Source organism: Alistipes sp. ZOR0009, from assembly GCF_000798815.1.
Lineage (GTDB): Bacteria > Bacteroidota > Bacteroidia > Bacteroidales > ZOR0009 > Acetobacteroides.
On record NZ_JTLD01000020.1, the window covers coordinates 1 to 57,671 of the forward strand.

General features: G+C 44.6%; 49 protein-coding genes and 1 riboswitch (1 of these 50 running past the window's edge). Of the genes, 30 read left to right on the plus strand and 19 right to left on the minus strand.

The features are described from left to right. The coding region (locus L990_RS06650; protein ID WP_047446760.1) for a PKD domain-containing protein at positions 1 to 5,122 on the minus strand (5,122 nt) is incomplete at its 3' end. A 383-nt stretch (positions 5,123 to 5,505) separates the two neighbouring features. Between L990_RS06650 and L990_RS06655 the strand changes: the two genes are divergently transcribed. From L990_RS06655 to galK, 12 genes are all read left to right on the plus strand, one after another. Then, a complete protein-coding gene (locus tag L990_RS06655; protein ID WP_156121407.1) occupies positions 5,506 to 8,421 on the plus strand; it encodes a triple tyrosine motif-containing protein in 2,916 nt (971 codons plus the stop codon). Positions 8,422 to 9,081: 660 nt separating this feature from the next. Further along, positions 9,082 to 12,258, plus strand: coding sequence for a SusC/RagA family TonB-linked outer membrane protein (locus tag L990_RS06660; protein WP_047446764.1), 3,177 nt, complete (start codon positions 9,082 to 9,084; stop codon positions 12,256 to 12,258). Positions 12,259 to 12,277: 19 nt separating this feature from the next. Next, positions 12,278 to 13,837, plus strand: coding sequence for a RagB/SusD family nutrient uptake outer membrane protein (locus tag L990_RS06665; RefSeq protein ID WP_047446951.1), 1,560 nt, complete (start codon positions 12,278 to 12,280; stop codon positions 13,835 to 13,837). A gap of 57 nt (positions 13,838 to 13,894) precedes the next feature. Then, positions 13,895 to 15,343, plus strand: coding sequence for a PKD domain-containing protein (locus L990_RS06670; protein ID WP_047446766.1), 1,449 nt, complete (start codon positions 13,895 to 13,897; stop codon positions 15,341 to 15,343). A gap of 60 nt (positions 15,344 to 15,403) precedes the next feature. Further along, the gene (locus L990_RS19165) at positions 15,404 to 16,957 is read left to right on the plus strand and encodes a family 16 glycosylhydrolase (RefSeq protein ID WP_052180806.1); all 1,554 of its coding nucleotides are present in this window, start codon (positions 15,404 to 15,406) and stop codon (positions 16,955 to 16,957) included. Positions 16,958 to 16,993: 36 nt separating this feature from the next. Further along, on the plus strand, positions 16,994 to 17,809 hold the full coding sequence (locus L990_RS06680; RefSeq protein WP_047446768.1) for a family 16 glycosylhydrolase: 816 nt from the start codon (positions 16,994 to 16,996) through the stop codon (positions 17,807 to 17,809). A 60-nt stretch (positions 17,810 to 17,869) separates the two neighbouring features. Further along, the gene (locus L990_RS06685) at positions 17,870 to 20,170 is read left to right on the plus strand and encodes a glycoside hydrolase family 3 N-terminal domain-containing protein (protein ID WP_047446770.1); all 2,301 of its coding nucleotides are present in this window, start codon (positions 17,870 to 17,872) and stop codon (positions 20,168 to 20,170) included. A 252-nt stretch (positions 20,171 to 20,422) separates the two neighbouring features. Next, on the plus strand, positions 20,423 to 21,430 hold the full coding sequence (locus L990_RS06690; protein ID WP_047446771.1) for a GntR family transcriptional regulator: 1,008 nt from the start codon (positions 20,423 to 20,425) through the stop codon (positions 21,428 to 21,430). 11 nt (positions 21,431 to 21,441) lie between these two features. Then, complete coding sequence (locus tag L990_RS06695) at positions 21,442 to 22,350, plus strand: sugar phosphate nucleotidyltransferase (RefSeq protein WP_047446773.1); 909 nt, start codon at positions 21,442 to 21,444, stop codon at positions 22,348 to 22,350. Positions 22,351 to 22,407: 57 nt separating this feature from the next. Beyond that, positions 22,408 to 23,460, plus strand: a complete 1,053-nt coding sequence (locus tag L990_RS06700; RefSeq protein WP_052180807.1) for an aldose epimerase family protein — start codon at positions 22,408 to 22,410, stop codon at positions 23,458 to 23,460. A gap of 3 nt (positions 23,461 to 23,463) precedes the next feature. Next, a complete protein-coding gene (locus tag L990_RS06705; RefSeq protein ID WP_047446780.1) occupies positions 23,464 to 25,095 on the plus strand; it encodes a sodium/sugar symporter in 1,632 nt (543 codons plus the stop codon). A 12-nt stretch (positions 25,096 to 25,107) separates the two neighbouring features. Continuing rightward, the gene (gene galK / locus L990_RS06710; RefSeq protein WP_047446786.1) at positions 25,108 to 26,259 is read left to right on the plus strand and encodes a galactokinase; all 1,152 of its coding nucleotides are present in this window, start codon (positions 25,108 to 25,110) and stop codon (positions 26,257 to 26,259) included. 198 nt (positions 26,260 to 26,457) lie between these two features. Here the strand turns inward: galK and L990_RS06715 are convergent, their stop codons facing one another. Then, positions 26,458 to 26,958 carry a flavin reductase family protein gene (locus tag L990_RS06715; protein ID WP_047446788.1) on the minus strand — a complete coding sequence of 167 codons (501 nt, stop codon included), beginning with the start codon at positions 26,956 to 26,958 and terminating at the stop codon, positions 26,458 to 26,460. A gap of 294 nt (positions 26,959 to 27,252) precedes the next feature. Here L990_RS06715 and L990_RS06720 point away from each other — a divergent pair, with 294 nt between their 5' ends. From L990_RS06720 to L990_RS06735, 4 genes are all read left to right on the plus strand, one after another. Further along, positions 27,253 to 28,158 carry a DMT family transporter gene (locus L990_RS06720; protein WP_047446790.1) on the plus strand — a complete coding sequence of 302 codons (906 nt, stop codon included), beginning with the start codon at positions 27,253 to 27,255 and terminating at the stop codon, positions 28,156 to 28,158. 51 nt (positions 28,159 to 28,209) lie between these two features. Beyond that, positions 28,210 to 28,566: an FtsB family cell division protein gene (locus L990_RS06725; RefSeq protein WP_052180808.1), complete on the plus strand. Its 357-nt coding sequence runs from the start codon at positions 28,210 to 28,212 to the stop codon at positions 28,564 to 28,566. A 152-nt stretch (positions 28,567 to 28,718) separates the two neighbouring features. Beyond that, positions 28,719 to 29,399 (plus strand): response regulator transcription factor, encoded by a 681-nt coding sequence (locus L990_RS06730; RefSeq protein WP_081981632.1) that lies wholly within the window; start codon positions 28,719 to 28,721, stop codon positions 29,397 to 29,399. Positions 29,400 to 29,723: 324 nt separating this feature from the next. Beyond that, positions 29,724 to 30,407: a hypothetical protein gene (locus L990_RS06735; RefSeq protein WP_047446793.1), complete on the plus strand. Its 684-nt coding sequence runs from the start codon at positions 29,724 to 29,726 to the stop codon at positions 30,405 to 30,407. 58 nt (positions 30,408 to 30,465) lie between these two features. On the opposite strand, the gene L990_RS20605 is transcribed toward L990_RS06735, so the two are convergent. From L990_RS20605 to L990_RS06765, 7 genes are all read right to left on the minus strand, one after another. After that, positions 30,466 to 30,657, minus strand: coding sequence for a DUF4139 domain-containing protein (locus L990_RS20605; RefSeq protein ID WP_081981633.1), 192 nt, complete (start codon positions 30,655 to 30,657; stop codon positions 30,466 to 30,468). 87 nt (positions 30,658 to 30,744) lie between these two features. Continuing rightward, positions 30,745 to 31,398 carry a TenA family protein gene (locus L990_RS06740; RefSeq protein ID WP_047446796.1) on the minus strand — a complete coding sequence of 218 codons (654 nt, stop codon included), beginning with the start codon at positions 31,396 to 31,398 and terminating at the stop codon, positions 30,745 to 30,747. Between the two features lie 2 nt (positions 31,399 to 31,400). Further along, positions 31,401 to 32,207: a bifunctional hydroxymethylpyrimidine kinase/phosphomethylpyrimidine kinase gene (gene thiD, locus L990_RS06745; protein ID WP_047446797.1), complete on the minus strand. Its 807-nt coding sequence runs from the start codon at positions 32,205 to 32,207 to the stop codon at positions 31,401 to 31,403. A 25-nt stretch (positions 32,208 to 32,232) separates the two neighbouring features. Next, positions 32,233 to 33,231 carry a thiamine-phosphate kinase gene (gene thiL / locus L990_RS06750; protein ID WP_047446799.1) on the minus strand — a complete coding sequence of 333 codons (999 nt, stop codon included), beginning with the start codon at positions 33,229 to 33,231 and terminating at the stop codon, positions 32,233 to 32,235. Positions 33,232 to 33,329: 98 nt separating this feature from the next. Continuing rightward, positions 33,330 to 33,962 carry a thiamine phosphate synthase gene (thiE, locus tag L990_RS06755; protein WP_047446801.1) on the minus strand — a complete coding sequence of 211 codons (633 nt, stop codon included), beginning with the start codon at positions 33,960 to 33,962 and terminating at the stop codon, positions 33,330 to 33,332. Between the two features lie 83 nt (positions 33,963 to 34,045). After that, positions 34,046 to 34,855, minus strand: a complete 810-nt coding sequence (gene thiM, locus L990_RS06760; RefSeq protein ID WP_047446803.1) for a hydroxyethylthiazole kinase — start codon at positions 34,853 to 34,855, stop codon at positions 34,046 to 34,048. A gap of 5 nt (positions 34,856 to 34,860) precedes the next feature. After that, positions 34,861 to 35,568 (minus strand): class I SAM-dependent DNA methyltransferase, encoded by a 708-nt coding sequence (locus L990_RS06765; RefSeq protein WP_047446804.1) that lies wholly within the window; start codon positions 35,566 to 35,568, stop codon positions 34,861 to 34,863. A gap of 68 nt (positions 35,569 to 35,636) precedes the next feature. After that, a riboswitch (TPP riboswitch) is annotated at positions 35,637 to 35,728 on the minus strand. Between the two features lie 255 nt (positions 35,729 to 35,983). Between L990_RS06765 and L990_RS19170 the strand changes: the two genes are divergently transcribed. Then, a complete protein-coding gene (locus L990_RS19170) occupies positions 35,984 to 38,347 on the plus strand; it encodes a GAF domain-containing protein (RefSeq protein ID WP_052180809.1) in 2,364 nt (787 codons plus the stop codon). A gap of 63 nt (positions 38,348 to 38,410) precedes the next feature. Here L990_RS19170 and L990_RS06775 read toward each other — a convergent pair whose 3' ends face one another. Both L990_RS06775 and L990_RS06780 read right to left on the minus strand, forming a co-directional pair. Then, a complete protein-coding gene (locus L990_RS06775) occupies positions 38,411 to 39,937 on the minus strand; it encodes a sulfatase family protein (protein WP_047446806.1) in 1,527 nt (508 codons plus the stop codon). A gap of 120 nt (positions 39,938 to 40,057) precedes the next feature. After that, entirely contained in the window at positions 40,058 to 40,750 is a 693-nt protein-coding gene (locus tag L990_RS06780) for a DUF6261 family protein (protein ID WP_047446808.1), read from the minus strand. A gap of 310 nt (positions 40,751 to 41,060) precedes the next feature. Between L990_RS06780 and L990_RS06785 the strand changes: the two genes are divergently transcribed. Continuing rightward, entirely contained in the window at positions 41,061 to 41,822 is a 762-nt protein-coding gene (locus tag L990_RS06785; protein ID WP_047446813.1) for a hypothetical protein, read from the plus strand. Between the two features lie 57 nt (positions 41,823 to 41,879). On the opposite strand, the gene L990_RS06790 is transcribed toward L990_RS06785, so the two are convergent. Then, positions 41,880 to 42,509 carry a chloramphenicol acetyltransferase gene (locus L990_RS06790; RefSeq protein WP_047446818.1) on the minus strand — a complete coding sequence of 210 codons (630 nt, stop codon included), beginning with the start codon at positions 42,507 to 42,509 and terminating at the stop codon, positions 41,880 to 41,882. Positions 42,510 to 42,530: 21 nt separating this feature from the next. Next, positions 42,531 to 43,223, minus strand: a complete 693-nt coding sequence (locus L990_RS06795; protein ID WP_047446821.1) for an HAD family hydrolase — start codon at positions 43,221 to 43,223, stop codon at positions 42,531 to 42,533. On the opposite strand from L990_RS06795, the gene L990_RS20345 reads away from it, so the two are divergent. Together L990_RS20345 and L990_RS06805 are read left to right on the plus strand one after the other, a co-directional pair. Beyond that, positions 43,222 to 43,434: a hypothetical protein gene (locus tag L990_RS20345; protein WP_047446827.1), complete on the plus strand. Its 213-nt coding sequence runs from the start codon at positions 43,222 to 43,224 to the stop codon at positions 43,432 to 43,434. The two genes, L990_RS06795 and L990_RS20345, sit on opposite strands and share 2 nt — an antisense overlap. A 30-nt stretch (positions 43,435 to 43,464) precedes the next feature. Beyond that, positions 43,465 to 43,647 (plus strand): hypothetical protein, encoded by a 183-nt coding sequence (locus tag L990_RS06805; protein ID WP_156121409.1) that lies wholly within the window; start codon positions 43,465 to 43,467, stop codon positions 43,645 to 43,647. Positions 43,648 to 43,690: 43 nt separating this feature from the next. On the opposite strand, the gene L990_RS06810 is transcribed toward L990_RS06805, so the two are convergent. Beyond that, entirely contained in the window at positions 43,691 to 46,075 is a 2,385-nt protein-coding gene (locus L990_RS06810; RefSeq protein ID WP_081981634.1) for a DUF5686 and carboxypeptidase-like regulatory domain-containing protein, read from the minus strand. Positions 46,076 to 46,382: 307 nt separating this feature from the next. Between L990_RS06810 and yihA the strand changes: the two genes are divergently transcribed. The 6 genes from yihA to L990_RS06840 all read left to right on the plus strand — a co-directional run bounded on the left by yihA (position 46,383) and on the right by L990_RS06840 (position 50,335). Continuing rightward, positions 46,383 to 46,994 carry a ribosome biogenesis GTP-binding protein YihA/YsxC gene (gene yihA, locus L990_RS06815; RefSeq protein WP_047446845.1) on the plus strand — a complete coding sequence of 204 codons (612 nt, stop codon included), beginning with the start codon at positions 46,383 to 46,385 and terminating at the stop codon, positions 46,992 to 46,994. Positions 46,995 to 47,067: 73 nt separating this feature from the next. Further along, positions 47,068 to 48,012, plus strand: a complete 945-nt coding sequence (locus L990_RS06820; RefSeq protein ID WP_047446849.1) for a ribose-phosphate pyrophosphokinase — start codon at positions 47,068 to 47,070, stop codon at positions 48,010 to 48,012. Between the two features lie 104 nt (positions 48,013 to 48,116). Next, positions 48,117 to 48,722, plus strand: a complete 606-nt coding sequence (locus L990_RS06825; protein ID WP_047446851.1) for a 50S ribosomal protein L25/general stress protein Ctc — start codon at positions 48,117 to 48,119, stop codon at positions 48,720 to 48,722. 78 nt (positions 48,723 to 48,800) lie between these two features. Then, positions 48,801 to 49,364 carry an aminoacyl-tRNA hydrolase gene (gene pth / locus L990_RS06830; protein WP_047446853.1) on the plus strand — a complete coding sequence of 188 codons (564 nt, stop codon included), beginning with the start codon at positions 48,801 to 48,803 and terminating at the stop codon, positions 49,362 to 49,364. A gap of 6 nt (positions 49,365 to 49,370) precedes the next feature. Continuing rightward, a complete protein-coding gene (locus tag L990_RS06835; RefSeq protein ID WP_047446855.1) occupies positions 49,371 to 49,787 on the plus strand; it encodes an RNA-binding S4 domain-containing protein in 417 nt (138 codons plus the stop codon). 50 nt (positions 49,788 to 49,837) lie between these two features. Then, the gene (locus tag L990_RS06840) at positions 49,838 to 50,335 is read left to right on the plus strand and encodes a DUF4924 family protein (RefSeq protein ID WP_231562257.1); all 498 of its coding nucleotides are present in this window, start codon (positions 49,838 to 49,840) and stop codon (positions 50,333 to 50,335) included. 64 nt (positions 50,336 to 50,399) lie between these two features. On the opposite strand, the gene L990_RS06845 is transcribed toward L990_RS06840, so the two are convergent. The 3 genes from L990_RS06845 to L990_RS06855 form a co-directional block, all read right to left on the minus strand. Continuing rightward, positions 50,400 to 51,257: a VIT1/CCC1 transporter family protein gene (locus L990_RS06845; protein ID WP_047446859.1), complete on the minus strand. Its 858-nt coding sequence runs from the start codon at positions 51,255 to 51,257 to the stop codon at positions 50,400 to 50,402. Positions 51,258 to 51,261: 4 nt separating this feature from the next. Then, positions 51,262 to 52,239 carry a hypothetical protein gene (locus tag L990_RS06850; RefSeq protein ID WP_047446861.1) on the minus strand — a complete coding sequence of 326 codons (978 nt, stop codon included), beginning with the start codon at positions 52,237 to 52,239 and terminating at the stop codon, positions 51,262 to 51,264. Between the two features lie 166 nt (positions 52,240 to 52,405). Continuing rightward, a complete protein-coding gene (locus tag L990_RS06855; protein WP_047446863.1) occupies positions 52,406 to 53,392 on the minus strand; it encodes a type I phosphomannose isomerase catalytic subunit in 987 nt (328 codons plus the stop codon). Between the two features lie 121 nt (positions 53,393 to 53,513). Here L990_RS06855 and udk point away from each other — a divergent pair, with 121 nt between their 5' ends. Next, positions 53,514 to 54,137, plus strand: coding sequence for a uridine kinase (gene udk / locus L990_RS06860; RefSeq protein ID WP_047446865.1), 624 nt, complete (start codon positions 53,514 to 53,516; stop codon positions 54,135 to 54,137). 2 nt (positions 54,138 to 54,139) lie between these two features. Continuing rightward, positions 54,140 to 54,862: a 3'-5' exonuclease gene (locus L990_RS06865; RefSeq protein WP_047446867.1), complete on the plus strand. Its 723-nt coding sequence runs from the start codon at positions 54,140 to 54,142 to the stop codon at positions 54,860 to 54,862. Here the strand turns inward: L990_RS06865 and L990_RS06870 are convergent. After that, positions 54,859 to 55,671 (minus strand): alpha/beta fold hydrolase, encoded by an 813-nt coding sequence (locus tag L990_RS06870; RefSeq protein WP_047446869.1) that lies wholly within the window; start codon positions 55,669 to 55,671, stop codon positions 54,859 to 54,861. The two genes, L990_RS06865 and L990_RS06870, sit on opposite strands and share 4 nt — an antisense overlap. Beyond that, positions 55,672 to 56,385: a pyridoxine 5'-phosphate synthase gene (locus L990_RS06875; protein WP_047446871.1), complete on the minus strand. Its 714-nt coding sequence runs from the start codon at positions 56,383 to 56,385 to the stop codon at positions 55,672 to 55,674. 14 nt (positions 56,386 to 56,399) lie between these two features. Here L990_RS06875 and L990_RS06880 point away from each other — a divergent pair, with 14 nt between their 5' ends. After that, complete coding sequence (locus L990_RS06880) at positions 56,400 to 57,101, plus strand: CBS domain-containing protein (protein WP_156121411.1); 702 nt, start codon at positions 56,400 to 56,402, stop codon at positions 57,099 to 57,101. Positions 57,102 to 57,109: 8 nt separating this feature from the next. After that, positions 57,110 to 57,671, plus strand: the 5' portion of a protein-coding gene (locus tag L990_RS06885; protein ID WP_047446874.1) for an NAD(+)/NADH kinase. 311 nt of this gene lie beyond the right edge of the window; 562 of the gene's 873 nt are visible here — the first part of the coding sequence; it begins with the start codon at positions 57,110 to 57,112; the stop codon falls past the right edge of the window.

The following is a 57,671-nucleotide window of genomic DNA, read 5'->3' on the forward strand; positions in this document are numbered from 1 at the left end:
CCGAATATGCTGCTGATATAGCTTGAGAGCTGGGGTTGGTTAGCGTTACATTAAATGTTAATGAACCACCCTCTACTATGGTTTGATTGTCGATAGAAACCTTTGGTTTCGCATCGTCGTTTAGAATAGTACCAACACCTGTAGAAGGAGCCCCAAGAGTAGCATTGCCAGATGGAGCCGATAGAACCAAAGAAACGGTTTCATTAGGCTCGAACTTAGCATCTACCGTAGTGTAAACAGGCACATCAAGCGATGTTGTGCCAGCAGGGATTGTTACAACCGAGCTAGCAATGGCGGTATAGTCGCCATCAGCAGTAGCTGCTGTGCCATCTTGCGTTTTGCGTGTTACCGTTATAGCCGAAGAGCAAGGGTGACTAAGAAGTATCTTAAACGCGAGTTCCTGTCCTTCGGTAGCTGAAATGCCCGTTGTTACGGTTATGGTTGGCTTAGCCTCGTTGTCGGTAATTGTGCCAACCCCCTTACTATCTGAGATGGTAAGCTCTGTTGGACTAGAAAGGTTTAGATCAAACGTTTCTGTGCCTTCGTAAATATTATCGTCATTGGTCGCAATGGTAATTGTCTTTGATACTTCACCCGGTAAGAAGGTTACAGTCCCAGCAGAGGCTGTGAAGTCGGAATTATCGGCATAACCAGCACCCGCATTAACAGCAGTTGTATATCCAACAGAAGTAGCAACTCCACTAGCATTGCTAAGTGTAATCGTAAAAGTAAGGTTGCTGCCTTCAGTGGCAGTAGCATCATTTACGGATACTGATGGAACAAGCGTATTGTAGATTTCAACATCATCCGAAGAGCTACATCCACCATTATCGATTGTCCAGCGAAGAACATAATCTCCAGGTTGTAGTCCTGTGATAGTAGCGTTAGGATTAGACAGATCGGAGAATGAAGGATCGGGGGCTCCGCTAGGTTTCGAAACAATGCTCCACATCCCAACACCGCTAGTTGGTGTATTTGCCGCCAAAACAGCAGCCGTTTTTTTGTAGAGCGATTGGGATACACCCGCATTTGCTGGAGTAACAGGCTGCTTAACCGTCATTTTTACCTGAGCCTCAGAAACAGGGCAGGAACCGTTTGAGACAGTCCACTTGAATATATAATCGCCAGCAGTAGAGATACCCGCCAACGAAGTAGTATTGCTGTTAGGATTTAGAATAAGCACGTTACCACCGCTAACTTTAGACCAAGCACCATTCCCATCAACAGGGAGTGTTGCTGATAATGAAGGATTAGCACCGTATAGGCAGTAGCTAAAATCGGCAGGAACAACCGCAGTAGAAGGAGGATTGTACACATTGATTGTAACCTCATCAAAAGAGGTACAAGTACCAAGAGTTGTAGTCCAGCGTAACACGTATGTGCCCTGAGTTAAGCTAGAAATAGTGGCAGTAGGGTTTGTTGGATCATCAAACGAGATAGAGGCTGGACCACTTTGCTTTGTCCACATGCCAGTAGTGCCACCTGAAAGCGTATTTGCCTGCAGCTGGGTAGTATATATATTGCATAGCGATTGATCAGCACCAGCGTTAGCTGTAGTAGGAAGATCTTTTATGGTAAGCTTTACATCATCGGTTTTAGCAGTACAGATAGCACCACTAGAAATAGTCCATCGCAGCGTATAATCGCCAGGAATCATGTTGCTTACCAACGCGTTGTTAAGCATCTGAGAGTCGAATGTAGGGGTAGAAGGACCAGAGATGACCGACCAAGTACCAACTCCAGCCGTAGGAGCATTCGCAGCAAGTAATGTCGAAGTTCCACAAACGTTTGTTTGATCTAAACCTGCATTAGCAATCGACGGTGCAGGATCATTTTGCACCGTAACATTCTGCTGGTTGGTACAGGTACCAGAAACAACCTTCCACGTGAATACGTAAGTTCCTGTTTTATTCAGAGAAATTGTAGCATTCGGAGCACTATTATTAGGAGTATAGTTAATTGTAGCTCCAGTCGGGAACGTAAGTGCACTCCATGTACCCGTTCCAGAGGCAGGAGTGTTAGCATTCATAACAACGCTATTTGCGGCACAAAACGACTTATCGAGCGTACCAGCATCAGCCAACGAAGGCATTTGGTCTATCGTTACGGTCTTTGTTGCGGAGACACTACAGGTACCAGCATTAATTGCATACTGAAAAGTGTAAGTGCCAGGTATAAGACCTGTAGCCTTTGCAATATTTCCAGCCGCATTTTGGTTGGTAATAGTAGGAGTATTAGGACCCGAAACGTTTGTCCATGTATAGGTAACGCCCGAAGCTCCAATAACCATATTACCCACAAGGTTGGCATTATCGATAGAGCAGAAGCTCTCGGTAGGATTTGTAACAACTGCTGCAGGAAGCACCGTTACCACAACATCATCTGAGGTTGAAGGACAGGTTTCGCCAGCAGAAACTTTCCATCTCAAGGTATAGACTCCACTTGCCAATCCTGTAATCGATGAAGTAGGAGAAGCTACGTTTCCGAAAGTTGGCGTATTGGGACCAGACACAATCGACCAAACACCCGATCCAGTAGTAGGAACCGAAGCATCCAAAGTCGCATTGCTGGCATTACAAACCGAAAAGTCGGAGCCAGCGGCTGCGGCCGAAGGAGGAGTTGATGTAATTATTACAACGTCATCTGAAGACGAAGTACAGGCACCATTAGACACCGTCCACCTAAAGGTATACCTACCAGAAGAAAGACCAGAAGCGGTGGTATTATATACCATTGGATCGGCAAATGAAGCTTGCGTAACACCGGAAACCTGAGTCCACATACCCGACCCAAGAGCGGGGTTGTTACCAGCAAGCGTAACGCTTGTACCACAAAGCGAAAAGTTATCGGCACCAGCATTTGCAGCGGTTGGATTACCTACAGAAATAACAACGGTATCTTTGGTTGCTGTACATCCAGCCTTTGCAATCTTCCATTCAAACTTATATGTTCCAGATAGCAGGCCTGTTACACCCGAATTGTATAATGAGCTATTTGTAATTGTAGCAGCATTAGGACCGCTAATCTGGCTCCATGTTCCTGTTCCTGAAGTTGGATTATTGCCCGCCAGCGTTGCCGATGTTGTACCTGCTGCTAAACACTGATCGGAACCTGCACTAGCAATAGAAGCCCCAGCAGTTGATGATGTAGCAATAGCGTACGAGCTAGCACTAGTACCGCAAGCATTGCTGATTGTCCAAGTGAAAGTGTAGTTAGTATTATTAAGCAGGTTGGTTACTGCTGCAACCGGATTATGAATATCCGAAATTACCACCCCCGCACTAGGAGATACAGTCCATGTTCCCACTTCATTGCGAACAGGTGTATTACCCTCTAGGTAAACAACAGAGCCTGCACATGAGCTTGTGTTTGCACCAACCACTGAAGTAGTTGGTGAAGGAGCGCTGACAATTACATCAACCAAATCTTCGCTCGAAGGGCAAGTTGTTCCATTGGATACATACCATTTAAATGTGTATTTCCCAGCAACTAGATTGGTTATGTTTGCATTGTAAGCCGAAGGATTGTCGATTGTAGCACTATTCGGGCCCGCAATCTGAGTCCAGCTACCCACTCCATTTGTAATAGAGTTACCTGCAAGCTGGGTGTTAAACACGTTACAGGCTAAGGTTTGATCTGTTCCGGCATTGGATAATGACGCATTACCCGATACTATAATAGTTATATCAGCAAAAGCAGTTGCACAAGCATTCCCAGATGGCACTGCTCTTAACCTTACCAAGTAGGTGCCTGGGCTCGTAAAGCCTGATAGCACGTTTGTAGTACCAGAAGTAATAGTTTTCCATGTGCTAGGGTAAGTTCCTGGAGCTGGTCCGCTTATTACGGAGTACTCGCGAGCACTAATACTTCCAGTAGCCGTAAATGCAACCACTGCCGATGAGGTACCACAGCTAACTCTGTAAGGAGAAGGAGTGGTGATTGTAATAGAAGGTGCAGTTGATGTAGATAAGGTTACTGTCGATGAGGTGCTAGAGCAGCCTGTAACAGTATTTCGAATCTGGTAAGTTACGCTTGTATTTGAGCTGGTTAAGCCAGATATAGTGTTGGTGGTAAGATTGTTTGGGGTAGAGAGAGTGGCTGAACCTGCAGTTCTATTCCACGCTACCACCTCGTTGGCATAAATCGGATTAGAACCTACCAGAAGCGTAGATGTTCTTCCATCGCAAAATGGAGCTCCAGTAGCGGTAATAGATGCTGGAGTTACAGCACCTTTTGCAGCAGCTACGGTAATCTGTGTCTCATCGCTACCGTTAACGCAAGCCCCAGCAACCGTCCATCTAAGGATATATGTTCCTGCAATCAGGTTCGATAACCCAGAATTGTTCTGATTCTTATTACTAAAAGTAGGAAGGTTTGGTCCACTCACAACAAGCCAAGTACCTTGCTGATTTAAAGCAGCTCCACCACCTCCGAAAGAGCCTGATAGGTTGGCAATGTTACGTGATCCGCTGTAGCATCCATCGAGGTTTACATCTGCACCCGCAGAAACAGCGCTAACGCCACCTCTGTTGGTTACCACAACATCGTCGAATGAGGAGCAGCCTTGCGCACTCGTAATGGTGTATCGAACAGTGGTCGCTCCGCTGTTGGCACCATTAAGCGATATCCCTGTGCTAGGGGCTGCACCATTTATTATGGTAACTCCATTATTGGTTCCCTGAACTGTCCAAGCTGGGGTTTCTCCTGCCGCAAGGGAAGTTCCTACAAGAGTTATAACATTTGTCCCCGGACAAGCAGTTACATCGGCACCCGCATTGGCTTTTGTTATTGCCCTTACGGTAATGGCAACTTCATCGCTGATTAGTGACCCATCGGAGCAGGTGGTTGCCAACCTAAACTTGTAGGTGTTACCTCCCACTAAGTTGGTAACCGTTGTGGTTAGGGTCGATGGACTCGTAATAGTTGCCGATGGTCCCTCAACCTGTGTCCATAGCGTTGGAGCTGTGCTAGACCCTCCTCTGGTTCCTACCAAAGTTAGCGTAGCATTCTCGCAAATAGTTTGAGGTGTACCGGCATTAATGGTGCAGTTTTGCGCATAAAGTTGTTCTCCCATTAGGACAATCAGCACAATCAGCAAAAACCGAGCATAGTTCTTAAGCATAGTACGATAAAAGAGTCGATTATTAAAATATTTGTATGTCAATTAGCGAAATGACAACTAATTAAATCACCTGCCAAGATGAATAAAGGTAAAATGGCAGGAAAGAGTGTATATGCCTATTGAAACTACAGGTATTCTTGTTCATATATTGGTAGGTATAAATGCCTATCGTCAAACTTATTTGAGGGGAAGAACCCTATTCTTGTAGTCAACGAAGATGTGCTCGGGTGTACTCTCTATTTCCAACTTCGATAGATTATTATTTCGGTAAGAAGCGGCCGTTTTTATGCCTTCAAAAAAAGGGTATGCGGTTTAGTTTATTTTTGGTTTTTTATGTAAATAAGTATACATTCACATCTTTTGATCGTAAAGAGTGTTAACCGGTGGCTAGCCTTGTTATTCAAGGTGGTGTCTTTTGGATTTCTAAAATGAAGAGGCGACAATTACTTATTTTTCTACTACTGGGATTGCTGTACACCGTTGATGCGTATTCGCAACGGTCGATAGCTGGTATCCCGAAAATTGTAAACTACAACAAGTTTACGTATAAAGCCGGTCCTCAGAATTGGATGATTACCCACGCGCCCAATGGGTTTGTGTACGTTGCCAACAACGATGGGCTGCTGGAGTTTGATGGCAGCGACTGGAAGGTGTATAAGGATTTGGGGGTTGTGAATAGGGCCGCCTTGTACCACCAGGGGCGCATTTATGTTGGGGGATACAACGAATTTGGCTACTACTCGCCTAACGAGAATGGGGTTTTGGTTTACACCACCCTTTCGAAAGGGGTAAAAAGAGTCTTTCGGTTTGGGGAGATTTGGAAGATTCATGAGCTAGACGGTGTCGTTTACTTTCAGTCGAACGAGGCAATCTTTACCTATAGTAAGAATCATATAAAAATCATGAAGGCGCCCGCTCGCTTCGATTTTGCCTACATTGCTAATCGGACACTCTTTGTGAACGATGCGGTAAAGGGGCTTTTGATTTACAGGCGGGGGGCATTAGTATCTATCGACCCCGAGCGCAAGGTGGTAACCAAGCAGCTTTCGGGTGTATCGGAGCTGGATAAGGGGCGGGTACTTATTTCGACCATCGATAAGGGGCTTTTTATTTATGATGGAGCTAGGATTACCAGCTGGGATATTCCGATCTCTTCGCTTCTAAAAAAGTATCAGATAAATACCGAGGCGAAGGTAAACGGGTACCATATTTTTGGAACCATCCTAAATGGCCTGTATATAATAGATGCCAAGGGGAAGATGGTGCTGGAGGTAAATCAGGATAAGGGATTAAACAACAACAACGTAATTTGTGTGGGTACCGATTTGGAGAACAACATCTGGTTGGGGCTGAATAACGGCTTGGCCAAGCTAGAGCTAAACACCTCGCTATCCTACATAGGAAACTCGTTTAAGATAGAATCGGTATATGCAACTGCGCTTTGGAATGGTAAGCTGTACATAGGTACCAACTCCGGGCTTTTTCAAATTGATTGGAGCAGATTCCTTGATCCCATGAAAAATGATAGCGATTTTAAGCTGATACCCGGATCGGAGGGGCAGGTTTGGAACCTAACAGTTATTGGCGGAACCCTATTTTGTGGGCATAATAATGGCGTGTATACGGTATCGGGCAGCAGCCTAACCAGTATCGGTGGAATTCGGGGAGGTTGGCTCTTTCTGCCGATAAAGGATAATCCCAACAAGGTTATTGTAGCCAACTATACAGGGCTGGCCTTGATTGAAAAAAGAGGCAGCAGCTGGGCTTTCGTTAATGCGCTAAAGGGCTTTAACGAGTCGTCGCGGTTTGTTGAGCAGGATAGTGATGGCGATTACTGGGTAAGCCACGGGTATAAGGGTATCTATAGGCTTAGGGTAAATGGCGATTATACGGGGTATAAGTCGATCGAATTTTTTGGAAAGCATAGCGGGTTACCATCGGATAAGAATAATATGGTTGCGAAGATTGGCGGACGGCTTGTGTTTACTACCGAAAATGGGGTATACAGCTTTAATCCTCAGACCAAGACTTTTTATCGCAACCAGGAGTTGAACAAAACTATAAGAAGCAACCGTTGGATTTCGTATTTGAAGCAGGACGAGAAGGGGAATATCTGGTGCGTGCAGGGCGATAAGACCTCCGTGCTGAGGTTGCAGGAAGATAGGAGCTACACAACAATCGCAACGCCATTTTATCCGCTAACCCGGCGGAATATAATTACGTTCGAGCATTTCTACTCCTTACCTAACGGGATGACCCTTATAGGAAGCGAGGAGGGAATGGCTATTTACGATCCTGCTATTAGCAGGCCCGATAATTCGCCCTATAAGGTATTTATTAAGGATATTACAAAGGGGGATGCGCACTACTCGCTAAGTATGGTTGATAGCGTAGACCCAGTGTTTAAGCAGGGCAAATCTCCCATTATGATATCGGCGTCGGCTCCCTTTAAGAATAGCGGTGCGAGCCTTTACTCCTTTAAGCTAGATGGGTTTGATAAGGATTGGTCGCCGTGGTCGGAGAATAACCATAAGGAGTATACCAACCTAAGCGAGGGAACCTACACGATATCCGTTAGGGCGAAGAGCTATGGTGGTGAGGTTAGCCCGATAGTCTCTAAGACAATAAAAATATCTCCTCCTTGGCATCGATCGGCCATTGCCTACCTTATTTACTTTGTAATCTTTATAGGATTGTCGGTAAGGTTAAAGCGGTTGTACGATAGGAATATTGAAAAATCGAGAAAGAAGGGTGAGTACCAGCAGCGCGAGCAGTTTAAGGCACGGGAAGCGCAGCTGGTAAAGGAGGCGCTGCAGGCCGAGAATGAGATGATTCGTATAAAGAACGAGAACCTGCAGGATGTAATGAGGCGTAAGGAGCGCGAGCTGACCCTATCGACCATGCACGTGATACAAAAGAATGAGCTGATAAGCAAGATGAAGGCTGAACTTCGCAAGCTGCAGGGGGCAACTTCGGATAGGACGATAAAGGAAAAGGCAGCCGACATCATAAAGAAGATGGCTAAGGATGCCGATAATAAGTCGGAATGGAAAACCTTTGAGCTGCACTTTGAGCAGGTGCATGAGGAGTTTATTCGGCGACTAAAGGATCGTTTCCCCGATTTGACATCCCGAGAGCTGCGGTTGTGCGTGTACTTAAAGATGAACCTATCGAGCAAGGAGATTGCCAACCTGATGAATATCTCGCCACGTGGGGTGGAGATTAGCCGCTACCGAGTTCGGAAAAAGATGAATTTAGAGCGCAATGAAGGGCTGTCAGAAATTTTGATGGAGATTTAGCAGAAGGGTGTAGTATATGCTGCGCTAAGATTTTGCATGCCAAAGCGGAAATAAAAGGTATAGCTGTCGTTTACATAAGCGATGGCTATCTTTTTATCAAACGAGGTGGCTTTTGGTGTTCTTGGTTAGAATTGTAGCCTATATGGGCAATGGGCAGATTGGGATGGTGATGTGCCTCCTTTATTCTGGCTGGAATATTTCCCTTAGACTCCTTTTATAAGATTTATTTAATTGTGGAATGCAGGATTAATCTTTAGCGATAGCGCTTGTTTTGCTAGCGAAGTTTTTAATGGGCCAAAGGAAGAATGAAAGGCTACTCGTGTCCTTTTTATACCCTGTTTTTTATACAAACAGAGGATAAAAGTGGTGCTTTTTGGAATTGGAAAAGTATTAATGTCCCCAAATGAGGCCAAAATGGAGCGGTTTTACTTCAAATAGGAGGGCCATTACGGCTTTCCTTGTTAACGATGTGTTGAGGTATTTATTTTTGTTTTAATATACTTGTTAGTCAGATTTGTAGCAGCTGTGATGATGTATTTATGATGTAGCGAAATTGGGCGTATGATGTGTTTTTGAAGTAACATATTTTAACTCAATCAGCATTTGTTAACATACCTTCGTGCCGAGTCTTTAGACTAAACCAACTTAAAACTTTATCGAATGAAAAGAGCAGTAATCTTATCGATTTGGCTTGTTCTTGCTTTTTGCCTGCAATCGTTTTCGCAGGGGAAGGTAACGGGCAAGGTACTTTCGGCAACGGACGGGCAGCCCCTCCCCGGGGTGTCCATTTCCGTAATGGGCACAACACGAGGTGCGGCAACGAACATTGATGGAATGTTCGCTATAGAAGCAAAAAGGGGGGAGACATTGGTGTTTTCGTCAGTTGGGTACGACCAGCTGAAGGTTGTCGTATCGGAATCTGTAGTTAACGTACAGCTAAAGGAGACGTCGCAAAAGATAGACGAGGTAGTTGTTGTTGGTTACGGTGTTCAAAAGAAGAGCGTTGTAACGGCTGCTATAAGCAAGGTATCAGCCGAGCAGCTGAATACCACAAAGCCTTCTCGCGTGGAGGATGCGCTTAAAGGGAAAGTTTCGGGGGTGCAAATAACACAAAGTTCGGGACAACCTGGTGCAGACTCTAAGGTGCGTATTCGTGGAATTGGGACTATAAATAATAGTGAACCGCTATACATTGTTGATGGAATGGGGGTTGATGGAGGTATAAACTACCTTAATCCAACCGATATTCAGTCGGTAGAAGTGCTAAAGGATGCCGCTTCGTCGGCCATTTACGGGGCACGTGCTGCCAACGGGGTAATTCTTATTACCACCAAGAATGGGCAGAAGGGTAAATCGACCGTGAACTATGACGTAAGCTACGGATGGCAAAATCCGTGGAAGAAGAAGTCGGTACTGAATGCAACGGAGTACATGACGATTATGAACGAGGCGCAAATTAATGACGGAGAGAAGCCTCGTTATACCCAAGCCGAGATAAAAGCAGCAGGCAAGGGTACCGATTGGCAGAAGGAGACCTTCAACTTTGATGCTCCAGTACAAAGCCATCAGGTAAGCTTGTCGGGTGGTACCGATAAGGGAACCTACTTCCTTTCGTTTGGCTACTTTGACCAGGAAGGTATCGTTGGTGGAAACCACAACAAGTCGAACTACGAGCGCTACAGCATTCGCGTAAATGGTAACTACAACCTATTTGAGGATAACAGCCGCAGCTTTTTGAACAAGCTAAAAGCAGGTAGCAATATTGGCTACTCGCGTAGCAAATCGACGGGAGTTGAGACCAACTCGGAGTACGGGTCGATACTAGGTAGTGCGCTTACCTTCTCGCCCCTTGTACCTGTTTATGCCGATAAGGCAACAGCAGCTACGATTCTTAGCTCGTATCCTTATGCCGTAAAGGATAAGGATGGTAGGGTGTTCTCTATTCCGCCATCAGGATTCCAGGAGATTGCCAACCCAGTTGCCATGCTAAATCAGCCTAACAGCGGGTTGAATAACGATGATAAGATTGTTGCCAACTTTTGGGCAGAGCTTGATATTATGGACGGCTTAAAATTTAAGTCGAGCTACGGTGCCGATCTTGCTTTTTGGGGGTACGATAGCTACACGTTACCTTATTTCCTAGCAACTCAGGGTAAGAGCCAAGACTACAGCACTGTTCAAAGCGAAATGAACAGAGGCTACAAGTGGCAGGTGGAAAACGTATTGACCTACGCTAAGTCTTTCGATAAGCATAATCTTACAGTGGTATTAGGTCAGTCGGCACAGAAGTACACCTACAAGAATGTGGGAGGAAACTTCAGGGATCTACTCGAAAATGACCCTAATAAGGCTGTTATTAACTATGCAATTGCCGATCAGAAGCTCTCGAACTTATGGGGAGGAACCGGTGGATACGACAACACCTCGTTGGCATCGTACTTCGGTAGGGTTGACTACAACTATAGCGAGCGTTACATCTTCCAAGGAACGGTACGTAGGGATGGCTCCTCGAATTTTGGTCCTAGCCATAAGTGGGCCGTATTCCCCGCCTTCTCTTTGGGTTGGAATTTGACCAACGAAGAGTTTATGAAAAACAGGCCTTTGTGGTTTAACCAAATGAAGCTACGTGCTGGTTGGGGTAAGAACGGAAACGAGCGTATTGGAGGATTCCTCTATACATCGTTAATGAATGGAGGTCAAAACTACTACTTCGGAGGTTCTTACCTGTTAGGTTCTGACTTGAAGAAGGTAGGAGAGAAGAGCGGGCAAATGCAGTATGGCAACTCGCCAGGTTACATTGCAAATCCAAATATTAAGTGGGAAGAGTCGGAGCAGATAGACTTAGGGTTCGATTCTAGATTTTTCAATAACTCCGTAAGCTTCGGTTTCGACTACTTTAAGAAGAAAACCAACGGGATGCTGATGAACCTTCCTATTCCTGATTACGTAGGTATTTCTGCACCAATGAGCAATGTTGGTGATATGGAAAACTGGGGTCTTGAGTTTGAGCTTGGCTATAAGAAAAAGGTGGGCGATGTTAACTTCTCTGTAAACGCTAATGCCACCTACCTAAAGAATAAGCTTATCAATTTAGGGAATGCATCTGGCGAAACGATCTACGAAAATGCAGGAGCATCGGGTGTCGGTTCGTACGTGAAGGGACAAAACGGAGAGGTTTTCCCCTTCTTCTACGGGTTTAAAACTGATGGAGTAGCACAAACCAAGGCACAGGCCGATGCCTACAACGCCAAGTATGGCGAAAAGGCGCAGCCAGGCGATGTCCTTTTCCGCGATTTGAATAAGGATGGTAAGATTACCGATGCTGATAAGACAAAGATTGGAAAGGGAATGCCAGACTGGACTTACGGTATCTCTGTAAATGCCGATTGGAAGGGCTTTGATGTTAGCCTATTTTTCCAAGGTACTCTAGGTAATGACATTTTCGACTTCTCGCAGCGTGGCGATATACCTGCTATGAACCGTCCATCTTGGATTTTGGATCGCTGGATTGGAGAAGGAACCTCGAATTCACTTCCACGCATGACCAATAAGAACCCTAATGGAAACTGGCGCTCGTCTGATCTTTACATTAAAAACGGATCGTACCTACGCTTAAAATCGTCTCAGCTGGGGTATACGCTTCCATTGCATCTAACAAAGAAAGCATCCATACAACGTTTAAGACTATTTGTATCGGCAGAGAACCTAATAACCATTACTGGTTACGACGGCTTTGACCCAGAGGTAGCTTCGGGTGGATACACTACTATTGGTATAGATCGCGGGATTTATCCACAATCGAGAACCGTCTCTGTTGGAGCAAACATCACTTTCTAACTCGAAATCAGGAAAAATTATGAAGAAATATAGTTTTATCGTATTGCTCATGGTTGCAGCGGTATTCTCGTCTTGCAGCGATGACTTCTTAACCTCTCACCCAACGGATAGGCAGGAGGTTGGAAAGCCTGCCACAGAAGGTGCTATTCAGGCCAATTTGGCGTCGTGCTACCAGGTATTGCTACTAGATAGCTATGCCAACAACAACTATAACAGTATCGTACTGATGTCAGATCTTCAGTCTGACGATATATATAAGGGAGGTGGAGATGCCGGCGATCAGCATCAGCTGTATCTTCTATCTCAGTTTACGGCAACCCCACAAGAGCAGCCATCAGGACTTTGGAGCATTTACTTTACAGGATTGGCACGTTGTAACAATGCGCTTATTGCCTGCGATAAGGCTGTCGATGTTCCTGCTGCAAGGCTTGAAAGGTATAAGGCAGAAGCACATTTCCTTCGTGCCTACTATGTTAGCCTGCTTTGGAAGTTCTGGGGCTACATACCCTACTTTGAGGCGCCACTCGCTTTTCCATATCTAGCGAAGCAGAAAACAAATCCAGACGATATCTACAAGGAGATTATGGAGGATATTGATTTTGCAGCTCAAGGTGATAAACTACCTATGTCGGTGTCGGGTGCCGAGTTGGGCCGTGTAAATAAGGCCGCAGTATTGATGCTTAAGGCGCGTGTGGTGATGTACCAAAAGGATGTAAATCGCTATGCTGAGGTTACCAATGATATGGCCGAGATTATAACCAGCGGCAAGTATGCGCTAATTGATGCTACAAACGTAGTAAAAGACGAAATCGATTCTCCTTTTGCCGCGATGTGGAAAAACAACTACGAGTTCTGTAAGGAGAATATTTTTGAGAGCAACCAGCTACCTGAAGGTAAAACTTGGTCGAGCGGATGGCAAGGTTACGGAACAAATCTGCCTGCGTTTATCTCTCCAAACGGATTGCCAGCAGCTAAGGATGATGAGGTTGGTAAATTTCAAGGAGGCTGGGGTTTTGGTCCAGTAAGAGAGGCTACTTGGAATATTTTTGAGGATGGCGATACCCGTCGTGAGGGATCTATCAACTTCTTCGAAAAGGGATACACCCCTCGTTTCCAAAATACCGGCTATTTTATGGCTAAGTATGCTGCTCGTGCAGGCTACAATCCTATTGGCGATAAAGACCTAAACTTCTGCAACAACCTACGTATTTTCCGTTATGCAGAAACGCTGCTGAACTATGCAGAAATGGTTGCCATGAATGGGCAAACCGAGGTAGGAGGCATTAGCGCACAGTGGTGCTTAGACCAGATCAGAAAGCGCGCGTTTGGAGTTGAGAATTCAATTCCTGCCACTTCTCAAAATATCAAGCTTGAGCGTCGACGCGAATTTATTGGTGAAGGTATTCGATACTGGGATCTTGTTCGCTGGGGCGACGCTGCTACCGTTCTTACCGAATCGACACCGCTAAGTACCAGAGTTTGGACCGAAGGCAAAAAGTATTTGCCAATTCCTCAGTCTGAGATTGATAAAACAAAGGGTACCGGCGAGTTTGAATTAAAGCAGTACAGCAAGTATTAGAAAGTGTAAAGGCTGTATTGTTGGTCTTTGCCTTAAATAATTTAAAACGAATTTCGAATGAAAAACATTCTTAAGATAGGGATGCTCGCGCTACTGTCAATCGTGGCAATGGTGGCTTGTGACCCACAGGAAGACTCAGGATATTCTCTGGGGTCACTTCCAAATTCAAGCGAGTTGTCATTCTCGGCAACTCCCAATGCGACAAAGCCTAATGTTGTAGAATTTAAGAATACCTCAAAAGCTCCAGGTGTTGCAGTTTGGAGCTTAGGCGATGGTTCTGCGCCCAAAGGTCAGGAGGTGACAGGTAGCTACCCCTATGCTGGTACTTATACGATTACAATGACATTGTATACCACGGGAGGTGCTGCTGCTACCATTACTAAGCAGGTGGTTATTGCTGCTGACGACTACTCGTTGCTAAATACGCCAAACTTTACGGCGTTAACAGGAGGCGCTACTAAGCCTGAAGGCAAAACGTGGGTTTTTGATCAGTATATATCAGGGCACTTTGGAATTGGACCTGCAGCCGAAATGAGTCCTACGTGGTGGTCGGCTGGCCCAGATGTTAAGGCTGGCTCTAGCCTTTACTCGCAGGAGTTTACCTTTATTCAGGATGGTTTGAAGATGGTTTGGAAAAACAATGGTTATGTCTATACCAATGGTGCCGGAAAAAATGCGCTACCTCCTGCAGATTTTGTTGAAAACCCTGGTGGTGTTGGCGATTTTGACGTGGCATACACCCCTGGCAAAAATCTGACATTCTCGTTAAACGAGTCGACCATGACGCTAAAGCTGAGTGGAGGCGCTTTTATGGGCCATTATGCTGGTACTTCGGAGTATAAAATTTTGAAGCTTACCGAAAATGAACTGTATATAAGATGTGTAAGCTCCGTAGAGCCTGGTAACGCATGGTACTACCGATTTATACCTATAGAGAAGAGAGTTAAGCCAATAATTCCATTAAGAGAAAAACCTTTGAAGGAAAATTTCGAGAAGGTGATACCTGCAGTAGCATTTGCTACAGAAAAAATGGGCCTTCTAACCAACGCCTTTTATGCAAACCCAGCGCCAATTGCAGGAAACCCCTCTTCGAAGGTTTACCTATATGAAAGGAGTTCCGATTTTTACGGGAATATATCCTATGCGGCTAGTGGCTATAAGTTCGATCTTACCAACCAAAATAAGATTAAGCTAAAGGTCTTTATTCCTTCATATAACGACTATGTTACGGACAACAAGGTGGATGGTACCTGGATTACGAACAAGAAGCTTCGTGCACAGGTTGCCGTAAAGCTGCAGAATAGCGAGTTGGGTGGAAACGCTTGGCAAACACAAACTGAGATTGTAAAGGGCAATCTACCTACCGACAAGTGGATTGAGTTGGAGTTTGACTTTAGCACTGTAAGTACAAATAAAACTTACGACAAGATTGTCATTCAATTTGGAGGTGAAGGACATTCCGGTGCGGGTATATTCTTCTTCGATGATTTCCAATTCAGCAAATAGATTTAAGAGCAAATCCTAGCCTTTAGGCTGGGGTTTGCTTTCCAACATGGGCAAAAAAATATGCGACATTCATTTATCATTGTGTGCTTGGTTGCTGCTGTGCTGGCTCTGATTCCATCTTGCAAAAAGAGTGCGGATGGAGTTGAGGCTGTTACGGTAGATTTTACATATGCTGCTGATAATGCAACTCCCAATAAAATTAGTTTTACCGCTAAGGTTGCTGGATCATACGATCTGATCAAGTGGACATTTGAGGGGGGAGAAAGCGTTACGGGCAATCAAACCGTAAGCCGATTATTTGCAAAGGCAGGTGCCTATAAGGTAATCCTGTCGGTATGGAAGGGGCTAGAGGAGGTTAAGTGCGAAAAGATTATCACCATTGAGAAGAACCTGCTCGATTTTGATTTTACCAGCTTAGCGAGCTCTCAAAGTGCAAATACTATCGATTTTAAGGCGTCTGTTGTAGGCAAGTATGATAGGCTTTTATGGGATTTTGGAAATGGAGTAACTGCGGCTGATGTACTGACGCCGTCTGCTTTCTATCCGCAGGCTGGTACCTATAAGGTGAAACTTTCGGTATGGTCAAATAATATTCAATTCGATTTGGAGAAAAGCATTACAATCCAAAAAAATGTGATGGATCTTTCCATTATTGCAGAACCCGTACCTGGAGACCCCTATAAGTTTAAGTTTCGTTCTTCCATATCTGGAAGCTACACCGGAATAAAGTGGCTAATTAAAGGAAAAACGGTACCGGATAAGCCAGAGGTTGAAGCTTATTTCCCCTTTAAAGGAACCTACAAGGTGGTGCTAACGGCTACAAGCGGAAGCTACTCCTTTTCGTCAGAAAAAAGCGTGACGATTTCGGATAGCGATCCCGACTATGCTGCGAAGCTGCCTTTGGCTTGGTCGGATGATTTTAATGGTACAACATTGAATACCTCGGACTGGAGTGTCGAGACCAATATCCATGTGAATAATGAGCTGCAAACCTACACCACCTCAGGTAACTACACTGTTGCCAACGGGGTGCTTTCGATTATCTGTAAAAAGATAAATGACGATGGGGCGTACGGTAGCTATACATCTGCTCGTTTAAATACCTATGGGAAAAAGGGCTTTACCTACGGACGGTTGGAGGCTCGTCTTCGTCTTCCGAAAGGGAAGGGAACCTGGCCTGCATTCTGGATGTTGGGAGAAGGTATTGGCTCCGGAACATCTTGGCCTAAATGTGGAGAAATAGACATAATGGAATATGTCGGTTATGATCCAACGTGGGTGCAAGGTTCTCTGCATGCTCAGGATTTCAGTGGTGGGAATGCGAAGAATGGTAGATTCCAGCTTGCAGCCAATAATGATGAGGGTGAGTGGCATGTCTACGGCGTTATATGGCAGCCCGACAAGATCTCTTTTTATGTAGATGATTATACAAAACCCTACTATAGCCTTACGGCTCCCTCTCAAAAGTCTGAAAATAGCTGGCCATACGACAAGCCATTTTTTGTACTTCTAAATCTAGCATTTGGAGGAGACTGGGGCGGTGCTAAAGGAATTGACAAGTCGCTTGATAACATGAGGTACGACATTGATTGGGTGAGGTATTATGGTGATTAGCCAGAGGATAAGCTCACAGATTTTAAAATCTTAATTATGAAACGACTTGTTTGTATAGCAGCAACGATATTGCTTATAGGGGGAGTGTTGGATTCCGGAAGCCCCATATCTGCAAAAGAGAAGACTCCTGATAAAACGGGCTACAAGCTACTTTGGGCCGATGAGTTTGATAAATCAGGGAGTCCCAACTCTGCAATTTGGACTGCAGAAGAGGGCGGTCATGGTTGGGGAAATAATGAGTTTCAGTTTTACACTAAGCGTAAAAAGAACGTAGAGGTGAAAAACGGGAAACTTTATATTACAGCCCTTAAGGAAGCCTATAAGAATAAAGATTACACCTCGGCAAGGTTGATTACCAAGGGCAAGAAAGACTTTACCTACGGAAGAGTTGAGGTTTATGCGAAGCTTCCTGCCGGTAAAGGGACTTGGCCTGCAATCTGGATGCTCGGATCGAATATTGGTTCGGTACCTTGGCCAGCCTGCGGTGAGATAGATATTATGGAGCATGTTGGATTTGATATGAACGTGGTTCATGGTTCTATTCATACCAAGGCGTACAACCATCCTGCAGGCACTCAAAAAACGACCAAAACGGTGGTTGATAATGTTGCTGGTAAATTTCACCTCTATGCCGTAGAGTGGACTCCTAAAAAGGTTGATTTTTTTATTGATGGCTCAAAATTTTTCAGCTATCAACCCGATGAATACAGTATTGATAAATGGCCTTTTAGTGCACCTTGCTTTGTTATTTTAAACTTGGCAATTGGTGGTAATTGGGGCGGTGAAGTAGATAATTCTTCGTTTCCGAAAGTTTTAGAAGTTGATTACGTAAGGGTTTATCAGCCCTTATAAAAGGAAGGAGTCTTCTTGGTTGGGCGATTTACTAAGAAGACTCCTTAAATTTTACACGAAATGAAAAAAGTAGCACTTGGTTTTACGCTAATACTCTCTATGTTGGGAGTTAATGCACAAAATAGTACAGCAATAGATAAAAAGGTCAATGCCCTTTTGAAGCAGATGACCTTAGAAGAGAAAGTTGGGCAGATGTGCCAGCTTACTCTTAATTCTATTGGCGAAGGGCCTGATATTTTTACGTCGGTTGAACCCTATAGGGTGGATGATGGCCGCATAAAAAGGGCAATTGTAGACTACAAGGTTGGCTCCATCTTGAATACCTCTAATAATAGAGCACTTTCACTAGAGCAGTGGCATCAGGTAGCCGTTCGTATTCATGAAGAGGCAATGAAAACCCGCATGAAAATTCCCGTAATTTTTGGGATAGATGCCATACATGGTGTTAACTACACGCAGGGATCTACGCTATTTCCACAGGAGCTGGCGATGGCTGCAACATGGAATCGAGATCTTGTACAAAGAGGGGCGGCTATTACCTCCTACGAAATGAGGGCTTCGTCTATTCCTTGGAACTTTTCTCCAGTACTGGATTTAGGTTTAGATCCTCGTTGGCCTCGTTTTTGGGAAACTTTTGGGGAAGATCCCTACTTGACTTCAGAGATGGGTGTGCAGATGATAAAAGGTTATCAAGGAGCTCAGAACAACGTTGCTGCGTTCGATAAGGGGGCTGCCTGTTTGAAGCACTTCCTTGGCTACTCTGTTCCCGTAAGCGGAAAGGATAGGACGCCAGCGCTTATTCCAGAAAACTATTTGAGAGAGTACCATTTGCCATCATTTAAGGCTGCCATTGAGCAGGGTGCTAAAACATTGATGGTTAATTCGGGCATAATAAATGGAGAGTCGGTGCATGCAAGCCGTCGTATCCTTACTGATTTGTTGAAGAAGGAGTTGAAGTTTAAGGGTGTTGTTGTGACGGATTGGGCTGATATTGAGAATCTTTATAAGCGTGATAGAATTGCGGCAACGCCCAAAGAGGCGGTGAAACTCTCTGTTAATGCAGGCATAGATATGTCTATGGTTCCTTATTCTGTCGATTTTTGCGACTACCTGATACAGCTTGTAAAAGAAGGAGAGGTGAAGATGGAAAGGATTGATGATGCTGTAAGCCGTATTCTTAAGTTGAAGTATGAGCTGGGCCTTTTTGAAAAGCCAATTACCGATTACAAAGAATATACTCAATTTGGATCTAAGGAGTTTGAGAAATCATCGTATAGTGCCGCCTGTGAGGCCATAACATTGCTTAAGAATGAAAATGTTTTACCACTTAGCAAAGGGGTGAAGGTTTTGGTGACAGGCCCTAATGCTAACTCTATGAGAACTCTTAATGGAGGTTGGAGCTACTCGTGGCAAGGCGAAAAAACCGAAGAGTTTGCCCAGAAGTACAATACAATACTGGAAGCAGTAACCAGCAAGTTTGGGAAAGAAAACGTGCTGTACGAAGCCGGAGTAGAGTATAACATGAAGGGTGTTTATCATGACGAGATTATGGGTGATTTTAATGCCGTACAGCAAAAGGCTGCTCAGGCAGATTATATAATTGCCTGTATTGGCGAAAACTCGTATACCGAGAAACCTGGTGATCTTCAGGATTTGTACTTATCGGAGAATCAGGAAAATTTGGTAAGAGAGTTGGCCAAGAGTGGTAAGCCCATTATTCTTATTTTGAATGAAGGACGTCCGCGTATAATAAGCCGAATAGAGCGTCTTGTAAAGGGTGTGGTAATGGCTTACCTTCCAGGTAACTTTGGCGGAGATGCGTTGGCAGATGTTTTGGCCGGAGATGTAAATCCTTCCGGAAAGCTCCCATTTACCTATCCTGCATATCCTAACTCTTTAATCGCCTACCACCATAAGCCAGCCGAAGAGCAAAAAAAGTCGGAGGGAGCTTATGACTATAATGGCGAATTTACGCCTCAGTATCCCTTTGGTTTCGGACTTTCATACACCTCGTTTACTTATAGCCAGCTTGCCTTGTCTGGTAAAAATATGGGTAAGGATGGCTCTTTAGAGGTTACCGTAAAGGTGAAAAATAGCGGAAGCAGAGACGGAATGGAGGTTGTAAAGCTATTTGTTTCGGACGTTGTGGCTTCATTAACCCCCGATGTTAAAAGATTAAAAGGATTCCAGAAGATTGCTCTTAAGCCAGGGGAGGAGAAGTTGGTAACCTTCCGTTTAACGCCTAGCGATCTGAAGTTTGTAGATCTTAGCAACAGATCTGTAGCCGAAAAGGGTGAGTTTGTGGTTGAGGTGGCAAACCTTTCTAGCTCATTCAACCTGACAGAGAACATTCTATTTTAGCAGTTTATTTTGCCTTAACCTGTTGCTTATTTACAATTTGCTAGCAGGTTGAGGTTTTTTAGTTCCTACCAGTACATACCAAACTGGAATGTTGGCAAAACTGCATCATTTGGTGTTATTTACGTTGTTTTAGTGGCTCGCATGGATTGATGATGGAAAAAAGGTTGGTATAATTCCGTGAAAATTTAGGCTTGTTTGCATTGTTTTTTATTTTTTTTGCCTACTATTGCCTACCAGTTAAGATGCGGTTTTATGGATAAACTTGATTACATAAAAATAGACAGTAAGCTTTCTGTTTCGAAGTATAAGCAAATTGTAAACTCCATAGTGAGTTCGATAGGCGATGGCCTTTTGAAGAAGGGGGATCGGATGCCTTCTATAAATGCAATTTGTAGCAGATTTGAGCTATCGCGCGATACGGTTCTTGCAGCGTACAACGATCTTAAATCTCGAGGAATCTTATCCGCTCATCCGGGGAAGGCCTACTACATCGAATCTACCAATGTGGATGTCGAGCAGAATATCATGCTTCTGTACGACGAGCTAAATGCTTTTAAGGAGGAGATGTACAACTCCTTTATAAAAAGAATTAACGGGAAGGCAAACGTCGATCTATACTTCCACAACTTCAACCGTAAGATTTTCGACTATCTACTTCGCGAGAATAACTACAAGTATACTGCCTACGTAATCATGCCTACGCAGTTTACCGATATTGCGGAGATAATACGCGAACTGAATGGGAAGGTGTATATCCTAGACCAACTGCCTATCGAGCTGAAGTATAGGTATCCTGCCGTTTATCAGAATTTTGATAAGCAGGTGTACGCTGGCCTTTCGGAGGCGAAGCATCTTATATTGAAGTATAGGAAAATCATATTTGTTTATCCAGGAGGGAAGGAGCCCGAATCGGAGCTAAGAGGATTTATCCGCTTTTGTAAGGAGATTGGCATGCCTTTCGAAATATCCAGCGATTTGGTGGAGCGCACACCCCGACAGGGTGAGGCCTACATGGTTGTTAACGACCAGCATTTGGTTGAGATCGTTAAGTTGGCGCGGGCCAATCTGCTCGAAATAGGGAAGGATTTGGGTATTATATCGCTAAATGATACCCCTCTAAAGGAGGTGGTTGCCAACGGTATAACGACGATATCAACCAACTTTGGAATGATGGGCGAAATACTTGCAGAGCAAATCCTGCAGAAGAAATCGGAGCAGATAGAGAATCCTTTTTCATTAATTGTTAGAGAGTCACTTTAAATAACTTGTAAATGAAACCTACATTGTTGATACTCGCAGCGGGTATGGGTAGCCGCTACGGTAGCTTAAAGCAGATGGACGGTCTTGGACCTAACGGGGAAACAATCATGGACTATTCGGTGTATGATGCCATCCGTGCTGGCTTTGGGAAGGTCGTTTTTGTTATCCGTGAAAACTTTGAGAAAGATTTTAGAGAAGTTTTTTCGAAGGAGCGATACGGAAATAAAATCGAGGTGGATTATGTTTTGCAGGAGCTGGATAAAATTCCAAGCCAGTTTGCCCTTAATCCAGAAAGAACCAAACCTTGGGGAACCAACCATGCTGTTATGATGGCGAAGGAGGTTATTAACGAGCCTTTTGCTGTTATCAATGCCGACGACTTCTATGGCAAAAATGCTTTTGCGGTGCTTGGTAAGTATCTTTCGGAGTTAAACGGAAGTTCTAACCAGTACTGTATGGTGGGCTACTATCTTGGGAATACCCTTTCTGAGATGGGGGCTGTTTCGAGAGGTGTTTGCTCGGCTGATACCGAAGGAAACTTGACAAGCGTTGTTGAGCGTACCCATATTGAAAAGCTGGACGGAGTGATCAGCTACAAGGATGAAGCGGGCAACCTCGTTGCTCTAGGCGATAAAACTATCGTCTCGATGAACATGTGGGGCTTTACTCCCGACTACTTCGAGCACTCAGATGCTATGTTTAGCGATTTCCTTGCAAACAACATGGAGAATATCAAATCTGAATTTTTTATTCCATTGGTGGTAAACAATCTAATTAGTACTGGTACAGCGAAACTTCGTGTTTTGGATACCGATGCGCAATGGTTTGGAGTTACCTATCAAGGTGATCGTCCTGCGGTTATCGAGAAATTGAATAGCCTTATTGCAAAAGGAGAGTATCCTAATAACTTGTGGGCATAAATATGATGGGCCTCATTCGCGAAGAGCCGCGGGTGAGGCCTTAATAAATAACATTTGATGAGAGTTTCAGTCGACAAATTTGGTGTTACCCCACAAAACGAGCAGGTTGACATAGTTACCATCGAGAGCGATAACGGCTCCTACATTAAGCTGACCAACTATGGAGCAAAGCTTGTCGCTTTGGTTGTTCCCGATAGCGAGGGGCGCTTAGACGATATCGTATTAGGGTACAACACGCTTGATGGCTACCTAGTTGGGAATCGTTTTTTTGGATCGAATCCTGGGCGTTATGCCAACCGTATAAAGGGGGCACAGCTTACCATCGATGGAGTAACCTACAAGCTGCCCGCCAATGAAGGTGAAAACCTGCTTCATGGCGGAGAAAAAGCTTTCGATGGCGTTATTTGGAGCTACGAAATTCAGGAGAACAGCGTATCGTTTCAGTACCTGAGCCCAGATGGGGAAAACGGATTCCCCGGTGCGCTGGATACAACGATTACCTACAGATGGACTAAGGACTTTAAGCTGATTATAGACTATAGGGCTACAACGAGCAAGCCTACTCATGTCAACTTAACGCATCATTCGTACTTTAACTTAGATGGAGAGGGCGCAGGATCTATTGCAGATCATAAAATAGCTATTGATGCATCTCATTATTTGGAGGTTGGCGAAGGGCTTATTCCAACAGGCAGATATCTTTCGGTAGATGGCACCCCGTTGGATTTGAGGCATGAGCAGCGAATAGGTGATGTTGCTGATAGCGACTTCCCAGCAATGAAAAGTGCGCTAGGTTTTGACCATTGCTACGTGCTAGACCATAAGAATGAGGCTATGAGTCATTGTGCTCGTGTATTTTCGCCTAAGTCTGGACGAACAATGGACGTGTTTACAACATTACCCGGACTCCAATTTTACTCCTGCAACCATGTTGCCAGCGAGGTGGCTGGTAAATCAGGCGTAGGATATCCAATTAGAAGTTCGCTATGCTTGGAACCGCAGTTTTTTCCCAACACTCCCAACATTGGAACTTTTCCAAGTACCTTACTTGTACCTAACCAGGAATACAATCAAACAATTATTTATCAGTTTAACTTTAAAACACAGTAACACATGTCATTTTCAACATTAGACTACTGCGTGCTGATGGCCTACATCCTAATTATAATTAGTGTAGGATTGTGGGTTTCTCGAAACAAAGGTGGCAAAAAGAAGAATGCCTCGGAATACTTTATTGCCGATAAAAGCCTTAAATGGTGGGTTATCGGAACTTCACTTATTGCAAGTAACATCTCTGCCGAACAATTTATTGCCATGTCAGGATCGGGATTTGCAATTGGTATGGGGATCGCTTCCTACGAGTTTATGGCCGCGCTTACGCTTATTATTGTTGCGGTTTTCTTCCTGCCTATCTTTCTGAAAAAGGGCATCTATACCATGCCTGAGTTCTTAGAGCAGCGTTACGATAAGCGCGTAAAAACCGTAATGGCCATCTTTTGGCTTGTTGTTTTTATCTTCGTAAACCTTGCATCTATTCTTTACCTAGGGGCGTTAACCATTAAGAATGTTCTTTTCGAGGGGCAAAGCCTGCTAATATCCGGGGTGGTGGTTGATCCGCTTTGGATTGGTATTATTGCACTAGGCCTTTTAGCGGCCTCTTTTGCCATCTTTGGTGGTCTTAAGGCGGTTGCTGTTACTGACGTGGTGCAGGTGGTATTTCTTATTGGTGGTGGATTGGTAACCACTTTTGTAGCCCTTAAGGCGCTTGGACAAGGTAATGCTTTTGATGGTTTTATCTCTCTTACTCGCGATCATAAGGATCACTTTGATATGATTTTAACCCAAGGTAAGACGATGATTGCCGATGGGAAGGGTGGGATGAAAGATGCCTACATCGACCTTCCTGGTATTAGCGTGCTTATTGGGGGAATGTGGATTGCTAACCTTTACTACTGGGGATGTAACCAGTTTATTATTCAGCGTGCGCTTGCTGCCAAAAGTATTGGTGAAGCTCAGAAGGGTTTGGCCTTTGCTGGATTCCTTAAGCTGCTTTTGCCTCTTATTGTTGTTATTCCAGGTATCGTCGCTTTTGCTTTAAATGCAGATATCAGCAAGCCTGATGAGGCATACCCTTGGTTGTTGTCTAACATTGTCCCTACAGGGATTAAAGGATTGGCTTTTGCGGCTCTTGTTGCGGCCATCATTGGTTCTGTTGCTGGTATGCTTAACAGTATTTCTACCATCTTTACCATGGATATCTACAAGGGATTCATTAATAAGACCGCTTCGCAAAACAACCTGGTGCTTACAGGACGTATTTCGGCCGGGGTAGCGCTTATCATTGCCTTCCCAGTTGCAATTATGCTTCAAAATCTCGATCAAGCTTTCCAGTTCATTCAGGAATTTACGGGTTTTGTTAGTCCTGGAGCTTTGGCAATCTTCTTGCTTGGGTTCTTCTGGAAGAAGGCTTCTGCAAATGGTGCGCTACTTGCCGCACTTGGTACATTTATCTTCTCGGTCCTATTCAAGTTCTTAACCCCATCGCTTCCTTTTATGGATCGTATGGGCATCGTATTCCTTCTTTGCGTTCTTGTTATGGTGGTTACGGCTTATATCGAAGGTGCTAAACCTAGCGAGAAGGCTATTACTATCACGCCCGATATGTTTAAGACTACGACTAAGTTTAAGATATCTGCGGCCTTAATTGTTATTATTCTTACTGTAATTTACACCATTTGGTGGTAATCAGATATGTCAATGCTTTTAGATAAGATAAGTAATCTTTTTAAGGAAAAATATAGCACCTCTGGAGCGGTTTTCGCTGCTCCAGGGCGTGTTAACCTAATAGGAGAGCACACAGATTACAATTTAGGTTTTGTTTTACCCGGCGCTATCGATAAGGCCATATTTTTAGAAATCAGGCTTAACGGTACCGATTCTTTTAACGTGGCATCGGTAGATTTTAATGAGGAAACCACCTTTAAGGCCGATGGTCAAAAATCTTCCTACTCTTGGGCCAACTACATTATTGGCGTTATTATGGAGATTAAGGAGATTTCTGGTAAGGTGTCGCAAGGTTTTGACTGCGTTTTTGGAGGTAATGTACCTTTAGGTGGCGGAATGTCTTCTTCTGCGGCGCTTGAAAGCGCTTTCGCTTTTGCTATTAACGAGCTAAACGGCTTTGGACTTTCTAAGATGGAGCTAGCAAAGGTTGGGCAGATGGCCGAGCATCACTATGCTGGCGTTCGTTGTGGTATAATGGACCAGTTTGCTTCGTTGCATGGCGAAGAGGGCAAGTTAATGAAGTTGGACTGCCGATCTTTAGAGTATGAACTGGTTCCTTTTAAGTTGCAAGATCATAAGGTGATTCTTCTCGATACCAACGTAAAGCATTCGCTTGCCTCTACCGAGTATAACGTACGCCGAGGTCAATGCGAAGAGGGTGTTGCTGCAATTGCCAAAAGGCATCCAGAGGTACACAGTTTACGTGATGTAACTCCCGAAATGTTAGAAGTGGTAAGATCTGAGGTTGACCCTGTTACCATGATGCGTTGCGAATATGTAGTTGAGGAAAACATTCGTTTGAGCAATGCATGTAAAGCACTTGCTGCTGGTGATATCCAAACGTTTGGCAAGGAGATGTTCGGGTCGCATGAAGGGCTATCTAAAAAGTATGCTGTTAGCTGCCAAGAGCTCGATTTTCTTGTAGATATTGCAAAGAGTACTCCAGGGGTTATTGGTTCGCGTATGATGGGAGGTGGATTTGGTGGTTGTACCATTAGCGTGGTTGCCAACGAAGTTCACGACCAGTTTGTACAAAATGCAACTGTTGAATTTGAGAAGCAGTTTGGCCAAAAGCCGCTTGTATATGATGTGGTTATCAGCAGTGGTGCTCGTAGATTGTCATAGCTAGTGTACGAATCTTAATAGATGAAGTAACTAATAGGTGATACTCAATTTTCGATTATCCATACTAAAAATAGGAAATTGGTATTACAACAAAAAGGCTGCCTTGATAGAGGGCAGCCTTTCGTATTTTATACATGGTAAGTCAATATTGGTAGCAGTACTCAAATGGGTAACCTTACCGTTGCTTACCGCATTTGGCTATTTTGCGTAGGTGTTAACGATTTCAGCTACGTACACTCGGTGGTAATCCTTGTGCGGATAGTGCTTTTCAATGTTTTGATCCAAAAAGTTTTCTGGGTTAAGGTCTGCAAAGTAGAGTTTCTTACACTCTAGCACCAACTTTGCCTCCTGAAAGAACACGCTTCCGTTGTCGGAAGCAACGGGGGTTAGCCCCGATTCGGCTATTTTATCAGACTTCCGTCCCGAAATGGTTCCGCAAAGCTGTAGGGTCTTGCGATGTTTCTCTTCAAAAAATGAAAGGGTAAAAAAGTTTTCCCGTTCAATAAACTCGTAGGTATAACGTGTTGGTCTTACAAAGATAAAGGCAACAGGCCTATTCCATAGTTCGCCCAGTCCTCCCCACGATGCGGTCATCGTATTACAGCTTTCGGTGTTACCTGCGGTAACAAGCATCCAATCCTTGCCTATTAGCTTGGTGGCGCTTTGCTTTAGGTCGTTTATGTTTATCTTTTTAAGCATATCTGGTCTGTTTTATAAGTAGCAATATTAAAATGTTTTTGGTTGATTGCAACTTTTTACAATCTTTTATTTCATCTTTTTTACGTGCTCTTTATATACCTCCGTTTGTGCATCGGCTAGCACGAATTGCTGCTTATTTGTGGTCTCCTTTCTCCTTGTGCTATCTATATGGGGTTGACATAGAGTGTTTAGTGTCTGGTTTTTACACTTTTGCCTTTTTTGAGGCAACCATTGTCATTTTTTTCGCTGTAATTTTGGTCATAATACTAGCTTTGCAACCAAACTTTGAATACTATGCATCCTCACATTGGTCAAATTGCAGCGTTAGCTACAGCCTTCTGCTGGACTGTTACTGGTGTTACCTACCAAATTGCAGGTCGTAAGATAGGATCGGTTAATGTAAACATGATTCGGATGGTTATAGCGCTTGTGCTGCTCTCTTCCTATAGCTTTTTTGCCTACGGAAGTTTTCTCCCGACCAGTGCATCTTTGCATAACATTGTTTGGCTTTCATTGTCGGGGCTGGTGGGCTTCGTTATAGGGGATTTATGTCTTTTCCAGGCTTACGTGCTTATTGGAGCTCGCATTTCCATGCTTGTAATGACGCTTAGCTCTCCCATTGCAGCTATCTTTGGTTGGCTTATTATGGGTGAAACGATGAGTCCGCTTAGCTTAGTTGGCATGGCGCTTACCTTAGGTGGTATTGCGCTGGTTATACTTGAGCGGCCTACTGCCGAGGAGGAGGGAACTTCGCGTATAGGGTTAAAGTATCCTACTAAAGGGTTGCTTCTTGCCCTTGGAGGTGCATTTGGGCAGGGATTTGGATTGGTGTTAAGTAAATATGGGATTGGTAATTTTAATCCTATACAAGGAACTCAGATACGTGCTATTGCGGCACTGGTTGGGTTTACGATCTTTTTCTTTGCAATTAGGCAGTGGGGCATATTTTTTAAGTCGCTCAATCGTCCTAAAGTCATAAGCGTGGTTGCCATTGGTTCCATATTTGGACCGTTCTTAGGCGTGTCGTTATCGCTATTTGCGGTGCAGCATGCTACTACTGGTGTTGCCTCAACCATTATGTCCATTATGCCTATTATCATCATTCCTGTGTCGGTAGTAATATTTAAGGAGAAGGTTACCGTAAAGGAAATTATCGGAGCGGTTATCGCCATTGCAGGTGTTGCACTTTTCTTCCTGTAGTATTGTAATTGTTTTTCCGATTCGCCTATCTTTGTCGTAATCTTAGGTAAAATGGAAGAACAGGAACAACAGCAAGCGAAACCACCCAAAGGATCTTCTTTAAAAGGTCATCCCATTGTGCGCTCGTTTAGGCAGGCGCTGGTGGTGTTAAGGAATAAGTATGCGCTTACTATCGTCGTATTTTTGGTTTGGTTAACCTTCTTTGATCGTTACAATTTGGTAGATATGCTCGAGAATACCTCTAAAATTGGTGATATGAAGGATGAAATGGATTACTACAGAACCAAAATCACCGAAGATAGTACCCGAATCCAAGAACTCACCTCTAACAATGAGAACTTGGAAAAGTACGCGCGCGAGCAGTACCTTATGAAGCAGGCTGATGAGGAAATATTTATTGTGAAGTAGTTTTATATGCAGATAGTAGTCAGGCGTTAGAAAACTAACGCCTTTTTTTGTACTGTGTTAAAAAGAAACTTATTAGTATTTGTTGCCATATTATCAATAACAAATCTTCTGCTTTTCTCTTTATAGATTATTGCCAAGTAATCTTCTGTTTTATGAATTCAAAGTTTTGTCGATTTGTAGTAGTTGACGCGTATCCTCTTTTTCGGTTGGGATTGACAGAGCTGCTTAATAAAGTTTTTCATCCAGCTTCTATCGAAGAGGCTTCTGATAGCGCCTCCTTTCAGAATCTTGTTATGAGCAAAAGCGCGAGGTTGGATCTTGTTTTGTTAGATGTTAACCTTCCAGGTGCAGATGTGGTTGCGATGGTCGATCTGGCTCGTTCTTTTATCCCGAATTTAAAAATTATTGCGTTAGCAGATCGGTACAATGAGGCGATAGCCGCTCGTTTGCTTGCTAAGCATATTAACGCCATCATCCTGAAAAGTTCGGATGTAAAGCAGGTGGAGGTCGTGCTTCGATCCGTTATGCAAAAGGGGTTTTGCTTTAGCGCCGGAATTCCTGATATCGATTACCGAATGGTGGTTAAGCAGAAAAGCCGAAAGGGGAGGAGGTACTCCGAACTTACCGATCGTGAAATTCAGATTATAAAGCTAATAGCCGAAGAAAAGACTACCGACGAGATTGGAGCGATTCTTTCTATCAGCCCTCGCACGGTTGAGGGGTACCGGAAAAAGATTCTTATCAAAACATCCTCCAAGAATACGGCTGGCATTGTAATGTTTGGAGTACAGAACCATATTGTAACGGTTTCTTCTGTTGTCGCGTACCGTTGAGTTTTTTTGATTTTTAGGCGTAACCATCTAGTTGTTCGGTAAAAGGACTTTGAGTACGAATTCTTCCTGTTTGTGCTGGCTTTGACGAGTTTTAAGAGTATAAATCCTTTTAATATTGGTAAGCCATAGGTGGTAACCCTGTCTGGATTTTACCCAAAACTACGCTTGTTTTAGCCGTTCTGTCTGGCGTAACTTTCTTTTTTCTTAAGGTTAGGGATGTAGTATTAGCGGCAGTCTCTAGCTGAAGATGCTGTTTTGCTCAGCTTGCAGCAAGGGCGGAATTCCGAAAAGCCTACGAGTAGGAGTAATGTAATATTTTATATTATGGCAACAGATACTTTGGCAAGACCTCAACTGATGGTTCCAGATGTAATGTATTTAAGCGTTAATGAGACTTGGAGAACGGCTATTTCTAACGTTCTAATTACAGGAACAGGAAGCTGTGAGTTTATGTTGACTCGCCCCAACTCAGGTGATGCAAATGGCGGATATGTTTCCTTGTACAAGGATCAGATTAGTGAGCAAGATGCTCCTGTTGTTAGGCAGTTTCTGGATGGCAAGAGCAGCGGTAAGTTTACGATAAGTAGCGATAAGGTAGATTTTACCAAGAATACCTACGTTTTATGCTATGGTCCATTCTATAGCGATCCTGTTTACGAGGTGGTAACTTCCGTACTTATCATCAACGGACAAGCTTTCATGGCTAACTCTTCTATGTGTCAGGGTATTTCTCACGAAATTGATAAGGTAACCAGCTACTTTAAGTTCGATTCAAATCCTCAAGGTTTTGGTCGTTGGGATGGATACCTAATTGTTCGAGAGGGTGCTACATTTGGGGTTGGCGCTCAGGTTGGTCTCATTAACATACCTAAAAACGGGCCAACAGAAGGTGTTGCTACCGTTCCTATAAATGGTACCTTAAAACGGGGTACTACCTATAATGTAACTACTAGTATCTATTCTACTGTTCGCCCTGTAGCTGGTTATACGTTTACAACCGCAAAGTAAGGCAAAAGCTATAGGTCGTATGCTAAGGAGAAATGGTAATGCCATTTCTCCTTTTATATTAGTCTACAATTACTTTTTTCCCTTGCGGATATTTTACCGAATATCTCAGCTGTAGTATCTTTTTCTCTTTGGGTGCGAGTGGTAATTTCCACGTCAATTTACCTGAGTCCGTATCGGCTTTAGCCCCTGATTGCTCCAGCACCTCAACTTTTATTGTTTTAAGTGCCCAGACTTGAAATATAGCAATAATTGTAGCAACTCCATTTCTTTTGTTATTCTAATTCTTCTTCAGACAAAAAGGGACGCATGTCCGTGCAGCCCTTTTGTGGTATTTTTTCTAGAATTGAATTGCTTCTTCAAAAACTCGGAGTTCGTGTAGGGTTCCTTCTACAAAGGCATCTACTATTAACTGCTGCTCTTCCGTGGTAGCCTTGGCTCCATGCTTTTCTACAATGGCTATATACTGAGTTACGAAATCGTTATACTCGTCGCCAGCATACGTGTCAATAAACAGCTGGTAGGGATTGTTGGGGACGTTATGCTCAACCACATGCATGCCTACCGCTCCATATATCCAAAAGCAGGGTAGCAGTGCTGCCGCAGCCTCTCCAAATAGCGAGTTGCTGCTTTTCTGATGTAGAAAGTTGCAGTAGCGTTCAAAGGCAGGTGATAACGTTTTTGCTTCCTTCAGCCCATAATGATTAAGGTAGGTGGTGCGTATTACTTGCTCCATTTCAATACCGTCGGTAACAATCTGCTCAAAAAACGCTTGTTCGTCTTGTGTTTCTGCTCGCTGGGAAAGTCGCGCGAAGGCTTCATTGTCATGTTTAAGGTAAATAACGTCTTGTTGGAGGTAATGCCCAAAGCTGCTAGAAGCAAGCGTGCCGTTGGCCAGCCCAACAATAAAATCGGAGGCTATAAGCCGGCGGTAAATGGGCTCTGCTTGCTGCCAGCACCGCTTAGTGAAATTTCCTGCTGGAGGTATTTTCATGGTTAATCCCAAAAACGGTGAAAATGATGTACAGGACCATGCCCTTTCCCTATTTCATACTTGGCGCCGCGGACTATGGCGGTGTTAATATACTCTTTAGCTCTGCTTACGGCCTCATTTAAGGATAGGTTGTGAGCCAAATACGCGGCCACTGCCGACGAAAAGGTGCAACCAGTCCCGTGCGTGTTGCGGGTGGCTACTCGCTCGGAGGTGAGTTCCAGCACTTCGTCGGTCTCTGCGTTGTACAGGATATCGGTTAGTGTGCTATCGGTAAGGTGTCCGGCCTTTAGCAGTACGGATACTTTTCTCTCCTGCGAAAGGGCCCGAGCACACTCTGTAAGGTCCCCTTGTCCTTTTATTTTTTGCCCTAAAAGTATTTCTGCTTCAGGGATGTTTGGGGTGATTATTCTTGTACGGGGAATCAGCTCGTTACGAAGCGTTTCAATAGCTTCGTCCTGTAGCAACTTATCTCCCGATGTTGCGACCATTACAGGGTCTAGCACCACGTTGCAAAAACCATACGGCTCAACGCTATCTATCACCGCACGAATTAATTCTGAGGAGTGCAGCATGCCAATCTTAATGGCGTTGGTACCAATATCTTCGAGCACTGATTTTATCTGCCCTCTAACAAACTCAATTGGTATTGGGTGCACTCCATACACGCCTACCGTATTTTCGTCTACAATAGCGGTGATGGCCGTAGTGGCAAAGCACCCGCAGGCCGAAATTGTTTTAAGATCGGCTTGAATGCCGGCGCCTCCGCTTGGATCGCTACCAGCTATGGTAAGTACGCGCTTATATTCCATTTTATAGTATCAGTTTCAGTTGTTTTTAAAAATGCTGAAAGCCTACATTGCCTAGGTTAAATTCTTCTCCATTGTCGAGCCATTTAATGCAACTTGCTCCGCCAGTTATGAAGCCGATGGTGCTTAGCTCCTTGCTAAAGTTCGATTTAAAGGCTTCGTTTACAGCGTCAAAATCGCTAGGGGCTATGGTACACAACAATTCGTAGTCTTCGCCACCTGCTGCTGCCATGCTAAGGCAGTCCCATCCGTACTCCTCTGCCGCACTTCGCAGCTCGTCGGATATGGGGAGATGGCTAACCTCTATAATGGCGCCGCACCCCGAGGCCTTTAGTATGTGGGGAAGATCGGAGGCAACACCGTCCGATAAATCCATCATGGCATGTACCCCGGCATACGATGATAGTAGCGCACCTTCCTCTATTCGGGGAGTGGGAGTGTGATGCTTGTCTATCAAAGCTGTAATTGCGGGCGTTTTTGGAAACTTATTTAGTACGGCTTCTAATCCCGCTGCTGAGTCGCCAAGGTTTCCGCTGACGCAAATTAGATCACCCACCTTTGCCATTCCTCTACGTCTGGCTTTTCCCTTTTCGCAATTGCCAATAATGCAGACGTTGATGGCCAAGTGCTGCAACGACTTTGTGGTGTCGCCTCCCATCAACGGTACGCTGTACCTTTCTGCAACGGAATGGATTCCCTTCATCAGCTCGTCGAGATACTCTACTTCGGTATCTTTGGGTATGGCAATGGATAGGAAGGCTCCTATAGGGGTACCTCCCATTGCAGCAATATCGCTAAGGTTAACGGCCATGGATTTTACGCCCAGCTGGTAAGGGCTAATGGCATCTTTCAGAAAGTGTACACCCTCTACCAGTAAATCGGTAGTAACCAGCCACTCTTCCTTTTCATTTACGGGGATGATGGCACAATCGTCACCAATTCCAGTTTGCCCGCTATTTAGTAGGTGGCTGAACATTGGTTTGAACCTTTCAATGAAGCCAAACTCTCCTATACTATTTAGTAACATCGTCTTACTTTATTGGTTTGCATATTGCTGTTTAGCGTAGCAAGTCTACCTTAAGTGGATTCTTTTAATGCTGCGTTTTCATTGCAATACACCTATTTTCAGATTGTAATTTTCAACTTCATTTTTTCGATCAGCTCTTTGGCTGCATCTTTAGGCGATGTAGCCGAGCATATTGCCGAGACTACCGCGATACCATTGGCTCCTGCGTTTACAATATCTGCAGCATTGCTACTATTTACGCCTCCAATGGCAACGGTAGGATGGTTGGTAAAGGAGGCAACTTCTTTTACTCCCTCCAAGCCAAATGGATGCGCGATATCCTTCTTCGTTTGCGTTCCAAACACGGGCGAAATTCCGATGTAGTCTACATCTAACAGGTTTGACTGGCGCGCTTGCTCCATATTTTCGACAGATAGCCCGATAATCTTATCGTATCCGAGCAGCCTACGGGCAATCTCGTAGGGCATGTCGCTTTGTCCGATATGCAACCCATCTGCATCAGCGGCCAAAGCAACGTCTGCTCGGTCGTTAATAATTAGAGGTACGCGGTAGGGCTCTAACTTTTGTTTTAAACGTACTGCCAGCTTAATGAAGTCTCGCGTTGTGCAATCCTTTTCTCTTAGCTGTACCATTGTTACGCCCCCTTTTACGGCCTCTAGTACAATCCATTCTAGGTCTCTTCCGTACGATAGAGAACGGTCGGTAACCAAGTATAGGCTTAAGTCAACCATATCTGCGTATATTCTGATTTAATCTTTTCTATTTCGATGTTAGTTCTTCCAACTACGCATTAGAGTGAGTGGAGGCTACAGCCTTATGCATGTAGCATTTCCACTTTTGCTCGCTGTTCGGCCACTAATCCTACAATATTATATAGCCCATCAATAAAGGCTACCTGCATTGAGGCTGGTCCTGCCGATTTTATTGCGGCCATTTCGCCGACAACCCCCATTATGGTCATGGCGTTGGTTGCTGCTAGCAGGGCATTGCTGTTTACTGCCGCAAAGGCCCCAACTATGGCTGTTGCGGTACAACCCATTCCAGTGACTTTTGGCATCAGTGGCGATCCGTTGCTTACCGTGTAAACGGTTTTACCGTTGGTAATATAGTCAATATCTCCGCTAATAGCGACAACCGAGTTGGTGGCAATGGCTAGCTTCTTGGCCGCCTCTAGCGCAGATGCCGAGGTATTGGTGCTATCAACCCCCTTGGTTGTTGCATTTTCGTTGGCAAGGCATAAAATTTCCGACGCATTTCCTCTTATGATGGTTGGCTTGCACTTTTCTACTATTTGCATGGCCACCACCGTTCTGTAGGGAGTTGCGCCAACTCCTACTGGATCGAATATAACAGGGATGCCTTTTTGGTGGGCCGCTTGGCCTGCTGCCACCATTGCTTCAACCCAAGGGTCGCTAAGTGTACCCATGTTGATAACGAGCGATGATGCAATGTTAACCATGTCGGCCACCTCGTTTGTGGCATGGGCCATTACAGGCGAGGCGCCAATGGCAAGCAGCGCATTGGCGGTGTTGTTCATCACCACGTAGTTGGTTATGTTGTGTACCAGCGGCGATTTCTCTCTGATAAGTGCCAAATCGTTGGCTAGGTTTCTGTTTTGGTTCATATCTTTTAGTTTTTGATGGCGCTTATGGCAACGTAGTCTCCGCAGTCAAATCCTTCACGAGGTTCTTCGGTAATGTTGTTCGAGTAGATTGGATGCTTGGTAAGCGTTTGGGCGAACTGCATCTCCCCAAAGCCCGCTTTTTCGAGCATCTCGACTTTTTCGGCGGTGGTGCGCCAGTTGGCTACCTTTACAAACTCTATTGGATATGGATCTTGCGGGTGTACTCCTTTTAACAGCGGGTGATCCCACGTTTCGACTGCTTTAGCGAGGTTGTAGAGTAGCGCATACGAGCTCTCCTTCGGAACATCGATTACCACAATTCTGCCGTTTGGCTTAAGAGCAGCATAGGCTTTATCGAAGGCGGCTTGCAAATCGGTAATGTAGCTGGGAGTCCCGTTAAAGAGTATCGTATCGTAGCAGGCTATCCCAAATTGGGCATCTTCGGCGGTGGTTATGGCGACGTTCATTCCTCGTTTGCGGGCAATCTCCGCCATTCCTGTCGATGGCTCGATGCCATTTTTTACCACTATACCATATTCTTTTTCGAGGAGCATCTCAAAAAGACCACTCCCGCATCCAACCGATAGCACGTTGCCCGCATTCTTGCGGAGGAAGTGGGCAACCAGCTTTAGCTCGGAGTAGAGAACATGCTCGTTGTTTAAAAACCAGGCATCGTACATGCTGGCATACTGGTCAAAGCTACTTTTATCCATAGTCATAAAATAAAAAAGCCGCTCCACGTATGTGAAACGGCGAAATAGATTGAATCTAACGAAAAAGTCTTCAAAAAATCCCGTTTCCCTACGCTGTTATGAAACAGATCAGGTTCATGGGGTATAATCTCAGCCCTAGTGGACACCCCCAACAGTCTCTACAAAGATAGCCGAAATGCGCAATCCTTGTCTCCTTTTCCGTTTTTTGATAGATGGAGGAATATGTTTAATAACAATGTTATTTGCGGAGGATTACTATTGTGTTGATTTATAGAAGCAGGTGTTTGTCTTTGTTAGATTTTGTATGCTTTGGATTTGTATAATGCAATTTAAAGATGGTTAAATTGTAAATATTCCGAAGGCGAAGAAGATATCTTTGTCGCCTAAATTTCGGACTTAATCTAGGAAAAAAAACATGTTGGAATATAGGGATTGGAAGTTCTTCAAAGACATGGAAACGTCGTTGAAGAAGCGGGTACTTTTTAAAGTCGGCTTTTGGCTCTCGCTGTTGCTGATGGGGTTATTTTTATTTTTTGCGATACTTTTTTGGGATTACGCGATTAGCAGTACTACCAACTCTGCGAGCGAATTCTCACAGTCGAGCTCTAACGCACTAAAAGTTCGTATCTATAGGGCTATCGGAGTTGCTCGTGCGCTGAGCATGTCTACCGACTACATGATGCATACCAACGCGGCGGCGGCTGACTCGAACTTATCGCGTAGCTTGTATAACTACAATACAAGGCTTAATCATTACAAAGGAATTTTGCTTTACCAATCGGCCTACTACAGCTTTGATGCTGCTCAGCTAGGTAGGGTTGATGGTGGTCGCTTGTTTTATCAGTCGACTTATACTCGCCCAGCAGCTGTTTGCCAGAAAATGGCAGGCATTGGCGACGGAGAACTGCAGGCAAACTTGAGAAAAGCGGAGGAATTTAAGCAGGCTATTGTTTCTATTCCTCACGAAAGCAGCTACAACGATGGAGGTTCATCTGTTAAGGTGATTTCAGTGGCTGCTCCAGTAGAGCATGATGGGAAAGTTATAGGAAGTGCTGGGGTCGATCTTCCATTGGAGGAAATAAACCAGCTGATAAAAAGTTTTAAGCTTCCTCCTCATGCAGTGGCGTACCTGTTGGCACCCAACGGAGAGGTGGCCTCTTACTCTTCAGAGATTTCGGATTCGAGGATGAAGTACATATCGGAAAATAAGCTCTTGTACAAGACTGTTAGCGACATTATCGGTGAAAAAGGGGAGGTAGAAGGTCAAGGTGTCGAGATTAAGGATAATGGAATGCAGTCGTTTATTCTTCCTGTGATACTAGACGAGACAAATGCCCGATGGGTATTTGTGGTATCGGTACCTACTTCTGTTTACTATGCATTAATATGGTTAAAGCTGGGACTATTACTGTTGGTTACTGTAATAATGCTGGTGGTAGTGCTAGTTGTTGTAAGGAAAATGGCGGTTCAGGTTGTAAAGCCAATTATTGAGATCAATGGGAGCATACAGCGGTTAGCTCGTGGCGAAATATTTGGTTCTAACTATGTCGAATTGCATCATAAAGATGAACTAGGCGAGATTGCTAGCTCTATAAATACGCTGATAGATTCGCAAAAGGAGGCGGCTGAGTTTGCTGTTGCTATAGGACAGGAAAAATTTGATGTCGACTTGGCTGACAGAACTGGCGATGATATGGCAGCTGCTTTGGTGGCCATGAAGGAGAATCTACTAAAAAGCAAGAATCTGGAATTGGAACGTCAGGAGCAGGAGGCTATTACGCACTGGGCAGCAGAGGGGATGGCGCAATTTGCCGAACTTTTACGTGCGAGCGATTCCAACATGAAGGAGTTCTCTGCCCGTTTGCTTTCGAGCCTAGTTCGTTATATCGATGTTAACCAAGGTGCCCTTTTCGTATTTAACGAGGAGAGCAAGGTGCTGGAAATGACAGCCTGCTTTGCCTACAATCGTCGTAAGATGGTGGATAAGGAGATGGCTGTTGGCGAAGGGCTGGTTGGTCGCTGCTATGCCGAGGCTGAGTCTATCTACTTGCTAGAAATTCCTACAGACTACATAGCCATTACGTCGGGGTTGGGAGATACGCCACCTCGCTCGTTGCTTTTAGTACCAATGAAGGTAGATGGTGAGGTTTTAGGGGTACTCGAACTTGCCTCTTTACAGGAAATTCCAGATTATAAGCTTCAGTTTGTTGAAAAGATAGGCGAAAGTATTGCTGCCACCATTCGTAGCGTGCGGGTTAACCATCATACGGCTCAGCTGCTCGAAAGAACGAAGGTGCAGGCTGAAGAGATGGCTGCAGCGGAGGAAGAAATGCGCCAGAATTTGGAGGAGCTGCAATCTACTCAGGAGGAGATGTCGCGTATTCAGGAGGAGCAACGTGCTGCCATTGAGCTTACGCAGATTGATAAGCAAATGTTTGCTGCCTTGTTCCATTCTACATCAGAGAGCATCTACTTTAAGCATAGAGATGGCCGCTATGGAAGGGTGAGCGATGCCGCTTGTGCGCTGCTAAGGGTTAATAGCGTAGAGGAAGCAGAAGGAAAGACGGCGTTTGATCTCTTCTCTCACGAAACGGCATCGGCTATCGAGAAGGAGGACAATGAGGTGATGACTACCCAAAGACCTATAGTTCGTCAGGAGGGATTCTTGACCAACCTAGATGGTTCTAAAATAAAGGTAGAAAAGAGCAAGCACCCAGTTCTTGATGCAAAAGGGGAATCGGTTGGACTTATTGCTATCTATAAGATGTTAGAAAATTAGCGCGCTAATTTTTCTTCAATAAAATGAGGCCTATTCTATTTAGAATAGGCCTCATTTGTTTATTTATCTGCTTTTGTTATCTGCTTTTTGCTTTTCTAGCAAAGCCTTTAATCGCTTTGCTATTTTGGGATGCTGCAGTATAAGGTTGTTTTTTTCAAGAGGATCGGCTTCTATGTTGTATAACTGGGCTTCAGGGGCGTTGTCTACACCCTTAGAGGACCAGCCACCCGATCCTTTGCAGTCGATATACTTCCACTTGCCCTCCCTTATTCCAAAATCTCCATTTACGCCATGATGTATGATTGAGGTTCTGTGCGGCTCTTTCCTTTGGAATTTCGAACTTATAAGCGGAAGTATGGAGAAGCTATCCTCAGCCTCATTGTCGGATAGCTTGCTGCCAAGCAGCTGGGCACAGGTAGCAAAAAGGTCGGTTGTGCAGACGATTTTATCTACGCTTGCTCCTTTTTTTGTACTATTGGGCCAGTAAACAATAAGGGGAATCCGGTGTCCTCCATCCCAAACATCGCCTTTCATTCCCGATGTTCCATGGTTGCTTTCGTGCTGATACTGCTGAATGTCGCTAGGAAGCCAATGGGAACCGTTGTCGGAGGCGAAAATAATCATAGTATTGTCATCAATTCCTTGCTTTTTGCAGGCCTCTGCTATTTCCTTTACCATAGCATCTGTCATCATCACAAAATCGCCGTAGGCGCCAGCGCCTGATTTCCCAAGAAATTTTTCGGAGGGAAGCCATGGGGTATGTGGAGATGTTAGCGCAAGGTATAGAAAGAAGGCGGAGTCGGATTTTGCGTTGTTGTTGATAAACGATTTTGCATCGTTAACCAAGTTCTCAAGCACCTCCGAATGCTTAAAGTCTGAAGCTACATCACCGCCTCTGTACCAACGACCACGTGAGCTCTTATCGCTCCATGATGGTTGAGCGCTTACTTTTTCTCCTGTAATTTTCTCATCCCTGATGAATAGGTAGGGGGCTATATCTAACGAAGACGGAATAATGTAGCTGTAGTCAAAACCGCAAGCCTTTGGTCCTCCTGTTATAGGTTTGCTGTAGTCTACGTTGGAGGTGTTTAAGATTCCCCAAGGGTCGCCTTCGGTGAGGGGACGGTTGGAGTTCACTTTTTCGTAGTTTAGGCCAAGGTGCCATTTCCCAATACAAGCCGTATGGTATCCACGCCTTTTAAAAAGATTTGCAACGGTTGGTCTGTCTTCTTCAATAAGAGGCCGATCGTAACCCACAAGCACCCCCGCTTTTAGGCGCGAACGGAAGCAGTACCTGCCAGTTAGGATACCGTAACGGGTTGGTGTACTTACCGCAGAATTGGAGTGGGCGTTGGTGAAAGACACTCCGTTGCGAACAAGGCTGTCTAGCGTGGGTGTTTTAATCTTACTTTGCGGATTTAGCGCTGAAATGTCGCCATAACCCATATCATCAGCAAGAATGTAAATGACATTAGGCTTACGTTCGTCTGGCTTTTTTTTATCAGGTGCTTTGCCCTCTGATGGTGCTGTTGTACAAAATGCCACCCCAGTTAAGCAAACGGAGATGAGCCTTTGGTGGATTAACTTCATGGTGTTTGGTTGTTGTAGGCGGCAAAATAAGGCAATTTATGGTAGATATCTATACACAAAAGGCCATCTCGTCGAGACAGCCTTTTGGATGTATTGTAATTGTGTAGATGTTGGTACTTCTTAAGCCATCATCTTTGCCTTGTAGGCCGCAATTAGGTCGTTTATTTTGTGAGCCAAATTGTACAGCTCTGGGTTGGGCATAAACTCTAAGCGCATGTTGATGTACTGGAATAGCCTTTCGAGTGCAACACCTAGGTTTTTTACGATTGGTTGAAGGTCTATCAGAACTACGTTTTCGTTCTGCTCCTTAAATTTTTCGTGCGCCTCCTTAAACTTAAGCTGTCCTTCCTCAATTTCTTCTACCCAATGCTGGGCATGCATGGTGGCAATCGCCTTTTTGAGCTTGGGGTAGGTTTTAAGAATGATAAGCAGGTTGTCTACCCTGATGCTCTCGTCGGGGTTGCGCAGGCGGTGTATATCCCAGCTGATATCCTTGAACACCCCTAGTATGGTTTCGCCAGCTCGCACCCATTCTACGTTGTGGTGGCTTGCGCAGATGGCGGCATACTCCCGCAGGTTGATTAGCCCGTTATCCCTCATGTCGTCGGCCTCTACCATTTCAGCAGCGATAGGGTTATCGCTCATACGTTCGTAGGCCTTCTTTAGCGCTTCTGTGTGGCATTCTACAGCCTGAATGTGCGCACCTAAATCGGGGTTGGCCTTTTTGGCCTTGTTGGCGGCTGCTGCAATTTTGGTTGCGAAGACCTGTTTCTCTGGAATTCGCATTTGTCGGTAGGGGTGGTTGCTAATCATTAGGTGTAGCTTTTAAGTTTACCGAAAGCTAGAAAAAAACGGCGAACAAAACCAGTATGGCTCCATTAAAATTGCATTTTATCTTTTTAAAAGCTCAATACAATATCGGGTGATGTAATTCGTTTCTCTATCAGTACAGATTTTGTATATTTGGACAGCTTATTTTGAAAGTAGGTGCTTAGCCCCCGATTTTCGGGGAGAAGGTATCCGCCGCCAATAGAGACAAATCCCTAGTGCTAGCACTTGCAAGCGGGGGCGCGTACGGTGCGGCTATGCCGGTTGCAACCAACCTTAAAAACATTTTATTAGGATGAAAAAAATAATCGCAATTTCAGTATTGGCTCTACTGGGTTTTACAGGAGCTTACAAGGCCAACGCGCAGCTGCATAACATGGGGCTTCAGATGTCGATGATTTGGCCTAAGGGTAACGACTATGGTAAGAACTTTAATAGCCTTTATGGCGGTCTCTTTTACGAGTACCGATTCCAAGGTAAGGACGAGGATGTAAACGAGCTGATGGATCACTTCGGGTTGGAGTTTGGGATTAACTACACCGAGTTCATCTTTAAAAATAACTGGGATTTGCAGAAGTTTGGAGAGAATAACAGCTCTATAACGGATTATGTCAACTTCTTTGGTACCAATAGACCCTATACAAAGCACAGCAATAAGGGGGTAAACTTCTATGCGGCTCCTAAGGTGTACGTAACCATCTACCCAGAACTGGTAGAAATGTACCTAATGGGAAAGGTTGGTTACCAGTACCTGAATACATCGGGAACCATGACTGCTAATAACGCCCTTACACCTTGGAAGGCACAAGGCGGTACCAACAATAAGATATTTGTGGGGGCTGCTGTAGGTTTCGAGGTGAAGCTGGGTACCGTTTCTGTAGGAACTAACTTAGGTTTCGACAACAACTCTCCATCTTCGATAATGAAGAAGGAGGTTTATAAGCAGTCGGGGGTGAATACTCCTGTAGAAATTTATCCTTTCAAAAAGATGGATAAGATGTGGGGTAACCTTGTTTTGGAATTCAAGGTTAAGGCGCAGCTAAATGGTAAAGACTAATGTAACCTGTATACATACCGAAATAGGGGAAGGCCGTCGAGGTTTTCCCCTATTTTTTTATTGCTCGTTAAGGTAGTCCTGAAACCAGTCGAGGTGGCGGCCTATATCGATGCCATCAACAAGGGCGTGGTGTACGTGGATGCTGGTAGGCATCAGCAGCTGGGGGCCCTGCTCGAATATTTTTCCGAAGGTTATTTTTGGGATGCTGCCTTTATGCTCAAAATGTCGGGCATGGCTTAAGCTGGTAAACGGAATCCAGGGGATGGAGGAGTAGTGTATCGTGTTTGGCGCCTCCTTCGAGAAGTCTAGCCCGCTGCTGGCCTGCACCTGCGCTATCACCTTTTGAGCCTTCTCCGAAAACTCCTCAAAGCTGGCCTCGTAGGTAAAGTAGGCAAAGTTGAAGGTGTCGTCAGGGCGAATAATGGTGGTTGACGGGTGGACAATATCGTACTGTACCACGCTGCCATCCTCCTCGATGCGCAGCCTAAGGGCAGGTGTCTGGTTAACGGCACGGATAGACTGGTACAGGTGGTATAGAAAGAAGGAGTGCCCCGCCGACTTGCAGTACTGGTAGGCGTGGGTTACGTCTACGTTTACGCACATGCCGTAAAATGGCTCCTCGAAATTTTTGAAAAACTGGAAATGCGCCTTGCGCTTCCAGGTCTCTACGTCAATAACCTTTTTCATCCTTTACCCTTTTTGGTGATCCTATATCGATGCCGCAATATCGCAAACGCGCAGTATGCTGTCGGCCTGAAAAAAGAGGGGCGAATCGAGCTTGATGTCTACCTTCTCGTGGCTCCAGGTGGTGTGGAAGGGGACGTGTACGCCGTAGCCGCCAATTTCGAGCACGGGGATGATGTCCGACTTGAGCGAGTTGCCTACCATTAGGAACTCGGCAGGTGCCACATCTAGGTGCTTTAGCAGCTTTTGGTAGTCGGAAGGCCCCTTCTCCGACATGATCTCTACGTGGTGGAAGTACTTTTCGAGCCCCGACTTGTGCAGCTTCCGCTCCTGATCGAGCAGATCGCCCTTGGTAGCCACCACCAGCCGGTAGCTTCCGTGCAGCTGCTCGAGCGTTTGCTCTACCCCGGCAAGCAGCTCTATCTCTTTTTCGAGCATCTCCTTCCCAAATCCGATAACCTGGTTAACGATGCCCGGCGATAGCGAGCCGTTGGAGATGCGAGCTGCCGTTTCGAGCATCGATAGGATGAAGGCTTTGATACCGTAACCGTAGAGCGGAATGTTGCCTATTTCGGTTTTAAGCAGCTCGCGCGAGATTTCGTGCGGCTCTAGGAACTCTTCGAGCAGGTGGCAAAAGCGGTGCTCCACCTCCTGAAAGTAGGGCTCGTTTACCCAAAGGGTATCGTCGGCATCGAAGGCAATGGTTTTTATGGGCATGGTGGTTGTTTTTTACAAAAGTAGGGATTCCGATTTGTTTGACGTCGGGTATTTTAAGCTTTTCTATCAGCTGTCGCCTATTTTTAGGTGTTTGGAAGCCGAAACCCATCAGCTGTCGTGCACTTCGACGGTTGGAAAAATGGTAATCCATCAGCTGATGAGCATTTCGACGCTCGGGAAAATGGTAATCCATCAGCTGATGAGCATTTGAACGTTCGGAAAAATGCTAATCCATCAGCTGATGAGCACTTCGACGCTCGGAAAAATGGTAATCCATCAGCTGATGAGCATTTGGACGCTCGGAAAAATGGTAATCCATCAGCTGATGAGCATTTGGACGCTCGGAAAAATGCTAATCCATCAGCTGATGAGCATTTGGACGCTCGGAAAAATACTAATCCATCAGCTGATGAGCATTCTCTGAGGAGTAGATCTAGCTATTGTAGCATGCTGGGCGAGCTTGTAGGCTAAAAGTCGACTTGGAACCGGGCTTTTATTTCGAATCGGGGGGCGTGCTGCAGCTTGTGCGGCGATACGCGGTAAACCCCTTCTATCCTAAAGAAGTTGAGGATGTTTTCGAAGCCTCCGCCTACCTCCAGAAAGGGTTGCTTTAGGCCGTGGAGCATAACAGGAAAGTCCAGAACCTCCCTGTGCTTGCTGGATAGCGATCCGGTAATCATCTTTGCCGAAACTACCTCGCGGAGGTTCAGCTCGCGCAGCAGCGGCAGCCGGTTGATGATGGCGCCATTTAGGTGGTATTCCATAAAAAGGCTGGCGTACCTGTCGCTGGCCAGCTGCAGGTTGTTGAGGGTGTTGAACCGGTAGCGGGAGTAGCCGTAGGTTTCGTTTCCACGGTGCACCTCCAGCAACGGAAAGGGTACCGAGCCGGCTATTACTCCAGCCTCCAGCGCGTACTGCAGCTTTCCTAGTCCCACATTTACGTAGTGCTTGTAGGCTAGATGCAGCTTTAGGTACTCGCCCTTGCTTTGTGGGGTGGAGTAGTGTCCACCTGTAACTACCATATTAATTATCGGATATCGGGTGCCGAGGTAGTAGCGGCGCAGAAACTTATCGGTTGTCTTTTCCTTAAACGAAAGCCTTGTTTGCAGGCTGATGCTGCTGTTGCTAATCTTGTCGACAGGCGTACCGTTATAGGAGAAGGGGATAAACTCGCCCGAAGAGATGGTTTGAAAGTCGACTTTTACGCGAGATGCTACGCCTTTTGCAACCTCGCGCTCGCCCCAAACCGATAGGGTTTTGGAGATGGAGAGCCGGTCGTTGCGGCGGCGGCTGGCAAGCGATGCAATGAGGTTGTCCTCGCCCGCATGGAGCGAGTTTTCGCGTAGCAGCATCAGGTTGTCGTTGCTTCCGATGATGGTCATATCCTTTTCGTAGTCGATGCCCAGCAATGTGCGGTGCTCGCAGGATGGCTTGTAGGCAAATCCTGCTCCATACTTCCACTCCTTGTCTCGAAATCCGTAGCCCAGCTTGCCCGATAGCGAGTAGCGGGGGTGGAAGCTTTCTCCGGTACGGGCAGCCAGCGTTAGGCGCAGCCCCTCCACCTTGTTGTGCTTTACGTACTCGAGGTAGGGACCAAGGTCCAGCTTCCCAAGGGGGAAGTATCCGGTAATGGCCGTTGTGGTAATCTTGTCAATTCCGCGCATCCACCACAGGTTGTTTAGCGAGTCGAGCTCGTGGTTTACCCGCAGCTCCTCTATGGAGAGGGCCGGCTGCACCTCCTTGGGGGCGTTGCTGGCAATGGTGTCATTCCCTATGGCTACGCTGCTGTAGTGGGTTGTTTTGTTGATGAGGAGCTTGTGCTTGCCATCAACCTTACCGCCCTTATGGTAGTAGAGCTCGGCAGCCACGCTGTTCTTACGGAAGAAGAGAAGCGTATCGTTTACCGGGGCAAACTCGTACTTTATTTCGAAATCGGTAAGGTAGTTGATGTTGGCCGATTTGGGCAGGGCTGTCTCTATCTTTCTAAGCGCCCACGTTTGCTTGTCAACAAGCATGAAGCCCTTAAAGGCGAGGTCCTTTTTTACCTTAGGCTTAAATTCGATGGTGTAAACCATGTTGCCGTTGATTAGGGCGCTGTCTTTTAGGTAGTACTTGTAGTACGATAGGCCGTTGTCGCCGATGGGGCTGTAAAATGTTTTACCGAAGAGGTCTATCTTGTTTTGGTAGAAGTTTACCTCTGCGCTCATGGCCGATTCGTACCCATCTACGTGGAAGTCGGCAAGAATACCGAGCCCGTTTTGCTTTTGGTAGATTACCTCCTGCTTCTCTAGCCCGGTGGTATGGTCGATAATGTTGTTGGCCCTTTTTTCGGAGTAGTATATCGGAAGCCGCTTGTCGTTGGCCGAGGCGGTGGTGTCGTTTTGGAGGTCTCTTCGTTTGTCTACCTGTACGGCTATTTTGGTGTTGGTTTGGCACCGGTACTGGCTAATGCTGGTGGGGTCGTTCTTCTTTCGGGAGGCAATAATCCGTCGAAGTATGGGGTGCGCTGGGTTTTCTCCTGGGCGAACTACGATTTCGTTAAGCGCGTAGGTCTCCTCCTGTAGGTAGATGATGTAGGATGGATCGGTTAGGGCTGCCACGGGCACAACAACGGTCTTGTAGCCAATGGCCGAAACCGCTAGGGAGTCTTTTTTTACTTTGCTTTTAATGTAGAAACGTCCCTTATCGTCGGTGCGCGTACCGATGGTGGTACCCCTAAAATGGATGTTGGCGTAAGGTATGGGCTGCTTTGTTGCCTCATGCTTTACTGTCCCTGCTATATCCCCCCCGTGTGTTTTGTCATCGAATGACATAAATGCCAATGCGGCAAGTGTAATTAATAGTAACCTCATCGTTTTTCCAATATATTCTCTAAGCCGCCTTTCGTGGATAGCTCAATAATGAGGCTATACCAATCTCTAATCCTACTATTGCACTTTTTTATCTGGTGGTGTAAAACTCGTGCCGAAAGTATTGTTTCTTCTTCAGATAAGAGCGGTTGAGGGGAGCTATGTACTACCTGTTATAATTAAAAAATGTTAACTATGCGTGGTGGTTTTTTGAAGCCCTTTGTAGTTGTGCCGGTTTTGGAGGGCAAGCCTAAGGCCGTGCTGCTGATTCTTATCGCATTATTCCTATATTTGCACAAAAATCAACAGTATGCAGGTAAAGAGCGCAGTATTTGTGAAGAGCGCCCAAAAAGCGTCGCAGTGTCCTCCGCAAACGCTACCCGAGTTTGCCTTTATTGGGCGATCGAATGTGGGGAAATCGTCGCTGATCAACTATCTTACTCGCCAGAAGGGGTTGGCAAAGGTGTCGGGGACTCCCGGCAAGACAAGGCTTATCAACTATTTCTTGGTAAATGATAGCTGGCATTTGGTCGATTTGCCCGGATACGGCTACGCGAAGGTGTCTAAAACCGACCGTCAGGGGTTTTCGGCCATCATTACGCAGTACCTAGAGGCTCGCGATAAGCTTACCTGCCTGTTTGTGCTGGTGGATTCGCGCTTGGCACCACAGAAGATGGACGTCGAGTTTATGACGCTGCTGGGCCAGCATGGAATTCCGTTTGCCATTGTCTTTACCAAAACTGATAAAATAGGTATTCAGGTGTTAAAAGATAATGTTGATGTTTACACCAAGAAGCTGCTCGAATACTGGGAGGAGCTGCCGCCGATGTTTTATACGTCGAGTTCGAAAAAGAGCGGGGCGGACGAGGTGCTTGGCTACATCGAGGAATGTATTGCAATCGTTAACACAAATATGGAGTAGCATTCGTTATTTAAGGCTCTATTTTATACTTTTGCCAAGTCAACTTTAAAACACGACATAATTTACCGAATCAATGGCTCAAAAGCATTCGATCAAGTTCTTCGCTGGAAGGAACTCTCGTTATCTTGCTGAGAAAATCGCCAACAGCTTTGGCATAGAACTGGGAAAATCATCGGTTACAGAATTTAGCGATGGCGAATTCCAACCCTCATTCGACGAAAGCGTCAGAGGATGTACCGTCTTCATTATCCAATCTACCTTCCCACCCACCGACAATCTCTTCGAACTTTTCTTAATGGTTGATGCTGCTCACCGTGCTTCGGCTCACAAGGTGGTAGCGGTAATGCCATACTTTGGATGGGCTCGTCAGGATCGTAAGGATAAGCCTCGCGTGTCGATTGGTGCCAAGCTGGTTGCCAACCTGCTTAGCGCGTCGGGGGTCGATCGTATTATGACCATGGATTTGCATGCCGATCAGATTCAGGGATTTTTTGATGTTCCTGTCGATCATCTTTACGCAAGCTCCATTTTTGTTCCCTACATTAAGTCGCTCAACCTCGAAGATTTGGCGGTTGCAGCACCCGATATGGGCGGAGCAAAGCGTGCGCATGCCTACTCTCGCTTCCTCGATGCGTCGATGATTATTTGCCACAAGCAGCGCGAAAAGGCGAATGTGGTTGGCCATATGACTGCAATTGGAGATGTTAAGGGTAAAAATGTTATCATTTTTGACGACATGATTGATACCGCTGGTACAATCGCTATGGCGGCTGATATGATGATGAGCATGGGAGCCAAGAGCGTTCGCGCGGTGGTAACACACCCAGTTCTTTCGGGACCTGCCTACGAGCGCATTGCCAATTCGGCCTTAACCGAGGTTTGCGTAACGGATACAATACCTTTGCGTACCGATGTGGATACTTCAAAAATAAAGGTGCTAACCGTAGCCGATCACTTTGCCGATGTAATTGACAAAGTTTACAACTACAAGTCAATTAGCTCAACCTTTATTCAATAAGAATAATTGCTATATTTGCAATCTCAAAAATCAGCCTTCTCGTTGATTGAAGGTGTGATGGGGAGCCGGGTAGGCTCTGAGTAACACAATAATATTATTTTAAGATGAAAAGCATTGAAATTAACGGTACTCTTCGTACTGACCTTGGAAAAAAAGGTGCTAAAGACATCCGTCGTAGCGAGCTAACTCCTTGCAACATTTACGGAAATGGTGAAAACATCAACTTTACCGTAGTTACAAAGGAGCTTAAAGGGCTACTTTACACTCCAAGCGCTTATATCGTTGATCTTAACATCGGCGGAAACAAGGAGAAGGCAGTACTTCGCGAAGTACAATTTCACCCAGTAACTGATGAGGTTCTTCACATCGACTTCTACCGTATCACCGACGACAAGCCTGTAACCATCGAGGTTCCTGTTGTTCTTAACGGTAACTCTGAAGGTGTAAAGCAAGGGGGTAAGCTTCAGCTAGCAACTCGTAAGTTGAAGGTTTCTGCTTTTGCTAAGGATCTTCCTGATACATTCGAAATCGACATCACCAACTTAGGTCTTGGTAAGACTATTATGGTTGGCGAGCTAGAATTCCCTAACGTAACTATTCTTAACCCAAAGAGCACTGTAGTTTGCGCAGTTAAGATGACTCGTGCTGCTCGTGGTGCTGCTGCTGCTGCTGCACTTGCTGCTCAAAACGCAGGAAAGAAGAAGAAATAGTAGTAAACACTATTCGATACAAGGCGTTAGGAATATTATATCCTAACGCCTTTCGTCTATAATGTAAACTGTATTGTTTTGAAATATTTGATAGTAGGATTGGGTAATATTGGCGACGAGTACGTTAATACCCGACACAACATCGGTTTCAAGGTGGTTGATGCCTTTGCAAAGGCTGCAGAGGTGCCTTTTGCCACCAAGCGCTACGGCGATGTGGCTGAGGTAAAGCATAAGGGACGAAACTTTATCCTGCTCAAACCGTCAACCTACATGAACCTGAGCGGTAAGGCCGTTAGCTACTGGATGCAGGCCGAAAAGATTCCGATCGAGAATGTATTTGTGATTGTTGACGATATTGCGCTGCCCATGGGCTCTATCCGCATACGCGAAAAGGGTAGCGATGGTGGACATAACGGGTTGAAGCATATTACCGAGATTCTGGGTACGCCAAACTATGCGCGATTACGCTTTGGTATTGGCGATAAGTTTGCCAAAGGCAAGCAGGTAGATTACGTGCTTGGTCGTTGGACGGAAGAGGAGGAGAAGGTGCTTCCTGCGCTTATCGATCACAGCGTTGAGGCAATAAAGGGTTTTGGAACGATTGGCATCGAGCGTACCATGAACTTTTACAATAAAAAGTAGATTAATATGGCTGCAGAAGTAACAACAGTTCGCATCGACAAGTATTTGTGGGCTATTCGTGCTTTTAAAACGCGTACGGATGCTGCAGATGCTTGTAAGTTGGGACGTATAACTATCAACGGAGGAGAGGCAAAGGCTTCAAGAGATGTTAAAATTGGCGATTTGATTGGCGTGAAAAAAATGCCGGTTATCTACACGTTTAAGGTGCTTGCGCTCATCGCAAACCGACAACCTGCCAAGAATGTGTACCTGTATGCCGAAAATATGACTCCTGAGGAGGAGTTGGAAAAGCTAAAGATGGCTCGAACCACACTCTTTGCCTATAGAGACAAGGGTGCTGGTCGTCCAACAAAAAAAGAGCGTCGAGATATTGACGATTTGATGGAGAACTACTACTGGGGTGGGGAGGACCTTGATGAATGAATTTAGCGTCTCAAAAACGGAAAGAGAATGTTGCCGAATATATCCTGCTTATGTGGCAGATAACGGACTTGCTTCGTACACTTCAGTTTGACGAGCGGAAGATACAGCAGGTGCTAGTTGCCCCTTTAAATTTGCCCGAAGATCAGGCAAAGGTGGAGTTGTCGTGGTACATGGATCTTTGTGATGTTATAAAGCAGGAAGGAAAGACCGCAGCTGGTTTTATTTCAATTACCGAATACCTTATTGGAGAGCTCGCTGATTTTCATACGCGATTGCTTAATGAACCCAACGATGAGGCATATAAGATGATTGTGTTTAATGCCACACCTGCAATTGTTGCATTTAAGGAAAAGGTGGCAACACCTCAGCCAACCGATGTTGCATATGCTTTTTACGCCCTGTATTCGAAGCTGCTAATGAAGTTGCGCAATACGGAGATTAGCAGGCAAACCGAGGAGTCGTTCGACGAGATTACCCGAATGGTGGCCTACCTTTCAAAAAGATTTGGGCAGTTTGAGAGGGGGCAATTTTCTTTTACAGAGGATTAATGTCCTGATGTAAACGACAAAAGGCTTCCTTATGGGAAGCCTTTTGTCGTTATATATTGTAAAACTAAGCGTCTACGCCAAGAAATTGCTTGAGGACAAAACCGAGAAGGAATGAGAATCCTGCTACGGAAATACTAATAGTTGCCATTTCGAGGAATCGCTTTTTAAAGTTCAAATCCTTCGCAATGGAAATGTAGTAGTTAAATATGAAGATAATGAAAATGGCAATGGCAATCATGCAGCCTAGAGCCATATACCCGTTGTCGAGTAGGAGATAGGGGGCTACCAGCATTGCTACCGTTATAAGGTAGGCAATACCTGTGTAGGTGGCCGATTTAAGGGCGTCCTCCTCCCCTTCTGATTTTGACGAGAGGTATTCTGAAGCAGCCATGGAAAAGGTTGCCGCAATACCTGTAACTAAACCAGCAAGAGCCGTAAGCCTGCTATTTTGAAGCGCAAATGTTAGACCTGCAAGCGCTCCCGTTAGCTCGACCAATGCGTCGTTTAGTCCAAGAACAATAGAGCCAACATATTTCAACTTCTCCTCGTTGATCATCTCGATAAGCTGATGCTCGTGCTTTTCTTCGTCTTCGCGAATTTGGGTGATAAATGGGTAGTGCGATTCTAACTCAGCATATGCTTTTTGCGCCTTTTGCTCGTTTTTTTCCATGAGCTTTACCCCGAATGTTAGCCCAAAAGCTTTGGTTATTAGGTAGCTCTTTAGCGTATTAAATCTGCTGGGTTCAACATCTTTGCCCGAAATGTTTTTTAGCATTTTATAATGCATCATCTCCTGCTTTGCAATATCCCTGAATAGTTGGGCATTGTGAGGATCTTTTTCCGATTCGGCCAGCTTGTTGTAGATGGTGTAACCTGTAATTTCTTCTTTTTGGGCGATTAAAACGCTTTTTTCTAAACTCATTTTACTAGTTGTTGTAGAATTCGTAGGTATACTTGTATAATACCTGGTATTCGTAAGGCGCGTAGTAGGTATCTACTTCCGTTAGTATATCCTTCGGGTTGTAGGACGAATCCTTCTTGGAGTATTCTATTCCTTTGTTCTCACTCCATTGCTCCTGAAGCAGGTTGCCTTTCGAGTCGTACTTATACGTGCTGTATGGAAATTGCTTTCCACTAGCTTCAATTTGAACTACCTGTATCAGCTTATTTTCGCTGTCGTACAGGTACTGGTGGGTGTATCGTTTAATACCGCCAACAAACTCATCCCTTTTTTCTATTTGGCCCATAGGGTTGTAGTAGTAGCTGGTTTTGCGAAGCTCCTTGTTGTTGGCATCCATCTTCACCTCCTCAACTTTTTGCTTTCTCGAGTTGGTTACGATGCGTTGCTTGTTGGTTAACTTCCCCTTTTTGGTGATGGATATGGCAATCACCGTATCGCTATACTGGTAATCCCACTGCTCCTCGACGTTTTTGTTTACATCAATTTTGGTAATCTTGATCACCTTGTCGTTGCTGTCGTAGGTGTGAATTACGTTGTACGGGAATAGCCCATCATAGCCATCCTCTCTAACTAAAAGCCCTCTATCGTTGTAGGTAAATGTCTGGGAGTAGATTTTTTTATTTTGATCGGCATCAAAGTTCGTATACTCCGACTTATTACCCTTTAAATCGTAGGCGTATTTTTGGATAGTAGAAAGCTTACCCGAATTGTAGTTGGCAACTTCTACAGGATACCCATCCTTGTTGTAGGTTGTTACAACACTGATAGTCCCATCTTTAGAAGGTTTCCCATTTTCGTACTTATAGCTCCATTGAATAGACTTCTGAATTCTATTCGATAGAGTTTTTTCGCGTGTTTTAACTTCATCCAGAGGATCAATCATTTGCCCAAAGCAAGGGACTGCACCTGCAAGCGTTAATGCGAAAAGAAGTAGGTTTTTCATAGTTTGAATTCCCCTTATATCGTCTATTTGCCTAATATGTAAAATCAGTAGCAATGATAGTAAAAAATAAGAAAAAACAAGCCCCGCGTTGGGCTTGTTCTTTTTATTTGTGTGAAAAAAGAAGCAGAATAAACCTCTTTTGTCTATTTTTTTGGTGACAAAATGGCTACTTTATGTACACTTCTAGTATCTCTGCATTTTTATGGCATTCGAGGGTAATTTGCTCGAGCGATGCTGGTATTAGAACTGTATCTCCTGCCGATGCTTTTTCTTTTCCATCTGGATATGCTATGTTAATTTCACCTTCGAGCACCATGTATATGACGAAGGAGTCGAGCATTGCATAGTCGGTTTCTAAACCTTTACCTGCATTCAACTTTATCAGGTTGGTGGTGAAGTAGGGGCTGTCTACTAGCTGGTTCGACTGGTTGTCTTTAGCCTCGTAGCTTGATTTGTATGAAGGGTAAACGTTGTAATCAATGGCATCTACTGCAAGTTCCGTGTGGAGTTCTCTTGGGTTTCCCTTATCGTCAACGCGTCCCCAGTCATACATACGGTAGGTGATGTCGGAGGTTTGTTGGATTTCAGCGATAAGGTTGCCTTTTCCAATGGCATGTATTCTTCCTGCAGGAATGAAGTAGGTGTCTCCCTTTTGTGATATTTCTGTATTTAAAATTTCGGCAAGCTTGTTTTTTTCGAGGTAGCTGACGTACTTATTTTTATCAACTTCCTGGTTAAAACCTACGTATATTTTAGCGTCTGAGTCGCAGCCAACCACGTACCACATCTCTGTTTTTCCAAAAGAATTGTGGCGCTCCTTGGCTAGCTTGTCGTTGGGATGAACTTGGATAGAAAGATCGTCAGATGCGTCAATCAGCTTGATTAGAAGCGGAAAATCCTCTCCAAACTTTTCGTAAACTTTCTCACCCACCAAATCGCCCATATAAACTTCGATGAGTTCTTTTAGGTCGTTGCCTTTCAGAAAGCCATTTGAAACTACCGAAATGTCGCCATTTACGGCAGATAGCTCCCAACTTTCTCCGATTTTTGTGTTGGCGGGTAATTCTTTCGCTAATAGATTTTTAAGTTTTTCGCCTCCCCATATTCTTTCCTTAAAAATGGGGTTAAATTTTAGAGGGTAAAGACTAGACATTGCAATTGTGTGTATTTTTGCGCTAAGATAACTCATCGCATCGAACTTTAATAGGCATTTCTTTTAATATTCTGATAGATGATGAAGTTATATTTATATTTTCGTAAAAAAAAGAAAAGGCATGCTTATAGTTGGAATAGCAGGAGGTACAGGCTCAGGAAAAACGACCGTTGTTCGTCGAATAGTTGATTTATTGCCTGAAGGAGAGGTGATTGTTGTTCCTCAGGATTCGTATTATAGAGATAGTAGCCATGTGCCAGCAGAGCGTAGGCAGGAGATAAACTTTGACCATCCAGACTCAATTGAGTTTGAGCTGCTGGTGGAGCATATAAAGCAGCTTAAAAGAGGAATATCCGTAGAGCAGCCTATTTATTCTTATCTTACTTGCACAAGAGCAAAGGAAACGGTTACCATCGAGCCTCGTCATATTGTTATTGTAGAGGGGATTTTGATATTTACCTGTAAGGAACTTCGTGATTTGATGGATATCAAAATTTTTGTAGACGCCGATGCTGATGACCGGTTGAGCCGGGTTATTGCTCGCGATATAGCAGAGAGAGGTCGTTCTGTAGATAAGGTTCTGGATAGATACGAGGGGGTGGTAAAGCCTATGCACCTGCAGTTCATAGAGCCGACAAAACGTTATGCCGATATTATTATACCACAAGGAGGAAATAACCAGGTGGCAATTAATATTATGAAGATATTTATTGAGAAGAGTTTACACGATTATAGAGTAAAATAGCGATGATTAAAAGCCTTAATTTGAAGGATATCATGTTTGTTGATATCGAAACAGTCCCACAGAGTGAAAGCTATAAGGATGTTCCTCCTGTAATTCGCGATCTGTGGGATAAAAAGGCTTTTTACCTAGCAAAAAACGAGGAAACGCCTGAAGAAATTTACAGCCGAGCAGGTATTTATGCTGAGTTTGGTCGCGTGATATGTATATCTGTAGGTGTTTTTAATGACAGAAAAGAGGGGAAAACATTTCTTGTAAAGTCATTTTATGGTGATGACGAGGTTGATGTACTTACTCGCTTTACCAAGTCTGTAGAAAAATTTTTAGCTAAACGGAAAGGCTTTGTTTGTGCGCATAATGGAAAAGAGTTTGACTTTCCATTCCTTTCACGGCGAATGATTATTAATGGGTTACCGTTGCCTGAAATTCTAGATGTTGCTGGACGCAAGCCATGGGAAGTCCCTTTTTTGGATACAATGGAACTTTGGAAATTTGGCGACTATAAGCATTACACCTCGCTACATTTGTTAACTACCATCTTAAATATCCCTACCCCAAAGGATGATATTGATGGCAGTATGGTTGCTGATACTTACTATAAGCAAAAGGATTTGCTCCGTATTGTGCGGTACTGCGAAAAGGATGTTGTTGCTGTGGCGCAAATATTGCAACGATTCAGAGGTGATGATATACTCGTTGTTGAAGATGTCGATTTTGTTGATGCCTAAAAAGAGGCTTCCTGATTACAAAAATTCATAACCGTTTCAATAAATAAATCGAGCTGCTCTGCGTGTACCCAATGGCCAGCCTCAGGAATGTTTTCGAGCTTCGATTCGGGATAAAAAAGTTTTATTGCAGATTCATCTTCTTTACCAATATAGTCCGATTTTTCGCCTTTTATAAATAGAATGGGGAAATCTTTTTGACTTAAATGATCGGGGTTCGAAAGATCAAATCCATCCATAACATGCTCTATTTGCGTTGCAAGTATGTCTAGGTTTAGTTTCCATTGGAATTGATGTCCAACTCTCGTTAAATTTTTTAGGAGAAAACTTCTGACCCTTTCCGAAGGAACTCGTTCACTAAGAATTGTATCTGCTTCTTTTCTGCTTTCAATAATTTTAATAGGGAGATTTCTTAAAGACGAAATGATGTTTTTATGATCCAGCATATGCTGCTTATGGGGGGCATTGATATTTCCCAAAGGGGATATGTCCACAACGATCATACGCTGGATGAGTTCTGGGTTGCTAAGTCCGAGATGCATTACAACTTTGCCTCCCATAGAATGCCCCATTAGGATTGGGCTCTTTATATTATTCTCAAGAATGAAATCCTTTAAATCCTGAGACATCGCTTGGTAGCTGTGCTCCTCCGAGTGTGGCGAGTTGCCATGGTTGCGTAAGTCAACTAGGTAAAGGCTGAAGTGGTTTTCGAGTTTTTTGGCAACAGATAGCCAGTTGTCTGAAGAACCATAAAGGCCGTGTACGATAACAAGCGGCCATCCCTTGCCAAAATGTCGAAAAAATAGCTTCATTTACTTAAGTTGGTTGAGGTATTGTTTTACCGTTTCTTCCAAACCGAGATAAAGAGCGTCAGAAATTAGCGCGTGCCCTATCGAAACTTCAAGCAAACCGGGTATGTTTTTGTAGAAGTAGTTCAGGTTAAGAAGGCTCAAGTCGTGCCCCGCGTTAACTCCTAATCCTAACTTTTGCGCTTCAGCTGCGGCTTCTATGAAGGGTTTTATCGCTTTTTCTTTATCCAACGGGTAACTTGTTGCATATGGCTCGGTATATAGTTCGATGCGGTCTGTCCCCGTTTCGAGGGCATGCTGCACCATGCTAACCATTGGGTCTACAAATAGCGACACGCGGATACCTTTATCCTTAAAGGTTTTTACAACATCGATAAGGAATGATTTGTTGGCTTGGGTATCCCATCCTGCGTTCGAGGTTAGTGCTGTAGGGGGATCGGGAACTAGAGTTACCTGTGTTGGTATTACTTCAAGTACCAAATCGATAAACTCTTTACAAGGGTATCCTTCGATATTAAATTCTGTTGTTACAATTTTCTTCAAATCTCTGACGTCTTGGTATCTGATGTGCCTCTCGTCAGGACGAGGATGAACTGTAATACCTTGAGATCCATATTTCTCGCAGTTAACAGCTGCGTCAACAACATTTGGTGTATTGCCACCTCTCGCATTTCGGATTGTAGCAATTTTATTTATATTTACACTAAGCTTTGTCATTGCTAAAATGTTCTGTGATTAGTGATGCAAATGTAGGAGAATTATTGATGAAGTATTCTATCGACCTTATATCAGACATGGTTCCTGCGTTAAAACTTTCCGATACGGGCGGTAAGGCTCTGACTCTTATGGAAGTTTTTAAGGTTTCGCATTTGCCTGTTGTTGATCGCCAGCAATTTTTGGGTCTAGTTTCTGAAAATAACGTTTTGGATATGAACGATCCTGATGTTCTCATCTCTGATTATAAGTTGGATGCGGATGGGACTTTTATAGGGAAAGATGTTCCTGCTTTTGAAGTGCTTTCGTTGGCTTCAGATAAAAACTTGTCGGTAATAACCGTGGTTGATCTGAATAGGCGGTATCTTGGTGCAATTCCTGTTTCGGATCTGCTGCTTTCGTTTGTAAAAGATTCTTCGCTGCATATGCAGGGTGGTATAATAGTATTGGAGGTCAATATTAAAGATTACTCGCTGTCCCATATTGCTCAAATAGTAGAGTCCAATGACGCGAAGGTGCTAAATTCCTACGTTTTGCCGATTCCTGACTCTTCTCAGGTCGAAGTTGTCGTTAAGGTTAATACGGATGATCTGACCTCTATTTTGCAAACATTCAATCGCTATAGCTATTTGGTTACTAATGTGTATAATGCCACAAATCAGATGGATGATATCCTAGATGATCGCTACGATCAGCTAATGAAATTCCTCGATTTATAACTTTTACAATGCAGGAAAAACTCCAAATTGCCGTGTACGGCAGAACGTTAGATAGTGCTAGAATTCCGGATGTTCTTCGCTTTATCACACGGCTAAGTAGAGATTCCAATCTTTACATTCATAGCCAGTTTTTAGATTCACTAAATGGTCTTGATTTCAATTTTTTTAAGGAGTTTAATGGCGTTGCAGATTTTCCACAGGTCGATTTGCTAATAAGTATTGGAGGTGATGGCACATTGTTGGATTGTGTTTCTTTCGTTCGCGACTCAGATATCCCTATCTGGGGTGTTAATATTGGGCGCTTGGGCTTTCTTACATTTACCTCTTTGGATGATGCAGAGGTCACATTTGATGCTATTCTTAAGGGTGATTACACCATTGAGTCGCGTTCTATGATCGAAGTTTCGGTTGATGGAATGCCTCCAGTTTTTTCGGCTGCGTTGAATGAGGTTACGGTACAGAAGCAAGATTCTTCGATGGTAACCGTGCATGCGTATATTGATAATGAATTTTTGGGAACATATTGGGCTGATGGGGTTATTGTTGCAACGCCTACTGGCTCTACTGCTT

Excerpts from the sequence above, each read along its gene's own strand:
- L990_RS06845 (WP_047446859.1), bottom strand. The coding sequence starts at position 51,257 with ATGAGTTTAGAAAAAAGCGTTTTAATCGCCCAAAAAGAAGAAATTACA.
- L990_RS06780 (WP_047446808.1), bottom strand. The coding sequence starts at position 40,750 with ATGATTAGCAACCACCCCTACCGACAAATGCGAATTCCAGAGAAACAG.
- L990_RS06790 (WP_047446818.1), bottom strand. The coding sequence starts at position 42,509 with ATGAAAAAGGTTATTGACGTAGAGACCTGGAAGCGCAAGGCGCATTTC.
- L990_RS20345 (WP_047446827.1), top strand. The coding sequence starts at position 43,222 with ATGGTGGTTGTTTTTTACAAAAGTAGGGATTCCGATTTGTTTGACGTC.
- L990_RS06795 (WP_047446821.1), bottom strand. The coding sequence starts at position 43,223 with ATGCCCATAAAAACCATTGCCTTCGATGCCGACGATACCCTTTGGGTA.
- L990_RS06665 (WP_047446951.1), top strand. The coding sequence starts at position 12,278 with ATGAAGAAATATAGTTTTATCGTATTGCTCATGGTTGCAGCGGTATTC.
- L990_RS06865 (WP_047446867.1), top strand. The coding sequence starts at position 54,140 with ATGATTAAAAGCCTTAATTTGAAGGATATCATGTTTGTTGATATCGAA.
- thiL (WP_047446799.1), bottom strand. The coding sequence starts at position 33,231 with ATGTTACTAAATAGTATAGGAGAGTTTGGCTTCATTGAAAGGTTCAAA.
- L990_RS19165 (WP_052180806.1), top strand. The coding sequence starts at position 15,404 with ATGCGACATTCATTTATCATTGTGTGCTTGGTTGCTGCTGTGCTGGCT.
- L990_RS06705 (WP_047446780.1), top strand. The coding sequence starts at position 23,464 with ATGTCATTTTCAACATTAGACTACTGCGTGCTGATGGCCTACATCCTA.
- L990_RS06735 (WP_047446793.1), top strand. The coding sequence starts at position 29,724 with ATGGCAACAGATACTTTGGCAAGACCTCAACTGATGGTTCCAGATGTA.
- L990_RS06740 (WP_047446796.1), bottom strand. The coding sequence starts at position 31,398 with ATGAAAATACCTCCAGCAGGAAATTTCACTAAGCGGTGCTGGCAGCAA.
- L990_RS06870 (WP_047446869.1), bottom strand. The coding sequence starts at position 55,671 with ATGAAGCTATTTTTTCGACATTTTGGCAAGGGATGGCCGCTTGTTATC.
- thiM (WP_047446803.1), bottom strand. The coding sequence starts at position 34,855 with ATGAACCAAAACAGAAACCTAGCCAACGATTTGGCACTTATCAGAGAG.
- L990_RS06835 (WP_047446855.1), top strand. The coding sequence starts at position 49,371 with ATGGCTGCAGAAGTAACAACAGTTCGCATCGACAAGTATTTGTGGGCT.
- L990_RS06715 (WP_047446788.1), bottom strand. The coding sequence starts at position 26,958 with ATGCTTAAAAAGATAAACATAAACGACCTAAAGCAAAGCGCCACCAAG.
- udk (WP_047446865.1), top strand. The coding sequence starts at position 53,514 with ATGCTTATAGTTGGAATAGCAGGAGGTACAGGCTCAGGAAAAACGACC.
- L990_RS06840 (WP_231562257.1), top strand. The coding sequence starts at position 49,838 with ATGTGGCAGATAACGGACTTGCTTCGTACACTTCAGTTTGACGAGCGG.
- thiE (WP_047446801.1), bottom strand. The coding sequence starts at position 33,962 with ATGGTTGACTTAAGCCTATACTTGGTTACCGACCGTTCTCTATCGTAC.
- L990_RS06820 (WP_047446849.1), top strand. The coding sequence starts at position 47,068 with ATGGCTCAAAAGCATTCGATCAAGTTCTTCGCTGGAAGGAACTCTCGT.
- L990_RS06825 (WP_047446851.1), top strand. The coding sequence starts at position 48,117 with ATGAAAAGCATTGAAATTAACGGTACTCTTCGTACTGACCTTGGAAAA.
- L990_RS06805 (WP_156121409.1), top strand. The coding sequence starts at position 43,465 with ATGAGCACTTCGACGCTCGGAAAAATGGTAATCCATCAGCTGATGAGC.
- L990_RS06685 (WP_047446770.1), top strand. The coding sequence starts at position 17,870 with ATGAAAAAAGTAGCACTTGGTTTTACGCTAATACTCTCTATGTTGGGA.
- L990_RS06660 (WP_047446764.1), top strand. The coding sequence starts at position 9,082 with ATGAAAAGAGCAGTAATCTTATCGATTTGGCTTGTTCTTGCTTTTTGC.
- thiD (WP_047446797.1), bottom strand. The coding sequence starts at position 32,207 with ATGGAATATAAGCGCGTACTTACCATAGCTGGTAGCGATCCAAGCGGA.
- L990_RS06775 (WP_047446806.1), bottom strand. The coding sequence starts at position 39,937 with ATGAAGTTAATCCACCAAAGGCTCATCTCCGTTTGCTTAACTGGGGTG.
- L990_RS06695 (WP_047446773.1), top strand. The coding sequence starts at position 21,442 with ATGAAACCTACATTGTTGATACTCGCAGCGGGTATGGGTAGCCGCTAC.
- L990_RS06720 (WP_047446790.1), top strand. The coding sequence starts at position 27,253 with ATGCATCCTCACATTGGTCAAATTGCAGCGTTAGCTACAGCCTTCTGC.
- L990_RS06730 (WP_081981632.1), top strand. The coding sequence starts at position 28,719 with ATGAATTCAAAGTTTTGTCGATTTGTAGTAGTTGACGCGTATCCTCTT.
- galK (WP_047446786.1), top strand. The coding sequence starts at position 25,108 with ATGCTTTTAGATAAGATAAGTAATCTTTTTAAGGAAAAATATAGCACC.
- yihA (WP_047446845.1), top strand. The coding sequence starts at position 46,383 with ATGCAGGTAAAGAGCGCAGTATTTGTGAAGAGCGCCCAAAAAGCGTCG.
- L990_RS06810 (WP_081981634.1), bottom strand. The coding sequence starts at position 46,075 with ATGAGGTTACTATTAATTACACTTGCCGCATTGGCATTTATGTCATTC.
- L990_RS06850 (WP_047446861.1), bottom strand. The coding sequence starts at position 52,239 with ATGAAAAACCTACTTCTTTTCGCATTAACGCTTGCAGGTGCAGTCCCT.
- L990_RS06765 (WP_047446804.1), bottom strand. The coding sequence starts at position 35,568 with ATGGATAAAAGTAGCTTTGACCAGTATGCCAGCATGTACGATGCCTGG.
- L990_RS06680 (WP_047446768.1), top strand. The coding sequence starts at position 16,994 with ATGAAACGACTTGTTTGTATAGCAGCAACGATATTGCTTATAGGGGGA.
- L990_RS06875 (WP_047446871.1), bottom strand. The coding sequence starts at position 56,385 with ATGACAAAGCTTAGTGTAAATATAAATAAAATTGCTACAATCCGAAAT.
- L990_RS06725 (WP_052180808.1), top strand. The coding sequence starts at position 28,210 with ATGGAAGAACAGGAACAACAGCAAGCGAAACCACCCAAAGGATCTTCT.
- L990_RS06855 (WP_047446863.1), bottom strand. The coding sequence starts at position 53,392 with ATGTCTAGTCTTTACCCTCTAAAATTTAACCCCATTTTTAAGGAAAGA.
- L990_RS06690 (WP_047446771.1), top strand. The coding sequence starts at position 20,423 with ATGGATAAACTTGATTACATAAAAATAGACAGTAAGCTTTCTGTTTCG.
- L990_RS19170 (WP_052180809.1), top strand. The coding sequence starts at position 35,984 with ATGTTGGAATATAGGGATTGGAAGTTCTTCAAAGACATGGAAACGTCG.
- L990_RS06700 (WP_052180807.1), top strand. The coding sequence starts at position 22,408 with ATGAGAGTTTCAGTCGACAAATTTGGTGTTACCCCACAAAACGAGCAG.
- L990_RS06670 (WP_047446766.1), top strand. The coding sequence starts at position 13,895 with ATGAAAAACATTCTTAAGATAGGGATGCTCGCGCTACTGTCAATCGTG.
- L990_RS06785 (WP_047446813.1), top strand. The coding sequence starts at position 41,061 with ATGAAAAAAATAATCGCAATTTCAGTATTGGCTCTACTGGGTTTTACA.